Annotated in this window: 52 protein-coding genes, 1 tRNA gene and 2 pseudogenes; 27 read left to right on the forward strand and 28 right to left on the reverse strand. The window is 59.7% G+C overall.

Annotation, left to right across the window (positions count from 1 at the left end; translation table 11 throughout):
* Nucleotides 1-452 precede the first annotated feature (452 nt).
* Together NQL71_RS22190 and hutC are read right to left on the reverse strand one after the other, a co-directional pair.
* Nucleotides 453-1,022, reverse strand: coding sequence for a HutD/Ves family protein (locus NQL71_RS22190; RefSeq protein ID WP_248687945.1), 570 nt, complete (start codon nt 1,020-1,022; stop codon nt 453-455).
* A 10-nt stretch (nt 1,023-1,032) separates the two neighbouring features.
* Nucleotides 1,033-1,743: a histidine utilization transcriptional repressor HutC gene (gene hutC, locus NQL71_RS22195; RefSeq protein WP_162135916.1), complete on the reverse strand. Its 711-nt coding sequence runs from the start codon at nt 1,741-1,743 to the stop codon at nt 1,033-1,035.
* A 146-nt stretch (nt 1,744-1,889) separates the two neighbouring features.
* Here hutC and NQL71_RS22200 point away from each other — a divergent pair, with 146 nt between their 5' ends.
* Nucleotides 1,890-3,254 carry a formimidoylglutamate deiminase gene (locus NQL71_RS22200; RefSeq protein ID WP_046815260.1) on the forward strand — a complete coding sequence of 455 codons (1,365 nt, stop codon included), beginning with the start codon at nt 1,890-1,892 and terminating at the stop codon, nt 3,252-3,254.
* A gap of 120 nt (nt 3,255-3,374) precedes the next feature.
* Here NQL71_RS22200 and NQL71_RS22205 read toward each other — a convergent pair whose 3' ends face one another.
* Both NQL71_RS22205 and NQL71_RS22210 read right to left on the reverse strand, forming a co-directional pair.
* Nucleotides 3,375-3,944, reverse strand: a complete 570-nt coding sequence (locus NQL71_RS22205; protein ID WP_046815261.1) for a lipocalin family protein — start codon at nt 3,942-3,944, stop codon at nt 3,375-3,377.
* A 31-nt stretch (nt 3,945-3,975) separates the two neighbouring features.
* Complete coding sequence (locus NQL71_RS22210) at nt 3,976-4,230, reverse strand: lipoprotein (protein ID WP_046815262.1); 255 nt, start codon at nt 4,228-4,230, stop codon at nt 3,976-3,978.
* Nucleotides 4,231-4,522: 292 nt separating this feature from the next.
* Here NQL71_RS22210 and NQL71_RS36860 point away from each other — a divergent pair.
* From NQL71_RS36860 to NQL71_RS22225, 4 genes and pseudogenes are all read left to right on the forward strand, one after another.
* Nucleotides 4,523-5,545 (forward strand): annotated as a pseudogene (locus NQL71_RS36860) (HAMP domain-containing protein); the annotation flags it as partial.
* Between the two features lie 132 nt (nt 5,546-5,677).
* Nucleotides 5,678-6,403, forward strand: a complete 726-nt coding sequence (locus NQL71_RS36865; RefSeq protein ID WP_414478811.1) for a methyl-accepting chemotaxis protein — start codon at nt 5,678-5,680, stop codon at nt 6,401-6,403.
* Nucleotides 6,404-6,591: 188 nt separating this feature from the next.
* Nucleotides 6,592-6,864, forward strand: coding sequence for a type II toxin-antitoxin system Phd/YefM family antitoxin (locus tag NQL71_RS22220; RefSeq protein ID WP_046815264.1), 273 nt, complete (start codon nt 6,592-6,594; stop codon nt 6,862-6,864).
* Nucleotides 6,861-7,193: a type II toxin-antitoxin system RelE/ParE family toxin gene (locus tag NQL71_RS22225; RefSeq protein ID WP_248687944.1), complete on the forward strand. Its 333-nt coding sequence runs from the start codon at nt 6,861-6,863 to the stop codon at nt 7,191-7,193. The genes NQL71_RS22220 and NQL71_RS22225 overlap by 4 nt, the downstream gene beginning before the upstream one ends.
* A 7-nt stretch (nt 7,194-7,200) precedes the next feature.
* Here the strand turns inward: NQL71_RS22225 and NQL71_RS22230 are convergent, their stop codons facing one another.
* The 5 genes from NQL71_RS22230 to NQL71_RS22250 form a co-directional block, all read right to left on the reverse strand.
* Nucleotides 7,201-7,803, reverse strand: coding sequence for a DUF924 family protein (locus NQL71_RS22230; protein WP_274643306.1), 603 nt, complete (start codon nt 7,801-7,803; stop codon nt 7,201-7,203).
* A gap of 3 nt (nt 7,804-7,806) precedes the next feature.
* Nucleotides 7,807-8,817: a class 1 fructose-bisphosphatase gene (locus NQL71_RS22235; RefSeq protein WP_015093094.1), complete on the reverse strand. Its 1,011-nt coding sequence runs from the start codon at nt 8,815-8,817 to the stop codon at nt 7,807-7,809.
* 170 nt (nt 8,818-8,987) lie between these two features.
* Entirely contained in the window at nt 8,988-10,352 is a 1,365-nt protein-coding gene (locus tag NQL71_RS22240; protein ID WP_274643307.1) for a DUF3999 domain-containing protein, read from the reverse strand.
* Nucleotides 10,349-13,510 carry a DUF2339 domain-containing protein gene (locus NQL71_RS22245; protein WP_274643308.1) on the reverse strand — a complete coding sequence of 1,054 codons (3,162 nt, stop codon included), beginning with the start codon at nt 13,508-13,510 and terminating at the stop codon, nt 10,349-10,351. The genes NQL71_RS22240 and NQL71_RS22245 overlap by 4 nt, the downstream gene beginning before the upstream one ends.
* A gap of 140 nt (nt 13,511-13,650) precedes the next feature.
* Entirely contained in the window at nt 13,651-16,101 is a 2,451-nt protein-coding gene (locus NQL71_RS22250) for a glycogen/starch/alpha-glucan phosphorylase (RefSeq protein ID WP_077186138.1), read from the reverse strand.
* 257 nt (nt 16,102-16,358) lie between these two features.
* Here NQL71_RS22250 and NQL71_RS22255 point away from each other — a divergent pair, with 257 nt between their 5' ends.
* Nucleotides 16,359-16,796: a YkgJ family cysteine cluster protein gene (locus NQL71_RS22255; RefSeq protein ID WP_008058557.1), complete on the forward strand. Its 438-nt coding sequence runs from the start codon at nt 16,359-16,361 to the stop codon at nt 16,794-16,796.
* A gap of 194 nt (nt 16,797-16,990) precedes the next feature.
* Here NQL71_RS22255 and typA read toward each other — a convergent pair whose 3' ends face one another.
* Together typA and thiI are read right to left on the reverse strand one after the other, a co-directional pair.
* A complete protein-coding gene (gene typA, locus NQL71_RS22260; RefSeq protein ID WP_046815270.1) occupies nt 16,991-18,811 on the reverse strand; it encodes a translational GTPase TypA in 1,821 nt (606 codons plus the stop codon).
* A 139-nt stretch (nt 18,812-18,950) separates the two neighbouring features.
* Complete coding sequence (gene thiI / locus NQL71_RS22265) at nt 18,951-20,405, reverse strand: tRNA uracil 4-sulfurtransferase ThiI (RefSeq protein ID WP_020797429.1); 1,455 nt, start codon at nt 20,403-20,405, stop codon at nt 18,951-18,953.
* Between the two features lie 328 nt (nt 20,406-20,733).
* On the opposite strand from thiI, the gene glnA reads away from it, so the two are divergent.
* From glnA to ntrC, 4 genes are all read left to right on the forward strand, one after another.
* Nucleotides 20,734-22,140, forward strand: coding sequence for a glutamate--ammonia ligase (gene glnA, locus NQL71_RS22270; RefSeq protein WP_046815271.1), 1,407 nt, complete (start codon nt 20,734-20,736; stop codon nt 22,138-22,140).
* Between the two features lie 140 nt (nt 22,141-22,280).
* Nucleotides 22,281-22,790 carry a DUF4124 domain-containing protein gene (locus tag NQL71_RS22275; RefSeq protein ID WP_077186139.1) on the forward strand — a complete coding sequence of 170 codons (510 nt, stop codon included), beginning with the start codon at nt 22,281-22,283 and terminating at the stop codon, nt 22,788-22,790.
* A gap of 242 nt (nt 22,791-23,032) precedes the next feature.
* Nucleotides 23,033-24,118: a nitrogen regulation protein NR(II) gene (gene glnL, locus NQL71_RS22280; RefSeq protein ID WP_046815273.1), complete on the forward strand. Its 1,086-nt coding sequence runs from the start codon at nt 23,033-23,035 to the stop codon at nt 24,116-24,118.
* Entirely contained in the window at nt 24,115-25,551 is a 1,437-nt protein-coding gene (gene ntrC / locus NQL71_RS22285) for a nitrogen regulation protein NR(I) (RefSeq protein WP_046815274.1), read from the forward strand. Before glnL ends, ntrC begins: the two co-directional genes overlap by 4 nt.
* Nucleotides 25,552-26,104: 553 nt before the next feature.
* On the opposite strand, the gene NQL71_RS22290 is transcribed toward ntrC, so the two are convergent.
* Nucleotides 26,105-26,545: a hypothetical protein gene (locus NQL71_RS22290; protein WP_077186141.1), complete on the reverse strand. Its 441-nt coding sequence runs from the start codon at nt 26,543-26,545 to the stop codon at nt 26,105-26,107.
* Between NQL71_RS22290 and NQL71_RS22295 the strand changes: the two genes are divergently transcribed.
* Nucleotides 26,544-26,999, forward strand: a complete 456-nt coding sequence (locus tag NQL71_RS22295; protein ID WP_046815276.1) for a tRNA (cytidine(34)-2'-O)-methyltransferase — start codon at nt 26,544-26,546, stop codon at nt 26,997-26,999. The two genes, NQL71_RS22290 and NQL71_RS22295, sit on opposite strands and share 2 nt — an antisense overlap.
* Nucleotides 27,000-27,121: 122 nt before the next feature.
* Here the strand turns inward: NQL71_RS22295 and secB are convergent, their stop codons facing one another.
* The 3 genes from secB to NQL71_RS22310 are packed head-to-tail and all read right to left on the reverse strand — an operon-like array spanning nt 27,122 to nt 28,319.
* Nucleotides 27,122-27,607: a protein-export chaperone SecB gene (secB, locus tag NQL71_RS22300; RefSeq protein ID WP_008058540.1), complete on the reverse strand. Its 486-nt coding sequence runs from the start codon at nt 27,605-27,607 to the stop codon at nt 27,122-27,124.
* Between the two features lie 42 nt (nt 27,608-27,649).
* Entirely contained in the window at nt 27,650-27,904 is a 255-nt protein-coding gene (grxC, locus tag NQL71_RS22305) for a glutaredoxin 3 (protein WP_008058538.1), read from the reverse strand.
* Nucleotide 27,905: 1 nt separating this feature from the next.
* Entirely contained in the window at nt 27,906-28,319 is a 414-nt protein-coding gene (locus tag NQL71_RS22310) for a rhodanese-like domain-containing protein (protein WP_046815277.1), read from the reverse strand.
* Nucleotides 28,320-28,472: 153 nt separating this feature from the next.
* On the opposite strand from NQL71_RS22310, the gene gpmI reads away from it, so the two are divergent.
* From gpmI to NQL71_RS22335, 5 genes are all read left to right on the forward strand, one after another.
* The gene (gene gpmI, locus NQL71_RS22315) at nt 28,473-30,002 is read left to right on the forward strand and encodes a 2,3-bisphosphoglycerate-independent phosphoglycerate mutase (RefSeq protein WP_046815278.1); all 1,530 of its coding nucleotides are present in this window, start codon (nt 28,473-28,475) and stop codon (nt 30,000-30,002) included.
* Between the two features lie 242 nt (nt 30,003-30,244).
* Complete coding sequence (locus NQL71_RS22320; RefSeq protein WP_046815279.1) at nt 30,245-31,540, forward strand: murein hydrolase activator EnvC family protein; 1,296 nt, start codon at nt 30,245-30,247, stop codon at nt 31,538-31,540.
* Between the two features lie 34 nt (nt 31,541-31,574).
* Nucleotides 31,575-32,894, forward strand: a complete 1,320-nt coding sequence (locus tag NQL71_RS22325) for a S41 family peptidase (protein WP_046815280.1) — start codon at nt 31,575-31,577, stop codon at nt 32,892-32,894.
* A 1-nt stretch (nt 32,895) separates the two neighbouring features.
* A complete protein-coding gene (locus NQL71_RS22330; protein WP_046815281.1) occupies nt 32,896-33,663 on the forward strand; it encodes a divergent polysaccharide deacetylase family protein in 768 nt (255 codons plus the stop codon).
* Nucleotides 33,664-33,779: 116 nt separating this feature from the next.
* Complete coding sequence (locus NQL71_RS22335; protein ID WP_274643309.1) at nt 33,780-35,063, forward strand: Vps62-related protein; 1,284 nt, start codon at nt 33,780-33,782, stop codon at nt 35,061-35,063.
* On the opposite strand, the gene NQL71_RS22340 is transcribed toward NQL71_RS22335, so the two are convergent.
* The 7 genes from NQL71_RS22340 to NQL71_RS22370 form a co-directional block, all read right to left on the reverse strand.
* Nucleotides 35,044-35,799: a substrate-binding periplasmic protein gene (locus tag NQL71_RS22340; protein ID WP_077186143.1), complete on the reverse strand. Its 756-nt coding sequence runs from the start codon at nt 35,797-35,799 to the stop codon at nt 35,044-35,046. The two genes, NQL71_RS22335 and NQL71_RS22340, sit on opposite strands and share 20 nt — an antisense overlap.
* A gap of 78 nt (nt 35,800-35,877) precedes the next feature.
* Nucleotides 35,878-36,648, reverse strand: coding sequence for an imidazole glycerol phosphate synthase subunit HisF (gene hisF / locus NQL71_RS22345; RefSeq protein ID WP_007972752.1), 771 nt, complete (start codon nt 36,646-36,648; stop codon nt 35,878-35,880).
* Nucleotides 36,649-36,657: 9 nt separating this feature from the next.
* Nucleotides 36,658-37,395, reverse strand: a complete 738-nt coding sequence (gene hisA, locus NQL71_RS22350) for a 1-(5-phosphoribosyl)-5-[(5-phosphoribosylamino)methylideneamino]imidazole-4-carboxamide isomerase (protein ID WP_007972753.1) — start codon at nt 37,393-37,395, stop codon at nt 36,658-36,660.
* Between the two features lie 41 nt (nt 37,396-37,436).
* Nucleotides 37,437-37,694 carry a DUF2164 domain-containing protein gene (locus NQL71_RS22355; protein WP_274643310.1) on the reverse strand — a complete coding sequence of 86 codons (258 nt, stop codon included), beginning with the start codon at nt 37,692-37,694 and terminating at the stop codon, nt 37,437-37,439.
* Nucleotides 37,695-38,333 (reverse strand): imidazole glycerol phosphate synthase subunit HisH, encoded by a 639-nt coding sequence (gene hisH, locus NQL71_RS22360; protein WP_077186145.1) that lies wholly within the window; start codon nt 38,331-38,333, stop codon nt 37,695-37,697.
* Complete coding sequence (gene hisB / locus NQL71_RS22365) at nt 38,333-38,926, reverse strand: imidazoleglycerol-phosphate dehydratase HisB (protein WP_007939452.1); 594 nt, start codon at nt 38,924-38,926, stop codon at nt 38,333-38,335. The genes hisH and hisB overlap by 1 nt, the downstream gene beginning before the upstream one ends.
* A gap of 259 nt (nt 38,927-39,185) precedes the next feature.
* Complete coding sequence (locus NQL71_RS22370; RefSeq protein ID WP_274643311.1) at nt 39,186-40,850, reverse strand: OFA family MFS transporter; 1,665 nt, start codon at nt 40,848-40,850, stop codon at nt 39,186-39,188.
* A 391-nt stretch (nt 40,851-41,241) separates the two neighbouring features.
* Between NQL71_RS22370 and NQL71_RS22375 the strand changes: the two genes are divergently transcribed.
* The 4 genes from NQL71_RS22375 to NQL71_RS22390 all read left to right on the forward strand — a co-directional run bounded on the left by NQL71_RS22375 (nt 41,242) and on the right by NQL71_RS22390 (nt 44,979).
* Entirely contained in the window at nt 41,242-43,467 is a 2,226-nt protein-coding gene (locus NQL71_RS22375; protein WP_077186147.1) for an AsmA family protein, read from the forward strand.
* Complete coding sequence (gene mutY, locus NQL71_RS22380; RefSeq protein WP_046815288.1) at nt 43,464-44,531, forward strand: A/G-specific adenine glycosylase; 1,068 nt, start codon at nt 43,464-43,466, stop codon at nt 44,529-44,531. The genes NQL71_RS22375 and mutY overlap by 4 nt, the downstream gene beginning before the upstream one ends.
* The gene (locus NQL71_RS22385; protein WP_008024947.1) at nt 44,528-44,800 is read left to right on the forward strand and encodes an oxidative damage protection protein; all 273 of its coding nucleotides are present in this window, start codon (nt 44,528-44,530) and stop codon (nt 44,798-44,800) included. The genes mutY and NQL71_RS22385 overlap by 4 nt, the downstream gene beginning before the upstream one ends.
* A 103-nt stretch (nt 44,801-44,903) precedes the next feature.
* Nucleotides 44,904-44,979 (forward strand) — tRNA-Phe (locus tag NQL71_RS22390).
* A 160-nt stretch (nt 44,980-45,139) separates the two neighbouring features.
* Here the strand turns inward: NQL71_RS22390 and NQL71_RS22395 are convergent.
* The 4 genes from NQL71_RS22395 to NQL71_RS22410 form a co-directional block, all read right to left on the reverse strand.
* Nucleotides 45,140-46,519 carry an APC family permease gene (locus tag NQL71_RS22395; protein ID WP_166619027.1) on the reverse strand — a complete coding sequence of 460 codons (1,380 nt, stop codon included), beginning with the start codon at nt 46,517-46,519 and terminating at the stop codon, nt 45,140-45,142.
* Between the two features lie 173 nt (nt 46,520-46,692).
* On the reverse strand, nt 46,693-48,075 hold the full coding sequence (locus NQL71_RS22400; RefSeq protein WP_274643312.1) for an aspartate aminotransferase family protein: 1,383 nt from the start codon (nt 48,073-48,075) through the stop codon (nt 46,693-46,695).
* Between the two features lie 48 nt (nt 48,076-48,123).
* Complete coding sequence (locus NQL71_RS22405; protein ID WP_046815435.1) at nt 48,124-48,921, reverse strand: helix-turn-helix transcriptional regulator; 798 nt, start codon at nt 48,919-48,921, stop codon at nt 48,124-48,126.
* 277 nt (nt 48,922-49,198) lie between these two features.
* Nucleotides 49,199-50,689, reverse strand: a complete 1,491-nt coding sequence (locus NQL71_RS22410; protein WP_046815291.1) for an aldehyde dehydrogenase — start codon at nt 50,687-50,689, stop codon at nt 49,199-49,201.
* A gap of 356 nt (nt 50,690-51,045) precedes the next feature.
* Between NQL71_RS22410 and NQL71_RS22415 the strand changes: the two genes are divergently transcribed.
* Nucleotides 51,046-51,483: a hypothetical protein gene (locus NQL71_RS22415; RefSeq protein ID WP_143512487.1), complete on the forward strand. Its 438-nt coding sequence runs from the start codon at nt 51,046-51,048 to the stop codon at nt 51,481-51,483.
* A gap of 145 nt (nt 51,484-51,628) precedes the next feature.
* On the opposite strand, the gene NQL71_RS22420 is transcribed toward NQL71_RS22415, so the two are convergent.
* Complete coding sequence (locus tag NQL71_RS22420; protein ID WP_077186150.1) at nt 51,629-52,078, reverse strand: hypothetical protein; 450 nt, start codon at nt 52,076-52,078, stop codon at nt 51,629-51,631.
* 189 nt (nt 52,079-52,267) lie between these two features.
* Between NQL71_RS22420 and NQL71_RS22425 the strand changes: the two are divergent.
* From NQL71_RS22425 to vapC, 6 genes and pseudogenes are all read left to right on the forward strand, one after another.
* A pseudogene (locus NQL71_RS22425) lies at nt 52,268-52,414 on the forward strand (DUF1016 N-terminal domain-containing protein); the annotation flags it as partial.
* 20 nt (nt 52,415-52,434) lie between these two features.
* A complete protein-coding gene (locus NQL71_RS22430) occupies nt 52,435-53,397 on the forward strand; it encodes an alpha/beta hydrolase family protein (protein ID WP_077186151.1) in 963 nt (320 codons plus the stop codon).
* A gap of 38 nt (nt 53,398-53,435) precedes the next feature.
* Nucleotides 53,436-53,852: a hypothetical protein gene (locus NQL71_RS22435; protein ID WP_046815295.1), complete on the forward strand. Its 417-nt coding sequence runs from the start codon at nt 53,436-53,438 to the stop codon at nt 53,850-53,852.
* A gap of 6 nt (nt 53,853-53,858) precedes the next feature.
* Nucleotides 53,859-54,311, forward strand: a complete 453-nt coding sequence (locus NQL71_RS22440) for a hypothetical protein (RefSeq protein ID WP_046815296.1) — start codon at nt 53,859-53,861, stop codon at nt 54,309-54,311.
* 171 nt (nt 54,312-54,482) lie between these two features.
* On the forward strand, nt 54,483-54,713 hold the full coding sequence (vapB, locus tag NQL71_RS22445) for a type II toxin-antitoxin system VapB family antitoxin (RefSeq protein ID WP_046815297.1): 231 nt from the start codon (nt 54,483-54,485) through the stop codon (nt 54,711-54,713).
* Nucleotides 54,713-55,120: a type II toxin-antitoxin system tRNA(fMet)-specific endonuclease VapC gene (vapC, locus tag NQL71_RS22450; protein WP_077186152.1), complete on the forward strand. Its 408-nt coding sequence runs from the start codon at nt 54,713-54,715 to the stop codon at nt 55,118-55,120. Before vapB ends, vapC begins: the two co-directional genes overlap by 1 nt.
* Before the next feature lie 77 nt (nt 55,121-55,197).
* On the opposite strand, the gene gabP is transcribed toward vapC, so the two are convergent.
* Complete coding sequence (gene gabP / locus NQL71_RS22455) at nt 55,198-56,589, reverse strand: GABA permease (protein ID WP_046815299.1); 1,392 nt, start codon at nt 56,587-56,589, stop codon at nt 55,198-55,200.
* Between the last annotated feature and the right edge of the window lie 453 nt (nt 56,590-57,042).

Here is a 57,042-nt window from a genome sequence, read left to right on the forward strand (position 1 = left end):
TTTAGTCACGAACAGAACTCCTCAGCAATCAATCCAAAACCAACCCAGGCAGTGGGCGAGCAAGCCAATGGGCATCAGTGCACACCGGCGAATCAGTGGACGATGGTCGAGTCCTCGTGACTCATACGCATACGTCTTTACTTGTACATACAAGCATATGCAATCAAGCGGCCAACTTCTTGGATAGGCATTCAAGAAAAATCCTGAAAGGGCTGGAGGGCGCCTGGAACAAGGGTTCTGGCGCAGATGAAAATTTACCGGAGGATTTTTGTGGCGAGGGAGTTTTGTTACTTGAGCGCGGTTCTGCGCCACGCTGGGGCGTTCGGTAACAAAGTGGTGCGCAATGGGGAACGTTTAAAAGCGAAAGATCGCAGCCTTCGGAAACTCCTACATTGGGATGTGGTACATCCTGCAGGAGCTGCCTAAGGCTGCGATCTTTTAAGGGTTTTGGATCAGCGTGCGATCAGTTCGATCACGCAGCAGGCACTATTGCTGGAGACTTCCAGCAAGCCGATGTTACCGACCAGTTGCAGGCAATCATGACGACCGAGTTGCGAAGCACTGGTACCGACCTTCAGTTCCAGCGCATCGCTGATGCTGAACACCAGCACCGTGCCCGCCGAACTGAAGAACCGCTGCTCGCCCGACAACCACTGCAACCGCGCGCTGTAACGCTTGGGCGCATAGATCAGGTTGAAATCGCGAATCGGCCCACCCAGCAATGTGCAGGAAACCTGGCTTTCACCACTGAAGGCAAACGGGTCCAGCGGTAACAGTGGTCGAGCGTCCTGGCCATCCACTGTCAGGGTCATGCCGTCGCCCTGTAAAACGGTGATCACTCGCTCGTAACCGGCAAACGTGGAAAACCCACCCGACTCGCCGATGTCGGCAATCGACAGGCGCCAGCCAAAGCCATCCAGACCGGTGCCAGCATCGCGGGTGATTTCTTCGGTGCTGCCGCCGCCATTTTTCCACGGCATGCGCGGGTAATCCTTGGCGCGTAAAACTTTCAGCTCACTCATTTATGGCTCTCTATTTATGGAACCGACCTTCCAGACGATGACGGGAACCGGGGTGGATCAAGCGAGCGGCGGTCACCGGCTGGCGGCCAGACCAGGTTCGGCGACGGATCAGCAGGCACGGCTCGCCTTTTTCAATCTGCAGCAACTTGCATTCGGACGGCTCGGCCAGGATCGCCTCCACCACGTGCTCGCCTTCGGTTAGCGGCGCGACCTGGTTCAGGTAGGCGTACGGCGTTTGCAGGGTGAAGTCCTGCTTGAGGTAGTCGGGCGCCACCAGCGCGTTGACGAAACGGTCTTCGATTTGCACCGGAATGTCGTTTTCGAAATGCACGATCAGCGAGTGGAACACTTTCTGTCCTTCGCGCATGTCCAGCGCCAGGGCACGCTCGGAGCCAGCGGCCTCTTCTTCAAGGGTGATCACCTTGCAGGTGTGGCGATGGCCTCGGGAGGCGATTTCGTCGGCAATGTTGTGCACTTCGAACAGGGCGGACTGGCTTTTTGGCTCGGCGACGAACGTGCCGACACCTTGCATGCGCACCAACAGACCGTCGGCGGTCATCTCGCGCAGGGCGCGGTTGATGGTCATGCGGCTGAAACCCAGCTGGCTGACCAGTTCGCTTTCCGACGGAACGCGGTAGTGCGGCGGCCAGTTTCCACTGTCGATTTGCTGGGTGATCATCTGTTTGACGCGGGCGTACAAGGGCGCCGGACTGTCGCCCATGTTCGCGGCCAACGGAGAGACTGGAGGCGGAGTCGGCACGGTTATTCCTTGGTCGTTAAGTGAATATCGCTAGCTTGCCGGAGTTTACCGGGCAGGCAAACGTCTGTATATGTATATACAAATAACACACGATGGGGTGCTGAACCATGTCCGCCTTCTTTGCCGAACGCGCGCTGCTGCCTAACGGATGGGCCAACAATGTACGTCTTGAGGTCAACGCCGACGGCGTCTTGACTCATATCCAGGCCGATTCCCATGCAGATGGCGCCGAACGGTTGAGCGGTCCACTGCTGCCGGGCATGCCGAACCTGCACTCCCACGCGTTCCAGCGGGCCATGGCCGGGCTGGCCGAAGTGGCGGGCAACCCGAACGACAGTTTCTGGACCTGGCGCGATTTGATGTATCGCCTCGTCGGAAAAATCAGTCCGGAGCAACTGGGCGTCATCGCCCGTCAGCTGTACATCGAAATGCTCAAGGCCGGCTACACCTCGGTTGCGGAATTTCATTATGTGCATCACGACACCACTGGCCAGGCTTACGCAGATCCAGCCGAACTGGCCCTGCGTATCAGCCAGGCGGCGAGTTCCGCGGGTATCGGCTTGACCCTGTTGCCGGTGCTCTACAGCCACGCCGGTTTCGGCGGTCAAACGCCGAACGACGGTCAACGCCGTTTTATCAACAGCACTGAAAACTACCTCAAGCTGCAATCGCGCCTGCAACCGATACTGGCGCAGCAGCCGGCGCAGTCCCTGGGTTTGTGTTTCCACTCTTTGCGCGCGGTCACGCCGCAACAGATCAGTGAGGTGCTGGCGGCCAGCGACAAGCAATGCCCCGTGCACATCCACATTGCCGAACAGCAGAAGGAAGTGGACGACTGCCTGAGCTGGAGCGGTCGTCGCCCGCTGCAATGGCTGTACGAAAATGTCGACGTCGACCAACGCTGGTGCCTGGTCCACGCCACCCACGCCAACCCGGAAGAAGTCACGTCGATGGCCAAGAGCCGCGCCATCGCCGGTTTGTGCCTGACCACCGAGGCCAACCTGGGCGACGGGATTTTCCCGGCCGTGGACTTCCTCGCCCAGGGCGGGCGCATGGGCATCGGCTCCGACAGCCATGTATCACTGAGCGTGGTGGAAGAGTTGCGCTGGCTGGAATACGGCCAGCGTCTGCGTGATCAACGGCGCAATCGCCTGTATGGCGCGGACCAGCCGATGGTCGGCCGCACGCTGTTTGACGCGGCGCTGGACGGCGGCGCCCAGGCCCTGGGGCAACCGATCGGCGCACTGGAAGTTGGCAAGCGTGCCGATTGGCTGGTGCTGGACGGCAACGATCCGTACCTGGCGACCGCCAGTGGTGACGGGATTCTCAATCGTTGGTTGTTCGCCGGTGGCGATCGTCAGGTGCGCGATGTGCTGGTCAATGGCCAGTGGGTCGTGCGTGACGGGCGGCATGCCGGGGAAGAGGAAAGCAATCGCGCCTTCACGCAGGTCCTGCGCGAACTCCTGGGCTGACCCAAAACACAATGTGGGAGCGGGCTTGCTCGCGAAGAGGGCGTGTCAGTCAATAGATTTGTTGACTGATACACCGCTTTCGCGAGCAAGCCCGCTCCCACATTGGTTATGCGCTAGTCGTTAGTTCGACGTCTTGGCCATCTGCGTATCCGACGCCCGCCAGATCAGCCGCGTGGTGTCATAACCCTGCTGACGCGCCTTGCTCAGCAATTCTTCACGCACTACGCCATTGACGGTAGGCGTGCGCGACAACAGCCACAGGTAACGACGGCTCGGATCGCCAACGATGGCTGTCTTGTAATCATCGCTGACGTACAACACCCAGTATTCGCCCTTCGCCACACCTGGAATCAGCCTGGAAAACCAGGTATCGAATTCGACCCACAATTTGTCGCTCTTGCCTGGCACTTGCGGATACGCCGTGCCCTTGACCTCTTCCCATTGCCACTGCGCCGTCAGGCAACGATTCAACACCGCGACGTTACCGTCCGGCTTGAGCGTGTAATGGGCTTCGGATTGCGCGCAGTCGCGCTGGAAATACATCGGCAAGCGCGCCAACTCGTACCAGGTACCTTGATAGCGCTTGAGATTGACACTGTTGACGGTCTTGGGCGCCAACGGATCCTGGCCAGAACTGGCACAGCCGGCCAATACCAGGCCGGCAAAAAGCATGATCAATAACCGCTTCATTGTTTTTCTCCCGTGGGCGCGTGGCCCCGGTTTACTTCAGGCCTTGGCCGGAAAACATCAACACTTTGTCACCGGCGAACTGCACGCTGATAAAGCTATTCTTGTCGCCCCATGTGCAACTGGACATGCCGAGCGCGCCTGAGCAATCGGCGGGTTTGCCCAACAGAGACTCAACCTCGGCCTTGGCCATTCCTGACGACAGCTTCGAGTAGTTTTCCTGGTTGACCTTGCTGCACGCAGCCAACAACACGCAAAACGACAGCAGGGCGATGGATCGCAGCGACATGTAAAACTCCACGGACGAAGGGATTGGCATGACTGCCAAGCTGAACCTTAGAAGAGAAAACCCCTGTCTGGTTCCCTGCCCGACAGGCTATTTGTCAGGCCGCTCGTCTACCTGTGCGCAAATTATCAAGCACCTTGTTCGGCTATCGGTTATTTCGTCGTTTTTTGCACAAAGCGCCTAATCTTTGGCGCCGTCCAGTCGACATACAGGCAACGCAATGCCACGTCCGTGGCACTTGCCTCCCCTTTTGTTGACCCGATCTCCTGCGGTAGCTCATCCAATGACCAGAAACATGAAATTCAGCCACAAGATCCTGTTGGCTGCCGCACTCGTGGTGGCCGTCGCATTCGCTTGTTTCATCCTGTTCAACGACTATCGCCAGCGTCAGACCTTGCGTAGCAGCACCGAAGCCTCGATGCAGGAGCTTGGCAGCCTGACCACCAGCAACATCCAGACCTGGCTGGAAAGCCGCATGCAGTTGCTGCAGTCAATGGCCCAGCAAGTCAGCGCCGACGGCAATGCCCCTGCCAGCCTGAAGCGGATCATCGACCTGCCCGCCTACACCGGCAATTTCCAGCTGAGTTACTTCGGTGGCGCCGATGGCGTGATGTTCTCGGTCCCGGCGGGCAATCGTGCTTCAGATTACGACCCCCGTGCCCGCGGTTGGTACAAGGCTGCCAACAGCGCGCAACAGACCGTCGTCACCGAACCGTACATCGCCGCCTCCTCAGGCAAGCTGGTGATCACCGTTGCCACACCGGTTCAACGCCAAGGCCAGATGATTGGTGTTGCCGGCGCTGACATCGACCTGTCCAGCGTCAGTGCGATCATCAACTCCCTGAACTTCGGCGGCCACGGCCACGCCTTTATCGTGGGCGCCGATGGCAAGATCCTGATTCACCCGGACAGCAAATGGGTGCTGAAAAACCTGACCGACGCTTACCCCAATGGCGCGCCGAAAGTCAGCCCGGGCATGAAAGAAGTCGAGATCGACGGCAAAAACCAGTTCATCTCCTTCACCCACGTCAACGGCGTGCCGTCCGCAGACTGGTACGTTGCACTGGTGCTGGATCAAGACACCGCGTTCTCGATGCTGAGCGAATTCCGCACCTCGGCGATCATTGCCATGGTGATTGCAGTGGTGATCATCATCACGTTGCTGGGCATGTTGATCAGTTTCCTGATGCAGCCGCTGCTGACCATGGGCCGAGCCATGCACGACATCGCCGAAGGCGAAGGTGACCTGACCAAACGCCTGACCATCCACGGCCATGACGAGTTCGGCGCACTGGGGCTGTCGTTCAACCGTTTCGTCGAACGCATTCACACGTCGATCAGCGAAGTGTCCTCGGCCACGGGCCAGGTCAACGAAGTAGCCCTGCGCGTTGTCGCCGCGTCCAACTCGTCGATATTCAATTCCGACCAGCAAGCCTCGCGCACCAGCAGTGTGGCCGCGGCGATCAACCAACTCGGTGCCGCCGCCCAGGAAATCGCCCAGAACGCCGCCCTCGCCTCGCAGCATTCGAGCGATGCGCGCACGCTGGCCGAAGAAGGTCAGCAGGTTGTGGATAAAACCATTTCGGCAATGCACCAGCTGTCGGCAAAGATCAGCGACTCGTGCGGCAACATCGAGACACTCAACAGCAACACCGTCAACATCGGGCAGATCCTGGAGGTAATCACCAGTATCTCCCAGCAGACCAACCTGCTGGCGCTCAATGCGGCGATCGAGGCCGCACGGGCCGGTGAAGCCGGTCGTGGTTTTGCGGTGGTTGCCGACGAAGTGCGCAACCTCGCCCACCGCACCCAGGACTCGGCGCAGCAAGTGCAGAAGATGATCGAGGAGCTGCAAGTCGGCGCCCGGGAGGCGGTCACCATCATGACCGACAGCCAGCGCCAGAGCGAAAGCAGCGTCGGTATCGCCAACCAGGCCGGCGAGCGCCTGGGCAGCGTGACCCAGCGCATCGGCGAAATCGATGGCATGAACCAGTCCGTGGCGACGGCGACGGAAGAACAAACGGCCGTGGTGGAATCGATCAACGTCGACATCACCGAGATCAACACGTTGAACCAGGAAGGCGTGGAAAACCTGCAGTCGACCTTGCGCGCGTGTGCCGATCTTGAGCAGCAGGCGGCGCGGTTGAAGCAGTTGGTGGGTAGTTTCAGGATCTAAGGCGCTCTCACCGGCTCCTTCGTTGGCAAGCCAGCTCCTACAGTGATCTGCGGCGCGCATAGATCCTTGTAGGAGCCTGCTGGCGATGACCGCATCCGTAACGCTGATGAATCATCGGTCAGCCCACACTGACATAAGACTGAATAAAGACTAAATTCGGTCTTACTCATTCGGACGGGAGGCCCGCCATGAAGCTTTCATCCCAAATCAAGCCAATCAGCTATTTGAAAAGTCATACCGCGGAAATCGTCAAAACACTCACAGAAAGCCGCGAGCCATTGGTAATCACTCAAAACGGTGAAGCGAAGCTTGTGGTCATGGACGTAAAAAGCTTTGAAGAGCTGGAAGATACAATGGCTCTGTTAAAGCTTCTTGCCATGGGCAATCGTGAAATTGAGGAAGGCAAGTTTCGCGATGCCGAGGATGTTTTCGCTGACATGGACAGAGCTGACCACCCATGAGTTCAAAGGTCGTCATTCTTCAGTCCGCAGAAACAGACTTGAAAGAACTTCGCTCCTGTCTCATTAAAAATTTCTCAAACCAAACCTGGCAAAGCACTTACTCCAGCCTGAAGGCGGCCATCCGCCATTTGGGGGAGCAGCCCTATACAGGGTCCATACCGGAAGAAATCGAAAAGCTGAACCTCAGCCAGTATCGACAGATCCTTTCAGAAATGAACAGAGTCATTTATGAAGTTCGTGAACAGACAGTCTTCGTCCATATCATTGCCGATACGCGAAAAAGCCTGCCAGCATTACTGATGAAGCGGTTGCTTCAAGGCAATCCTTAGGCAGCGCTTAAAAGCGCGACCCGGGTTTGCATAGAAACACCAATTCCTCAGCCGTACTCTCGCGCCCCAACACCGCATTGCGATGCGGAAACCGTCCAAACTGCGCGATCACTTTCTGATGCCGCTCGGCAAAATCCAGGTAATCGGCAAACAACGCCCGATCAGTCTCCGGTTGTTGCGCCACCAGCTCGATGTAACGCGAGACGCCTTCGTTCTGCACCGCGAGGTTCTCGCTGTGCTCGAACACCAGGTAGATGAACACTTGCTGGATCGGGGATAGTTGCCTATCGAAATCCGCGGCAATGCCCTGGGCGACCAGCTTCTGGGCACGCAAGTCACCGGAAAAGGCTTTGGGGGTGTCGCGAAAGATCATGCGCGGGAGTTGATCGAGTAACAGCACCAGTGCCAGCCAACCTTCGGGACGTTGCATCCACTCGGTCAATCCGCCGGTCAGTACCTGCTCGACCTGGTCCCCGAAACGCTCTCGCGCCTCGAGGTCCTGGCTGTCACGCTTGCCGAACCACAACTTGCCCCGGTCAGCCGCGATTGCCCTGGCTGTTTCGGCTGTACCGAACCACCAATCGAGCAACGGCTGCCAAGGCGCGTCCATGGTTTATTCCTTGTGGTAAGCCGTCACGCGTGCGACTTCTTCTTTCGAGCCGAGGAACACCGCTACGCGCTGGTGCAGGCCTTCAGGCTGGATGTCGAGAATGCGCTGGTGGCCGTCGGTGGAGGCGCCGCCCGCCTGTTCCACCAGGAACGACATCGGGTTGGCTTCATACATCAGGCGCAGTTTGCCCGGCTTCGACGGCTCGCGGCTGTCGCGTGGGTACATGAACAAGCCACCACGGGTCAGGATGCGGTGCACATCGGCGACCATCGCGGCAACCCAACGCATGTTGTAGTTCTTTTTCAGCGGGCCTTCATCGCCTGCCAGCAATTCGCCGACGTAGCGCTGTACCGGGGCTTCCCAGTGACGCTGGTTGGACGCGTTGATGGCAAATTCCTGGGTGGCTTCAGGAATGGTGATGTTTTCGTGGGTCAGTACGAAACTGCCCATTTCACGGTCCAGGGTGAAACCTTTAACGCCGTCGCCCAGGGTCAGGATCAACATGGTCTGTGGACCGTAGATCGCATAACCGGCGGCCACTTGCTGGGTACCTGGCTGCAGGAAGGCCTTTTCGTTCAAAGGCTCGTTCTGGCTCAGGTATTCGTTCGGGCAACGCAGTACCGAGAAGATGGTGCCGACCGGGGCGTTGATGTCGATGTTCGAGGAACCGTCCAGCGGATCGAATACCAACAGGTACGCACCTTTCGGGTATTTGCCCGGGATCTGGTAGGCATTGTCCATTTCTTCGGACGCCATGCCGGCCAGGTGGCCGCCCCATTCGTTGGCTTCGAGCAGGATCTCGTTGGAGATCACGTCGAGTTTCTTCTGCACTTCGCCCTGGACGTTTTCAGTGCCCATGCTGCCCAGAACGCCACCCAGGGCGCCTTTGGATACGGCGTGGTTGATCTCCTTGCAGGCACGCGCCACCACTTCGATCAGGAAGCGCAGATCGGCAGGAGTGTTGTTGCTGCGGGTCTGCTCAATCAAATAGCGACTCAAGGTAACGCGGGACATGGAAGGCTCCGGTGGAATGGGGGGACTAAAAACCCGCGCAGTTTAACGCGAGTCGGGGCGCATTTCCTCCTATCAGACGTGATCGGCCGAAGAGAGTTCATGCGCGGGGTTCAGCGTAGTTCGAAAAGCAGTGGTCATATCGGCATTTAATCGACTGATCGACCGTATTCTCAGGTATCGGCTGGCGGCTGGCGCAGCAGACTGAACGCCATCGCCGCCAGAAACAAAACACTGAGCAGCAGTACCGCCCACAAGCCGAATTTCTTCCAGTTGGTGCCTCCCGATACCGACACGGTGGACTCCATCGGGGCAACCTGTTCCCCACCATCAACCGACGCCTGGCCCAATGTCGCCAGCTTCGCCGGGACGTAATCGGGAATCAACGTCGACAACGGCAGACTCGCCGCCTTGACCGTCGCATTACCCAGTGCCAGCGTATAGGGCCCGGCTCCGCGCGCCAGAAACACCAATTGCGTCGCACGCACGGCGAACTTCACCGTTGGCGCCTCTGCGCCCAGGCCACCGCCGCGCTCATCCACCGTCAGTTTCAACTGCTGCACGGCCCGCCCCGGCAACTGCAATTCGTTCTGCACCACGTCCTCGCCATTCTGGTTCAAGCGATAGAGCAAGCCACTGCTCAACGGTTGCCAAGGCAAGCTGCTGTCGCGACGACCGGACAGGATGACCGGCGCCAGGCTGTTGGCCTGACTCAACTCGATCTGCAAACGCTCGACGTTCAGCAACCTCGGCAGCTGCCAGGTGTACTCACCCGCCTTCGGGCTGCTGCCGGCCAATGCGTGGGACCAGACCAACGGCAGCGGCAGGCTGCGCACGCTTTGCAATTGCGCCGAGGTCAGGATCGGCGCCGATTGCGGCGTGTCCCACAGCAAACGCAGATAGCGTGCCGACTGCCCCGGCAGGCTGACCTCATGCTGCTCGACCCGCTCATCGGCAAACGTCAGTCGCGCCAGTTGCCCCTCGCCCCAGGATTGCCAATGCTGCAAATCGTCGCTGGCCTCGATGCTGAACCGCTGGAAGCCATCACGCTCACTGGTCCAATCGAGAATCAGCTGTTGCAACGGCGCCTTGATGGCGCTGGCATCCAACAGCCAGCCACGTAACGCTTCTTCGCCCACCTCCAGCTCAGTGGAAGGCTGCACCTGGACCAGGGTGCCATTGGCGCTCGATTGCACCCGCACGCTCGGCGCATGCCCGGTGGCGTCCGCCGAGTCGTAGAGCGGGAACCATTTGACGTCAGTCAGCGTGCGGTTGTCGTCCGCTTGCGTGGATCCCTGTGACAGGGCATAGGCTTGCGGTTCGCCCGCGGCGTTGAATACGCGCACATCGCTGAGGTCGGCCTGGCGTGCGCTCAGTTGCACGGCCAGGGGCAGCTCCAGGCGATACCATGGACCTTCGCCACTCACGGACAATGGCACATGCGTGGCGAAGTCCGCCGGTGCTTCCTGGGCAGAGACAGTAATTGCCATGCCCATTGCAACGAGCCCCAACCAGACCAGGTTCAGCTTCTGACTCAAGACGACACTCCTTCGGTAGGCGGCGCCGGTTTCTCGGCCTGTGCCATAGTTTCGACGCGCCTGGGTGGCAACGGGGCGAAATAGCCCACCACCAGCAGCAACACGCCAACGCCGATAAACGACACGATCCGCGCCAGCCCGCCACGGTTGCTCAGTTCCACGAAGAACAGTTTCGCCACCACCACGCCGATCAGTGCCGCACCGATCAACCAGACTTCGCGGCGATGGCGCAAATGGCCACCGATCATCAAACCCAGGGCCATCAAGGTCCAGACGATGGACAGGCCGGCCTGGACCAGCATCGATTCGAGCAACGCATCGAGCTCGAACGGCACATCGCCCCAATGGTGAGCCGCGCGCATCACCAGTGCGGTGAAAAAGGCGAACAGCGAGACACCAGTAACCACTTGCGAAGCGTTTGCGGCGTAGTCCTTGCGGATCGCAAGTTGCGTCACGGCGCTACGCGACCACACATAAACGCCGAACAACGCAAACAACAAACCCAATTCCAGCGGGTTGATCAGCGGCACGTAAGACAGAGGCTCGGCGTTGCCGTCACTGATGCCATTAGCCAGCCAGAACCAGCCGAGCATCAGCACCGCCAATGGCGCGGCGGCATACAAGCGGTATTCACGCGGATAGGCCAATACCGGCCAAGGCCAGGCGCGCGGGGACGCCATCAGCACCAGATACAGGCCCGGCAGAATCGCCCAACCCAACCAGCGCCAGGCGTTGTACTGCTCGGACAACAGCAACAGGCCGTAACGCAACTCCAGGGCCAGCACACCGATCAGCAGCCAGCAACCGAAAACATGCGCGGCACCCAGCGCGAGCGCTGGCAGCAGCGGCGCCAGACGGCGCAGAGAAATGAAATGCACCACGAACACCGCCGTCCACACCAGCCAACCGAAATGGGCCGCCGGGTGATACCGCGAGTGCCAGGCCGCCAGCAGCACTAGCGCAGCAGCGGGTGTCAGCGAGGTGCAGAGAAGCCCGAGCGACGGCCATTTCAGACGCAGTGCCAACACCGTCCACAACGCAACGCTCGCGGTCGCGACAGCCAGCAGCCATGTCGCTTGCAGCGGCAATGGCGCAAAGCGCAGCACTTCACCGAGCCAGGCCAGTGTCCACCAAGCCGCGCCCCACGCCAGCCATGCCTGAGACAAACGCGGCAAATTCAATCCATCGAGCGCCACAGTGGCGTTGCCGAGATGCAATCGCCAGGAGCCGACCAAACCAGACAGTCCCAACACCAGCGGCGCCCAGAATCCACCATGGGCCAATGGCCGCAGCGCTTCACCCGAGGGTGACCCGGCCACCAGGAACATCGCACCCGCCAGCAACTGCACGGCACAGGCGGTGACCAGGAACGTGCGCGATGGCAGGCGCAGTCCCACCAACAAGGTCGCTAATCCGGCCAATGCCCAACTCATCGTCGTGCCAGGGATCAAGAAGAACAGCGGTGCCAGCAGATACAGGAACCCAAGGCCGAGACAGGCGAGCACCGGCAAGCCCTGGCGCTCCCAAGGCTTTATTTGCCCGGGCGGCGCATTACGCAACTGATAGAAACTGAACAGCAGTGCGCCGCCCAGTAGCAACGCGCCCAGCGGAACGCCGCTGATCAGGCTGTTTTGCGCGCCACGCAACTCGCTGAGAAATGCCAGCGCCGCCCCCAGTTGCAGCAGCAAGGCAAAGGCCCGGGCCACTGGCCGTTGCTGACGTAGGCCGAGCCAGCAGATCCCTGCACCTTCCACGGCCCACGCGGCGCTCGTCCAGCGCGCATCGAGCCCCAACGGAATCGCCAGGCTGGTGAAGATTACGCCCAAGGCCAGACAGGTTTCCCCCAGCAACAACGCACGGCCATGCATCAGCAGCCGTGCCAGGCCCAGATAAATCATGCCCAAGGCCAACGCACTGAATGCGGCAGCGAATTCCAGGTGCTGAACCAGGGCGAACTGCAGCCCGAAGCCAACCAGCGGCGGTCCGAACAGCAGCGTGCCGTCGACGTAGTCACCTTTTCGCGCGGACCAGCGCAACAACGCCTCACGGCTGCCGTCCTGGGGTGCTTCGCTCGTTTGCAGCAATTTACGCCGGGCGAACAACAAGCCGATGGCCAGGTACATCACGAAAAACAGAACCAGGAACGGCTCGGTGCTCCACAGCAAATCCGGCGTGTAAGAGCGCAAGCCCCAGGCGACCCCGATACCGAAGGTGCCGGTAAAGCCGATGACATTCAGCAAGCGCCAGGCCTTGAACCAGGCGATGACGAAGATGCCAGCATTGAGCAAGGCGAAGTAGCTGAACAGCGCGACGTGGCTGCCGGCCCCCGTGGAGGCCAGCAGGGGCGCGGCGAATCCGCCCAGCGCTGCGGCGGCAGCCAGGCCCAGCGCATCCTGGGAAATGGCGAGAATCGCCGAAAATACCGTCACCGCCACCAACAGGCCAAACGCCGCCGAGGGATCGAGCAACGGATGCAGGCGCATGGCGGCAAATACCGTCAGGTACAACACGGCGATACCGGCGCCTTGCAGTATCAAGGCGTAATCACTGTTACGTGTTCGCAGCCACCAGCCGAGGCCGAGCAGACCCAACGCCGCTGCCGCGACGCTGGCGTAGCGCAACTCGATCGGTACCACCATGCCCTCGGTGGCGTAACGCAGCAGGAAGGCCAGGCCAAGGAACAACAGCAGCACACCAACCCGCAGTACGGCATTACCGCCCAACAGCCACGCGCGTGCCGCGTTGACGGCGCGCTCGACGAGGTTCGATTCAGAGGGTTTGGCGGGCGTTGATTTCCAGGCGTCGAAGGGCTGTGCTACCGCGACCGGTTCAAGTTCGGGCGGCAGCTCCCAGATCAGTTCCGGGATTTCGGCAGGGGTTTGCGCGGCAACGATGTCAGGAACTGGACCGACTTCGCGGGCTTCAGGCGGCTTCACTCCAGCCTGTTCCAGCATGGCCAAGCGTTGCTCGACTGTTTGCAGCGCAAGCTGCGCCTGTTCAAGCAGACGGCGCTGCTCATCGGCCTGTGATCCCAGCCTGCCGATGCGAACAGCCTGCCCGACTCCCAGCCCGAGCAGCGCGCCCAGCAACGCATCGCTGAACGACTCGTCGAGTGTCCAGCCCAGCACCAGGCCCACAAGCATGAACATCCATTGCATGGTCGATATCCCTAAGCGCAATCCAGAAAGATTAGCGCAGCCAGCTCCAAAAAAGATCGCAGCCCCGGCAGCGCCTACCTGTAGGCGCTGCCGGAAGCTGCGATCTTTGCGGCCGCCAGTATATCGAACCGCTGGAAGCGTTACTCCAACGCCTTCCAGATTTCCGTAGCGTACTCGCGAATCGTCCGGTCAGACGAAAACCAGCCCATCCGCGAGGTATTCAACACCGCCGAGCGCCACCATTCCTCGGAATCGTGCCAATGGGCTTCGACGCGCATTTGCGCATTCCAGTAGGAATCGAAATCGGCGCAAACCAGGAAGCGGTCGTAGTCCACCAACGAATCGATCAGCCCTGTGTAACGAGACGGATCATCCGGCGAGAACACCCCGCCGCGAATGGCTTGCAGTACGTCATTGAGTCGATGGGACGCGGCAATGTCCGGTACTGCACTGAACTCGTGATTCAGCTTGCGCGCTTCAACCTGCTGGGCGCTGAGACCAAAGATGAACATGTTCTCCACGCCGATGCGCTCGGACATCTCCACGTTGGCACCGTCCAGCGTGCCGATGGTCAATGCACCGTTGAGGCCGAATTTCATGTTGCTGGTGCCCGAGGCTTCAAAGCCGGCGGTGGAGATCTGCTCGGACAGATCCGCTGCCGGAATGATGCTCTCCGCCAGGCTGACGTTGTAGTTGGGCAGGAACACGACTTTCAGCAACCCGCGTACGGTCGGGTCGTTGTTCACCACCCGGGCGATGTCGTTGGTCAGCTTGATGATCAGCTTGGCCTGGTGATAACTGGCCGCCGCCTTGCCGGCGAAGATCTTCACCCGTGGCACCCAGTCGATTTCAGGTTCCGCACGAATCGCCTGGTACAACGCCACGGTGTGCATCAGGTTGAGCAGTTGGCGCTTGTATTCGTGGATCCTCTTGACCTGCACGTCGAACATCGCCGCCGGGTTGACCGCCACCCCCAATCGCTCATGAATCAGGTAGGCCAGGGCTTTTTTGCTGTGCAGGCGCTGTTCAGCGAAGGCCTTGCGGAACGCCGGCTTGTCGGCGAACGGCTGCAGGTCGAGCAAGCGCTCCTCGGGCTTGTCCAGCAGGTCCGGGCCAAGAGCATCGACCAGCATCGAGGTCAGTTCCGGGTTGGCCTGGTACAGCCAGCGGCGGAACGTGATGCCGTTGGTCTTGTTGTTGATCCGTTGCGGATAGAGCTTGTGCAACTCGGAGAACACGGTCTTGCGCATCAATTGCGTGTGCAATCCGGATACGCCGTTGACACTGTGGGAGCCGAGGAACGCCAGGTTGCCCATACGCACGCGGCGGCCGTTGTCTTCTTCGATCAACGACACCGCGCGCAGCACATCGAAATCGTGGATGCCTTTGGCCCGCAGCGAGTCGATGTGCTGCGCGTTGATCAGGTAAATGATCTGCATGTGCCTTGGCAGCATGCGCTCCATCAAGCCCACCGGCCAGGTTTCCAGCGCTTCGGGCAGCAAGGTGTGGTTGGTGTAGGAAAGCGTGTCGACCGTGACCTGCCAAGCCGCATCCCATGCCACGTCGTAGACATCGACCAGTTGGCGCATCAACTCGGCCACGGCAATCGAGGGGTGGGTGTCGTTGAGCTGAATCGCCGCATGATCGCCCAGGGTCAGCACCGAGGTGTGCATGTTGCGATGGCGACGCAGCAAATCCTGCAGCGACGCGGCGACGAAGAAATATTCCTGGCGCAGCCGCAGTTCCTGGCCGGCCTCGGTGCTGTCTGCCGGGTAGAGTACCCGCGAGATAGATTCAGCCCGGGCCACCTCTGCTACCGCCCCCAAGTGATCACCGGCATTGAAGCGTTCCAGGTGCAAATCTTCCATGGCCCGTGCGCGCCACAATCGCAAGGTGTTCACACTCGCCCCGCGCCAACCGACCACCGGCGTGTCGTAGGCAATGGCCCGTACGGTTTCCGCCGGGTGCCAGACCTGCTTGGACTTGCCGGCTTCATCGGTCACGGTCTCGACACTGCCACCAAAGCCGATCGGGTAAACCACTTCCGGCCGCTCGAACTCCCAGGGGTTACCGAAATCCAGCCAGTGCTCGGTCTGCTCCTGTTGCCAGCCGTCGACGACGGCCTGACGGAACAAGCCGTGCTCGTAACGAATGCCGTAGCCGTGACCGGCGATACCCAGGGTCGACATGCTTTCCATGAAGCACGCCGCCAGTCGCCCGAGACCGCCATTACCCAATGCGGCATCTGGCTCCAGCAAGCGGATGCGTTCAAGGTCGACGCCGAGTTCGGTCAGGGCTTCGCGCGCCACGTCGAGCAGGCCCAGATTGCTCAGGCTGTCGTAGAGCAGGCGGCCGATTAGAAATTCCAGGGAGAGGTAATAAACCCGCTTCTGTCCCTTGCGGTAGATCTGCCGAGTGTGGTCCATCCAGTGCTCGACCATGTGATCACGCGCGGCCAGGGCGATGGCTTCGAACCAGTCATGGTCGAAGGCGTGATCCGGGTCTTTGCCCACCGCGTAGGTGAGTTTGGTCAAGACGGCGTCGCGGAATGCGGCCACCTCTGCTTCGCGAACAAGTGGTTCTTGAGTCATCGATAGGACCTCGAGCGAGCTTGGAGTTGTCTGAGACTAGACGGTCTGACAGACGGTATAGACTCTGGTTCGGCGGTTTTTCCTGTTAATGCGCGTCAAGCCGGCAATACATTGTCGTGTACCCGAATCAATGCAGGGGCCGTGCCGGATTAGTGGTGTTGCCGGGTGCCTGCGAAAAAAAACTGGCGAAAGGTTGTTCAAAAATCCACCAGTCCCGGTATGATCGCGCGCCCTGATGCACACGCTGGTAACAACCGATGATGAAGCCCAACCTGATCGCCGCCGCGGAGATCGACCGACTCGATACCTGGGCCAAGTACTCTGCCCCAATGTGCGGCTCCTGCCTATCGAGCTGTTGCACCCTGCCGGTCGAGGTCAAGATCAAGGACCTGATCCGCATCGGCATCGTCGATGAATTCGAACGCGGCGACCCGCCAAAGAACATCGCCAAGCGCCTGCAAAAGGAAGGGATCGTCGAGCGCTATAACCAGAAGTCCGAGATCTTCACCCTCCAGCGCATGAGCAACAACGATTGCCTGTACCTGGATCGTAAGAGCCGTCTGTGCACTATTTATGAAAAGCGCCCGGATACCTGCCGCAATCACCCGAAAATCGGCCCGCGGCCGGGGTATTGCGCTTATAAGCCGAAAGAAGTGGTGCGCGAAACCAATTCGCGGTCGATTGAGCGGTTCTGATATTTCCTGATTCTGCGGCGGCTGTCCGGCCGCCTTCGCTGGCAAGCCAGCGCCTACAGTGGGGACAACTCAAAACCCTGTAGGAGCTGGCTTGCCAGCGAAGAGGCCGGCACAATCAACAAATAAATCGCAGACAAATAAAAACGCCCCCGGTCTCTCGACCGGGGGCGTTTTTGTTCAGCTTCGGCTAAATCTTATGCCTTGGCTTTCTTGGCAGCGCGGGTACGCTCGCTTTCGTCCAGGATCTTCTTGCGAAGACGGATGGACTTAGGCGTCACTTCACACAGCTCGTCGTCCTGGATGAATTCCAGAGCCTGTTCCAGGGTGAAACGAACAGGTGGAACCAGAGCGATGGTTTCGTCTTTACCCGAAGCACGCATGTTGTCGAGCTTCTTGCCCTTGGTAGGGTTAACGCCCAGGTCGTTGTCACGGCTGTTCAGACCAACGATCTGACCGTTGTAGATTTCCTGACCGTGTTCAACGAACAGCTTGCCACGCGCCTGCAGGGTTTCCAGGGAGTAGGTCAGAGCCTTGCCGGTTTCAACCGAAACCAGAACGCCGTTCTGACGACCGGACATGTCGCCGGACTTCATCACGTCGTAACGGTCGAAGATCGAGGTCAGGATGCCAGCACCGTTGGTCAGGGTCAGGAACTGGTTACGGAAACCGATCAGACCGCGAGCAGGGATGTTGTATTCCAGACGTACACGGCCCTTGCCATCCGGCACCATGTTGGTCAGGTCGCCCTTACGCAGGCCCATCTCTTCCATCACCTTGCCTTGGGATTCTTCCGGCAGGTCGATGGTGACGTTTTCGAACGGTTCGTGCTTCACGCCGTCAACCAGACGGATGATCACTTCCGGACGGCCTACAGCCATTTCGAAGCCTTCGCGACGCATGGTTTCGATCAGTACCGAAAGGTGCAGTTCACCACGGCCGGAAACCTTGAACTTGTCAGCCGAGTCGCCTTCTTCAACGCGCAGTGCAACGTTGTACAGCAGCTCTTTGTCCAGACGTTCCTTGATGTTACGGGAAGTCACGAACTTGCCTTCTTTACCGCAGAATGGCGAGTCGTTTACCTGGAAGGTCATGGAAACGGTTGGCTCGTCAACGGTCAACGGCTTCATCGCTTCAACGGTGTCCGGGTGGCACAGGGTGTCGGAGATGAACAGCGAGTCCATACCGCTGATGCACACGATATCGCCTGCAGCAGCCTCTTCAACGTCTACACGGTGCAGACCGTGGTGACCCATCAGCTTCAGGATACGACCGTTACGCTTCTTGCCGTCGGCGCCGATAGCGACAACCGGGGAGTTCGGCTTGATGCGACCACGAGCGATACGGCCAACACCGATAACACCCAGGAAGCTGTTGTAGTCCAGTGCGGAGATCTGCATCTGGAACGGACCGTCACGGTCAACAGCCGGCGCCGGTACGTTGTCGACGATCGACTGGTACAGCGGGGTCATGTCTTCAGCCATTTCGTTGTGGTCCAGACCGGCAATACCGTTCAGGGCCGAGGCGTAGACGACTTTGAAGTCCAGCTGTTCTTCGGTGGCACCCAGGTTGTCGAACAGATCGAAGATCTGGTCCAGAACCCAGTCCGGACGCGCGCCTGGACGGTCAACCTTGTTGATGCACACGATCGGACGCAGGCCGGCTTCGAAAGCCTTCTTGGTCACGAAACGGGTTTGCGGCATAGGGCCGTCCTGGGCGTCAACCAGCAGCAGAACGGAGTCGACCATCGACATTACGCGTTCAACTTCGCCGCCGAAGTCGGCGTGGCCCGGGGTGTCCACGATGTTGATGTGGTAACCGTTCCAGTTGATGGCGGTGTTTTTCGCCAGGATGGTAATACCGCGCTCTTTTTCCTGGTCGTTGGAGTCCATCACGCGCTCGTCGTTGAGCTCGTTGCGCTCCAGGGTGCCGGATTGACGCAGGAGTTTGTCTACCAGGGTGGTTTTACCATGGTCAACGTGAGCAATGATGGCGATGTTGCGTAGATTTTCGATCACTTGTGTATCTCGATCAGAGGATTCGGTGCGCTGACAAGTCTTGGCAGCGATTTACAGTAGAGTCAGGCCTTGCCGTTACAGCTTGACGGCGGCGTCGGGGGGCCGGTGACGCAAGCCACAGGCAAACAGCCCCGGGCACTTAGCTCGGTCGATAAACGCGCACATTGGCATGCCCCTCACTGAGCAAATGGTGGGCATGCAGGCGACTCATCACGCCTTTGTCGCAATAAAGCAGGTACTGGCGAGTAGGGTCCAGTTCCTTGAAACGAGCGTTCAGTGCATAAAACGGCATCGTTTGTACCTCGATGCCAGCGAGGTCCAGCGGGTCGTCTTCAGCGGCATCCGGGTGACGGATATCGATGACGATCTGACCGGCCAGCGCTTCGCTGACTTCTTCAATTTGCAGATCCTGGCCCAATTCGTCGATTACACGATCGATCGGTACCAGTTTGGCGTTCTCGAGCGCACGCTCAAGGACTGCCATGTCGAATTCTTTCTCTTCGTGCTCCACGCGATGGCGCTTGGCAGCTGTCTTTGGGTTCACCGAGATGACCCCGCAGTACTCCGGCATGTGCCTGGCGAAGTCGGCGGTGCCGATTTCGTTGGCCAGGTCGATGATGTCCTGCTTGTGACTGGCGATCAGCGGACGCAAGACCAGCTTGTCCGTCACGCAGTCGATCACGGACAGGTTCGGCAGCGTCTGGCTCGACACCTGGGAGATCGCCTCACCGGTGACCAGCGCGTCGATGTGCAGTCGATCGGCAATTTGCGACGAAGCGCGCAACATCATACGCTTCAATACTACGCCCATATGACTGTTATCGACTTTGCCGAGAATTTCTCCCAGCACTTCCTCGAACGGCACACTGACAAATAACACGCGTTGCGAGCTGCCGTACTTCTTCCAGATGAAATGCGCGACTTCCATGACGCCCAATTCGTGGGCACGTCCGCCCAGGTTGAAGAAGCAAAAATGCGCCATCAGGCCGCGGCGCATGATCTGATAGGCCGCGACGGTGGAATCGAAGCCACCGGACATCAGAACCAGCGTCTGCTCCAGCGCACCCAGCGGATAACCGCCGATACCATTGTGCTGGCTGTGGATTACGAACAACCGTTGGTCGCGAACTTCGATGCGGACTTCGATTTCGGGCTTTTTCAGGTCAATTCCGGCGGCACCGCACTGACGGCGCAACTGGCTGCCGACATATTTCTCGATATCGATCGAGCTGAACGGGTGCTTGCCGGCACGCTTGCAACGTACCGAAAAAATCTTCCCGGCCAGTGCATCGCCGTAGTGCTGCTTGCACTTCTCGACGATGTCATCGAAGTCGCCCAACGGGTACTCGTCGATCTGCAGGAAATGCGCGATGCCCGGCATGCAGCTCAGGCGCTCGCCCATCTCCTTCAGGGCCTTGGGCTCGCTGACGCGGGTTTCCAGCTCGAGGTTGTCCCACACACCGTTCACCACCACAGCCGGGTCCAGGTCACGGAGCACGGCACGGATGTTCTTGGCCAATTGGCGGATGAAACGCATCCGGACCGGGCGGCTCTTGATGGTGATCTCGGGAAAGACTTTTACGATTAATTTCATGGAAACAGCGCGCGCAGGGCCTGCCGAAAAAGGGGGGCGCGGATTATAGCGGAAATTGCTCAAGGTTTAACCAGTTTATGTGCAGAAGGTTTTGCGCGCACTAAAACAGGTCATTTTCCGTTTTGGACGCTACATTAAGGGGCGCTATTTTCCGCTTTTATACGCTTTGCACCTCTATAAGCGTGAAATTGGGGCAAAAAACCCATGGTGGGGCACTGGCATGCAATTTGCTCCCTTGTGAGGCAGGTTGCCTTGGCAGAGTATTCGCGCCGGCATCACCAACTATTAAGGGCATCCACTACCAGCCCTAAGCCACCCGGAGGACACTATGTCGAAGTCGGTTCAACTCATTAAAGATCATGACGTCAAGTGGATTGATCTGCGCTTCACGGACACCAAAGGCACTCAGCACCACGTGACCATGCCGGCTCGCGATGCGCTGGATGACGACTTCTTCGAAGTCGGCAAGATGTTCGACGGTTCGTCCATCGCTGGCTGGAAAGGTATCGAAGCCTCCGACATGATCCTGATGCCGGACGACTCCACCGCTGTTCTGGACCCGTTCACCGAAGAGCCGACCCTGATCCTGGTCTGCGACATCATCGAGCCTTCGAGCATGCAAGGCTACGACCGCGACCCACGTGCGATCGCCAAGCGCGCTGAAGAGCACCTCAAAGCCACCGGTATCGGTGACACCGTATTCGCCGGTCCAGAGCCAGAATTCTTCATCTTCGACCAGGTGAAGTTCAAGTCCGACATTTCCGGCTCCATGTTCAAGATCTACTCCGAACAAGGTTCCTGGATGTCCGACCAGGACATCGAAGGCGGCAACAAGGGCCACCGTCCAGGCGTCAAAGGCGGCTACTTCCCTGTTCCACCGTTCGACCACGACCACGAAATCCGTACCTCCATGTGCAACGCACTGGAAGAAATGGGCCTGACCGTCGAAGTTCACCACCACGAAGTGGCAACTGCCGGCCAGAACGAAATCGGCGTCAAGTTCAACACCCTGGTGAAGAAAGCCGACGAAACCCAAACCCTGAAATACGTTGTACACAACGTTGCCGACGCCTACGGCCGCACCGCTACCTTCATGCCTAAGCCGCTGTACGGCGACAACGGTTCGGGTATGCACGTGCACATGTCCATCTGGAAAGAAGGCAAGAACACCTTCGCTGGCGAAGGTTATGCCGGCCTGTCCGATACCGCCCTGTACTTCATCGGCGGCATCATCAAGCACGGTAAGGCCCTGAACGGCTTCACCAACCCGGCTACCAACTCCTACAAGCGTCTGGTTCCAGGCTTTGAAGCACCGGTAATGCTGGCCTACTCGGCTCGCAACCGTTCGGCTTCGATCCGTATTCCTTACGTGTCGAGCCCGAAAGCTCGCCGTATCGAAGCACGTTTCCCGGATCCGGCTGCCAACCCGTACCTGTGCTTCGCCGCACTGCTGATGGCTGGCCTGGACGGCATCCAGAACAAGATCCACCCTGGCGACGCAGCTGACAAAAACCTGTACGACCTGCCGCCTGAAGAGGCGAAAGAGATCCCACAAGTTTGCGGCAGCCTGAAAGAAGCCCTGGAAGAGCTGGACAAAGGTCGTGCGTTCCTGACCAAAGGCGGCGTTTTCAGCGACGACTTCATCGACGCTTACATCGCCCTGAAAAGCGAAGAAGAAATCAAGGTACGTACCTTCGTACACCCACTGGAATACGAGCTGTACTACAGCTGCTGATCCGGTAGCGCCTGCGCAAGCGGCGTGACAAGAGAGGCCTCCTTCGGGAGGCCTTTTTCATGCCCGAATGTTAACGGACTGGGCCAGCCACCTTTCCTGCCCTATGCTGCACCCCATCGCTTTCGTTTCCGGTCGATTTCATGGGTCGTGGTCTTCTCTTCATCCTGCTGCTGATCGCCCTGCCCGCCACAGCGCAGATCTACAAGTACACCGATGCCCAAGGCAACACGGCGTATAGCAATCAACCCCCTGATGGCGTCACCGCGCAGCCCGTCGAACTGCCACCGCTCAACCGCACCCAACCCCCGCCCACGCAAGCACCTCCCACACCCACCCCTGAACAAGGCCAGCCCCCTGTCGCCTACAACGTACTGGAACTCACCGGCCTGCCCACCAGCGAAGCCCTGCGCGCCAACAACGGCACCTTCACCGTCAGCGTGCTGATCGAACCGCGCCTGCAAGGCCCGCATCTGCTGCGACTGCTGCTGGACGGCCAGCCTTATGGCCAACCCGGCAACGTGCCGATCCTGCAATTGGTGAATATCGACCGCGGCATGCACCACCTCGCCGTGCAGGTCGTCAACGGCGACACCGTCGTGCAACAAAGTCCTACCGTCACCTTCACGTTGCAGCGGGTGCACAAGCGCTGAGGGACTACTTACCCCGTTCAGCTTTGCGCACTATATTGGTGCGATTGGTTGCACCATGCGCACATTGCAGCCCATTTTGGTTCGAAACTACCCGCAAAAGCTGGCAGAACGCCACGCAATCGAGCGTCAAACGCCTGTTTCAGGGGTTAAGCGCTTCTTTTCGGAGCCTTGGTTTGTTTTTTGCATTTTCCTCGCATCAGCGCTTTATCCATGCGCGCGCCCTGCTCCAAAAGAGGTCCTGAATGACCATCAGTGACGCACTGCATCGTTTGCTTCTCGACAACCTGACCACCGCCACCATCCTGCTCAATGCCGACTTGCGCCTTGAGTACATGAACCCCGCGGCGGAAATGCTCCTGGCCATCAGCGGCCAGCGCAGCCATGGGCAATTCATCAGCGAGTTGTTCACCGAATCCACCGAGGCGCTCAACTCATTGCGCCAGGCGGTGCAGCAGGCACATCCGTTCACCAAGCGCGAAGCCATGCTCACCGCCCTCACCGGCCAGACCCTGACGGTTGATTACGCGGTAACGCCGATCCTGAGCAATGGCGACACCCTGCTCCTGCTCGAAGTGCACCCCCGGGACCGACTGCTGCGCATCACCAAGGAAGAGGCCCAGTTGTCGAAGCAGGAAACCAGCAAGATGCTGGTGCGCGGCCTGGCCCATGAAATCAAGAATCCCCTGGGCGGTATCCGCGGCGCAGCGCAGTTGCTGGCCCGTGAGCTGCCGGAAGAAAGCCTGCGCGACTACACCAATGTCATCATTGAAGAGGCCGACCGCCTGCGTAACCTGGTCGACCGCATGCTCGGCTCGAACAAGCTGCCCTCGCTGGCCATGTGCAACATCCACGAAGTGCTGGAGCGTGTCTGCCACTTGGTCGAGGCCGAAAGCCAGGGCTGCATCACATTGGTGCGTGACTACGACCCGAGCATTCCGGACGTCCTGATCGATCGCGAACAAATGATCCAGGCCGTGCTGAATATCGTGCGCAACGCGATGCAGGCCATCAGCAGCCAGAACGAGCTGCGCCTGGGCCGCATCAGTCTGCGCACCCGCGCCATGCGCCAGTTCACCATTGGCCACGTGCGCCATCGCCTGGTGACCAAGATCGAAATCATCGACAACGGCCCGGGCATTCCTGCGGATCTTCAGGAAACCATCTTCTTCCCCATGGTCAGCGGACGTCCGGATGGTACCGGGCTGGGCCTGGCCATTACCCAGAACATCATCAGCCAGCACCAGGGCTTGATCGAATGTGACAGCCACCCCGGCCACACCACGTTCTCGATCTTTCTGCCACTGGAACAAGGAGCCACATCGACATGAGCCGTAGTGAAACCGTGTGGATCGTCGATGACGACCGTTCTATCCGTTGGGTCCTGGAAAAAGCCTTGCAGCAGGAAGGCATGACCACGCAAAGCTTCGACAGCGCCGATGGCGTGATGAGCCGCCTGGCGCGCCAGCAGCCGGACGTGATCATCTCCGACATCCGCATGCCCGGTGCCAGCGGCCTGGACCTCCTGGCGCGGATTCGCGAGCAACATCCACGGCTGCCAGTGATCATCATGACCGCGCACTCCGATCTGGACAGCGCTGTCGCGTCCTATCAGGGCGGCGCCTTCGAATACCTGCCCAAGCCGTTCGATGTCGACGAGGCGGTGTCCCTGGTCAAGCGCGCCAACCAGCACGCACAGGAACAGCAAGGCCTGGAAGTCCCGGTCGCACTGACCCGCACCCCGGAAATCATCGGCGAAGCGCCGGCGATGCAGGAAGTGTTTCGCGCCATCGGGCGCTTGAGCCACTCCAACATCACCGTGCTGATCAACGGCGAATCCGGCACCGGTAAAGAACTGGTGGCCCACGCCCTGCACCGCCACAGCCCGCGGGCCGCTTCGCCGTTCATCGCACTGAACATGGCAGCGATTCCCAAGGACCTGATGGAATCCGAACTGTTCGGCCACGAAAAAGGCGCCTTCACCGGTGCCGCCAACCTGCGTCGCGGGCGTTTCGAGCAGGCAGACGGCGGCACGCTGTTCCTTGATGAAATCGGCGACATGCCGGCCGACACCCAGACCCGTTTGCTGCGAGTCCTGGCCGACGGCGAGTTCTACCGGGTCGGTGGTCACGTCCCGGTCAAAGTCGATGTGCGGATCATCGCCGCCACGCACCAGAACCTGGAAACCCTGGTGCATGCCGGGAAATTCCGTGAAGACTTGTTCCATCGCCTCAACGTCATTCGCATCCACATACCGCGCCTGTCGGACCGTCGCGAAGATATCCCGACCCTGGCCAAGCACTTCCTCAGCCGTGCCGCGCAGGAGCTGGCCGTCGAGCCCAAGCTGCTGAAAACCGAAACCGAGGAATACCTGAAAAACCTGCCATGGCCGGGCAACGTGCGCCAGCTGGAGAACACCTGCCGCTGGATCACCGTGATGGCTTCGGGTCGCGAAGTGCATATCAGTGACCTGCCACCGGAGCTGCTGAGCCTGCCGCAGGATTCGGCGCCGGTGACCAACTGGGAACAGGCGCTGCGCCAATGGGCCGACCAGGCGCTGGCTCGCGGTCAATCCAGCCTGCTGGACAGTGCGGTGCCGACCTTCGAGCGGATCATGATCGAAACCGCTCTCAAGCACACCGCCGGCCGCCGCCGCGATGCCGCCGTCTTGCTCGGCTGGGGGCGTAATACCCTGACTCGCAAGATCAAGGAATTGGGAATGAAGGTTGATGGTGGGGATGATGATGAGGGGGATGAGGGTTAAGCGGGACATCACTCTTCTGATTTAGATGATTCACACCGAAAAATGTGGGAGCGGGCTTGCTCGCGAAGAGGCCATCACATTCAACCTCCATGTTGAATGGGACACCGCTTTCGCGAGCAAGCCCGCTCCCATATTCAGGGCCGAGTGCACCGCACCAATGCACCGTGACCCGCAATCGCGCACCGCGACTGATCGCAAATTCCGCGTACGTTCGCAATCGAACCCCTATCGAAAAAACACGAAAGCCCCGGATTCCGGGGCTTTCAACGTCTGCAGACGACTTTCTGTTTCAACTTGTTAAAACCTGGCACGCCCCCTGCAATAGTCTCATCAGTGATTCAGATCACTACCCAGTTTCGGGGACCTTGGTACAGGCAGGCCGGGGATTCCCCTCTTTACACCGGGCTCACACCGCATAGCGACGAGCCCCCCAGTTTTGGGGTCCTTGGTACAGGCAGGCCGGGGATTCCCTCTTTACACCGGGTTCAGGCGCGATGCGTGAACCCTCCCGTTTTGGGGACCTTGGTACAGGCAGGCCGGGGATTCCCCTCTTTTATTGCTCCCGGAGATGGATCTCCAGCCGCCAGCGGTCATCGACCTCGCTGCCGGTCCACTCCCCCTGCAGGGGCCGGGCTGCCACCAGCGTCAGCAACAACCCCCCATCACTCAAACGCACGCGCCAGTTCACGTCCTTGTCGTGGAGCTTTAGCTGGCCCTTCCGTGCCGCGCCTTGAGCCTCGAACAGCAACGCTACGCTACCCTCGACGATCTCGCCGTGGGTCTTGGGTTCGTTGTTGAACCACACCACCAGTCCGTCGCCGGTCACCTCGACCTGCTGCAATTGACTGGGCTCGGGGGTGGTCAGGCGACCGATCATCAGCCCCACCATGACTCCGACAATCGCCAGTGAAGCCATCACACGTGGGAATAGTTTCGAACGAGGGTCGGCTTGCGGCGTAGAATGCCGCTCATCTTTACCTTCGGAGCCGTGCATGTTTCACGTCATCCTTTTCCAACCAGAAATTCCACCGAACACCGGCAACGTTATCAGGCTGTGCGCCAACAGTGGCTGCCACCTGCATTTGATCGAACCGCTGGGCTTCGAGATGGACGACAAGCGCCTGCGCCGGGCTGGCCTCGATTACCACGAGTATGCCACCCTGCAACGCCACGCGGACCTGGCCAGCTGCCTGGAAAGCCTCGGTCATCCACGGGTGTTCGCCTTCACCACCAAGGGTTCGCGACCATTTCACGACGCCAGTTTTGTCCCGGGCGATGCCTTCCTGTTCGGCCCGGAAAGCCGTGGCCTGCCCGCCGAGGTGCTCGACGCCCTGCCCGCCGAACAGCGCCTGCGCCTGCCGATGCGGGAAGGCTGCCGCAGCCTGAACCTGTCGAACACCGTCGCGGTGGCCGTTTACGAAGCCTGGCGCCAAAACGACTTCAAATAACACCCCGAAACAAATGTGGGAGCGAGCCTGCTCGCGAAAGCGGTGTGTCAGACAACATTGAAGTTACCTGACACTCCCTCTTCGCGAGCAGGCTCGCTCCCACAGGGGTGTTTCAAAACCGTTTATTGAACGGTTGGCGTCTCGCCCGCCGCCTGCATGCGTTGCAGCTCTTGCGCGTACAGGGCGTCGAAGTTCACCGGAGCCAGCATCAGGGCCGGGAACGAACCGCGGGTCACCAGGCTGTCCAGCGCTTCGCGAGCGTACGGGAACAGGATGTTCGGGCAGAATGCACCCAGGGTGTGGCTCATCGATGCATCGTCCAGGTTCTTGATCAGGAAGATACCGGCCTGTTGCACTTCAGCAATGAATGCCACTTCTTCACCGTTCTTCACGGTGACCGACAGGGTCAGCACGACTTCGTGGAAGTCGCCTTCCAGAGCCTTTTGACGGGTATTGAGATCCAGACCGACACTCGGCTCCCACTGCTGGCGGAAAATCGCCGGGCTTTTCGGGGCTTCAAAGGACAAGTCACGTACGTAGATGCGCTGCAAGGAGAATTGCGGTGCGGTTTCTTCTTCGCTGGCTGCAGTGTTCTGTTGGTCAGTCATCTCAGATCCTTTCTGATCTTGGGCTTTTATAGGGTATGGAATTCAGGCCTTGAGCAGCGCGTCGAGCTTGCCGGCGCGCTCCAGGGCAAACAAATCATCACAACCGCCAACGTGGGTGCTGCCGATCCAGATCTGTGGCACGGACGTACGTCCGGCTTTCTGAGCCATTGCGGCGCGCACCTGCGGCTTGCCATCGACCTTGATCTCTTCGAAGGCCACGCCTTTGTTCTCGAGCAGGTACTTGGCTCGCGAGCAATAAGGGCAGTAATCGCTGGAATAGACGACGACGTTGCTCATATCACTTCACCAGCGGCAGATTGTCGGCTTTCCAGCTGGAAACACCGCCGGACAGCTTGGCGGCGGTGAAGCCTGCCTTCACCAGCTCGCGGGCGTGGGTACCGGCCGTCTGGCCCATGGCGTCGACCAGGATGATGGTCTTGGCCTTGTGTTTTTCCAGCTCGCCAACGCGCGCGGTCAACTTGTCGTGAGGAATGTTCAACGCGCCTACAATGTGACCGGCGGCGAAGTCCTTGGTGGGACGAATGTCGATCACCACGCCAGCGTCCTTGTTGACCAGGCCGGTCAGTTCGCCAGTGCTCAGGCTGCGGCCGCCGCCCTGCATCTGATAGGCAATCAGCAACGCCAGCAGTACGACGAAGATACCGACGAGGATGTAGTGGTTAGTGGCAAATTCAATCAGGTGAGCAACCATCGAAGGAGGTTCCAGGGCGTTAAAATGTCGGCCAGTATACACAGCCCCTATGGTGGGCCAAACCCCGTCCGGCGGTGACGTGGCCGGAACTTCGCTTTAAACTGCCACTCCCTTTTCCATCGCCCTCTTTTAACTCAGCCACGAGCGGACTCCATGACTACCACGCCTAAACCTTTGGTCCTGATTATTCTCGACGGCTTCGGTCACAGTGAGAGCCCCGAATCCAACGCCATCTTTGCGGCGAAGAAGCCCGTACTGGACCGTTTGTGGGCCACCGTGCCCAACGGCCTGATTTCGGGCAGCGGCATGGACGTCGGCCTGCCGGATGGCCAGATGGGTAACTCCGAAGTCGGCCACATGAACCTGGGCGCCGGTCGCGTGGTTTATCAGGACTTCACCCGCGTGACCAAATCGATCCGCGACGGCGAGTTCTTCGAGAACCCGACCATCTGCGCTGCCGTGGACAAAGCCGTCGCCGCCGGCAAAGCCGTGCACTTCATGGGCCTGCTGTCCGATGGCGGCGTGCACAGCCACCAGGATCACCTGGTCGCCATGGCCGAGCTGGCTGCCAAGCGCGGCGCTGAAAAAATCTACCTGCACGCCTTCCTCGATGGCCGCGATACCCCGCCGAAAAGCGCGCAATCGTCGATCGAGCTGTTGGATGCCACCTTCCAGGCCTTGGGCAAAGGCCGGATTGCCAGCCTCATCGGGCGTTATTTCGCCATGGACCGCGACAACCGCTGGGACCGCGTGTCCCAGGCTTACAACCTGATTGTCGATGGCCAGGGCGAATTCAACGCCGCCACCGCCCAGGAAGGCCTGCAAGCCGCGTACGAGCGTGGTGAGAGCGATGAGTTCGTCAAGGCCACCTCCATCGGCGAGCCGGTGAAAGTCGAAGACGGCGATGCCGTGGTGTTCATGAACTTCCGCGCCGACCGCGCCCGCGAATTGACCCGCGTGTTCGTCGAAGACGACTTCAGTGAATTCCAACGTGCCCGCCAGCCAAAACTGGCCGGTTTCGTCATGCTGACCCAATACGCCGCCAGCATTCCTGCACCTTCGGCCTTCGCCGCCGGCAGCCTGGAAAACGTCCTGGGTGACTACCTGGCGAAAAACGGCAAGACCCAGCTGCGCATCGCCGAAACCGAAAAATACGCCCACGTGACCTTCTTCTTCTCCGGCGGTCGCGAAGAACCGTTCCCGGGTGAAGAGCGCATCCTGATCCCGTCGCCAAAAGTCGCCACCTATGACTTGCAGCCGGAAATGAGCGCACCGGAAGTCACCGATCGCATCGTCGACGCCATCGAAAACCAGCGCTACGACGTGATCGTGGTCAACTACGCCAACGGCGACATGGTCGGCCACAGCGGCGTGTTTGCAGCGGCAGTCAAGGCCGTCGAATGCCTGGACCAGTGCGTCGGCCGCATCGTCGACGCCCTGGAAAAGGTCGGTGGCGAAGCCCTGATCACCGCCGACCATGGCAACGTCGAGCAAATGTCCGACGAGACCACCGGCCAGGCGCACACCGCGCACACCACCGAGCCGGTGCCGTTCATCTATGTCGGCAAGCGCGACCTCAAGGTCCGCGAAGGCGGCGTGCTGGCGGATGTGGCACCGACCATGCTGAAACTGCTGGGCCTGGAGCAACCGGCGGAAATGACCGGCACTTCGATTCTGGTCTGACGCGAGCCCTGAAACGCCAGATAACCCCTGTGGGAGCGAGCCCGCTCGCGATAGCAATCTGACAACCAACATCTATGTTGAATGATCGGACGCCATCGCGAGCAGGCTCGCTCCCACATTGGTTTTGGGGTCTTTTTGGATACAACTCTGCTCCAGTCATCACACAGTCAGAAATGGGCATTTTTTTTGCCGGCCATGGCGGGCATACTAGGACGTCCCTTTCCCTGGTGTCGCCCGCCTCTATGCTTCGCACCCTGATAGCCCTTGCCCTGACTTGCCTGCTCCAACCGGCCTTCGCCGATGAGCGCGCGCAAACCCAGCAACAGTTGGACGCTACGCGTCAGGACATTGCCGAGCTGAAAAAACTGCTGGGCAAGTTGCAGGAAGAAAAGTCCGGCGTGCAGAAAGACCTCAAGGGCACCGAGACCGAGATGGGCAAGCTCGAGAAGCAGGTCGATGCCCTGCAGAAAGAGCTGAAGAAAAGCGAAACCGAGTTGCAGCGACTCGATGCGGAGAAAAAAAAACTCCAGAGCGCGCGCACTGAACAGCAGCGACTGATCGCCATCCAGGCTCGCGCGGCTTATCAGAACGGCCGCCAGGAGTACTTGAAACTGCTGCTTAACCAGCAGAACCCCGAGAAGTTCGCCCGCACGCTCACCTATTACGACTACCTGAGCCAGGCCCGCCTGGAGCAGCTGAAGAATTTCAATGAGACCCTGCGCCAGCTGGCCAATGTCGAAAAAGACATCGGCCTGCAGCAAGCGCAATTGCTGGTCCAGCAAAGCAGCCTCGAAAGCCAGCGTGGTGAACTCGAGAAGGTTCGCCAGGAGCGCCAGCAAGTCCTGGCCAAGCTCAATGACGACGTGAAGGCTCGCGACCAGAAACTGGCAGCCCGTGAGCAGGATCAGGCAGACCTGTCTAAAGTCCTTAAAACCATTGAAGAAACCCTGGCACGCCAGGCTCGCGAGGCAGAAGAGGCGCGACAAAAAGCGCTGATTGCCCAGCAGGAAGCCGAAAAAAAGCGTTTACGTGAGGCCCAGGCGCAGGCAGATGCCAGCGATGATGCCCCACGCAAACCCGTTAAATCGTCCCCCGGCGCACTGGTTTCAAGCTCAGGCGAAACTTTTGGCGGTCCATTTGCGTCTACCCGCGGCAAACTTCCATGGCCGGTCGATGGTCGACTGTTGGCACGCTTCGGTGAAAGCCGTGGCGACGATGCCCGGACCAAATGGGACGGCGTGATGATCAGCGCCTCTGCAGGCAGTACGGTACATGCTGTGCACGGCGGTCGCGTGGTGTTCGCCGACTGGCTGCGCGGCGCCGGGTTGCTGGTGATTCTCGATCACGGCAACGGTTTTTTGAGTCTGTATGGTCACAACCAGACGCTGCTCAAGTCTGCGGGTGACGTGGTAAAGGCCGGTGAGTCCATCTCCACTGTCGGTAACAGTGGCGGGCAGGACTCGCCAGCGCTGTATTTTGCGATTCGTCAGCAGGGTCACCCGAGTGATCCGGCGCAATGGTGCCGCGCGCAAGGATAGGCGCTGAGTCACCTACATTAGGAGTTCGTTCGACATGCTGCATTTGTCCCGCCTTACCTCGCTGGCCCTGGCGATCGCCCTGGTGATCGGCGCGCCTCTGGCGTTTGCCGCTCAACCGGCCCCGGCAATCGCGCCTGCGGGCACTGCCGCGACCACCAAGGCGCCATTGCCGCTGGAGGAGTTGCGCACCTTTGCCGAGGTCATGGATCGGATCAAGGCCGCGTATGTCGAACCGGTAGACGACAAGACCCTGCTGGAAAACGCGATCAAGGGCATGCTCAGCAACCTTGACCCGCACTCTGCCTACCTGGGACCTGAAGACTTCGCTGAACTGCAGGAAAGCACCAGCGGCGAATTCGGCGGCCTGGGCATCGAAGTCGGTGCCGAAGATGGCTTCATCAAAGTGGTGTCGCCGATCGATGACACGCCAGCTTCCAAGGCTGGCATCCAGGCGGGTGACTTCATCGTCAAGATCAATGGCCAGCCCACCCGCGGCCAGAGCATGACCGAAGCCGTGGACAAGATGCGCGGCAAGATCGGCCAGAAAATCACCCTGACCCTGGTACGCGACGGCGGTACGCCGTTCGATGTGACCCTGGCCCGCGCCATCATTCAGGTGAAGAGCGTGAAGAGCCAGTTGCTTGAGTCGGGCTATGGCTACATACGCATCACCCAATTCCAGGTCAAGACCGGCGAAGAGGTGTCCAAGGCCCTGGCCAAGCTGCGCAAAGACAACGGCAAGAAGCTCAACGGCATCATCCTCGACCTGCGCAACAACCCAGGTGGCGTGCTGCAAGCGGCGGTGGAAGTGGTCGACCACTTCATCACCAAGGGCCTGATCGTCTACACCAAGGGGCGCATCGCCAACTCCGAACTGCGCTTCTCCGCCACCGGCAAGGACGAAAGCGAAGCCGTACCATTGGTCGCGCTGATCAACGGCGGCAGCGCCTCGGCCTCGGAAATCGTAGCGGGCGCCCTGCAGGATCAGAAACGCGCGGTGATCATGGGGACGCCGAGTTTCGGCAAAGGCTCGGTGCAAACCGTGCTGCCACTGAACAACGATCGCGCCCTGAAAATCACCACGGCGCTGTACTACACGCCCAACGGCCGCTCGATCCAGGCCCAGGGCATCATCCCGGACATCGAAGTGCGCAAAGCCAAGATCACCAACGAGCAAGACGGCGACTACTTCAAGGAAGCCGATCTGCAGGGTCATCTGGGCAACGGCAACGGCGGCGCCGACAAGCCGAGCAGTTCCGGTGGCAAGTCCAAGCCAATGCCGCAGGACGATGATTACCAACTGGCCCAGGCCCTGAGCCTGCTCAAAGGCCTGAGCATCACGTCCGGCCGCTGAGATGCTTTTGCGGTTAGCCTTGGGGCTGTTGTGTTGTCTGGCGGGTATTGCTCATGCAGCGCCCACCCCTCAAAAGGCCTACATCAGTCTGATCATCGATGACCTGGGGCAGAACCTGCCCCGGGATCGCCAAGTGCTGGCCCTGCCGGGGCCAGTGACGGCGGCGATCATGCCCGACACGCCCCACGCCACCGAATTCGCCCGCGAAGCCCATCGCGCCGGCAAGATCGTCATCCTGCACATGCCCATGGACCCGGCTACCGGACCGTTCGCCTGGCGCCCCGACCTGCCCATCGATGAGCTGGAAAGGCGCCTCGACGCAGCGTTCAAAAAGGTGCCGTATACCAGCGGAATCAATAACCATATGGGCAGTCGCATGACCGCCCAGCCGGCGGCCATGACGTGGTTGATGGCGCACTTGCAGTACCGACACAAATTCTTCCTGGACAGCCGCACCAGCGCTCAAACCGTTGCCGCCGCCGAGGCGCAGAAGATTGGCTTGGCGAGCGTTTCGCGGGATGTGTTTCTGGATGATGAGCGCACTGAAGCGGCGATCTTCGCCCAGCTGCAGACGGCCATCAGCCTTGCGCGCAAGCAGGGCTCGGCGGTGATGATCGGCCATCCTTATCCGCAAACACTGGCGGTGCTGGAGAGAGAATTGCCCAAGCTCAAGACGCTGGGTATCGAGTGGATTGATCTCAAGCAAATGATCAGCGTGCGCAGCAATCGCGCCATGGTCGCTCATGGCAAAGACGGCGTTTATCGGTAATACCCTGTCTCGACCTATACATAGTTACCGCCAGAAGCGGCGCCACATTTCGGATAGTGAAACCTGCAACAGGTCGTGACTCCACAGAGTCGCCTTTTCAACTATCAGGAATGACTATGAACCCCGAAGACAACGCTCCATTGGCCGTGAGGCGAACGGAATCGATAAAATGCGACAACCTGCTGATCAACTATACAACGGAGTTCCGCCGTATCTGGGACAGCAGCGGCTCCAGGTCCAACCCCGCAGCCTTTTGGCGCCCTACACCCAACCCTGAGTTGTTGCCGGGCTATTTTCCCCTCGGCGATGTGGCCGCCACCGGACACCAGGACATCAACGAGAAAAGAGTGGTGATGGTGGTCTGCGAGGGTGATCAGCAGAGTGGCGATAGCAGCAAGGGACTGGCACTCAAGCCTCCCATCGACTTTGAACAAGTCTGGAGAGATACAGGTTCAGGCGCCAAGGCGGACTGTTCGATATGGCGACCGATTCCTCCCGATGGATATGTTGCATTGGGTCAGGTTAGCTCGAATGGACGAGACAGACCTTCGCTTAACAGCGTTCGTTGCGTCCGGGCAGATCTTGTCGTCCCATCATTCATCAGTGACTTGATCTGGAACGATAAGGGCAGCGGCGCCAAACAGAGCTTCAGTGCCTGGGGCATCTACCCTCCAAACGCACAGGCCGGCGAGATCTACTTCGCGCCAGGTACTTTCGTCGGTGTCGGTACTTATAACAAACCCGCCACACACATCACTGCTTATTCATTGCGAATGCAGATCCCTCTGCAAGAAAGTCCCCCACCGGTGGCTCCGGTACTCTTGGGGAACGAACAACCCTTAACTGCCGAACCGGCCAAAATCACCTACATTGCCAAACTGCCCTGGTTTACCGTCAGAGATCCCCAACTAAGACCTCTCGAGCAATTACACACATCACCGTTTTACCGCCTGGAAAGAACGGACCAATATGTACTCATCGGATACGCCAACAACCAATACGCGGTGAGCCAGACCTTCAAGTGGTCAACAAACCGGCCACAGAGCACTGAGAGTCTGGAAGGGTTCTCCCGCGCCACCTCGATCGTGGTCGACGGCCAGTGGCCAGCGCGACAACCATCCTTATTCTCGGCGCGGCTGAACACGCGTTTTGCTCACACCGAACCCTCCGACAGTTGGAATGGGCCAGCAGCAGCAGAGGTGGTCACCATTGTTGCGAAAAACAAAACTGTTGCCGCTTACGAGTTGCAGAGTACCTACAGACTACTTCGCGCAAACAACACTCAAGTGCCCGCCGAAGTCAGTTACATCGATGGCAACAGCCTGTACCTGGCGGAATATCCGCCCGCACCAGACATTGCAGCAGATAACTTGCCCGCCGCTATAGATACCGGCTCATGATCTCGTCGACCACACCGTCCTTGCGCATCTGATCCAGCGCAGCCTGTAATTTGGCGACGGTTGTCTCTGGCACGTTCTTGTTCAGCGCCAGGTACAGTTCGGCGCTGTTGAAACGCAACACGGTCTTTAACCCGTTGACCCCGTCCTGGCGCGCCAGATAGCGCCCGGCCGGGTCACCGGTAGCCCACAGGTCAATCTGGCCATTGATCAGCTTCTTCGCATTATCCTGGTCGCGCAGCACCACGATGGGCTTGAGGCCCTGCTTGGCGAGTGTTTGCGCAATCGCATCGCCCTTGTACGCGCCGATCCTGTACTTTCGCGCGTCTTCCAGGGTTTCGAGGGTGATTTTGCTGTCGGCCTTGGCCAGCATGATCCAGTCGTCCGGACCAATTGGCCCGACCCATTTGAAAAGCTGCTCACGGTCTGGCAGACGCGCCATCACGAATGCACCGTAACCGGGATTTTCCAGTGCCAGCTTGTAGACCCGTTCCCACGGAAAACGCAGGGTCAGGCTATAGGAGACGTCGGCACGCTTGAACATTTCGCGGACGATGTCCACGGCGATGCCATTGATGTTCTCATCTTGAGCGAAGTTCTTGCCATTCTTGGCCATGTTGTAGGGCGGGAAGTTTTCCGTCAGCAGCACCAGGTCCGTGGTGGAGCTGCCTGCAGCGCGTGCACTACTGATGAGCAACAAGGAAGCGCTGGCGAGGACAAGAAGAATGCTTTTAAACATGTCTGGCTACCGAAATCCATGGCGTACTCAAGAGTGCCCTGAGCCCGCCATGATGTCCACTGGCCTGTACCGGTTTGTTTAACGCATCACGATTCCGCGGTGGGCCATGTACGCCTTGGCTTCCTGCACGGTGTATTCGCCGAAGTGGAAAATACTCGCCGCCAACACCGCACTGGCGTGACCTTCGATGATGCCATCGGCCAGATGCTGCAGGTTGCCGACACCACCGGAGGCGATCACCGGAATACCCAGCGCGTCGCTGATGGCGCGGGTAACGCCCAGATCGAAACCATTTTTCATGCCGTCCTGGTCCATGCTGGTCAGCAGGATCTCACCGGCACCCAGGCCTTCCATCTTCTTCGCCCATTCAACGGCGTCGAGACCGGTTGGCTTGCGGCCACCGTGGGTGAAAATCTCCCAGCGCGGGGTTTCGCCCGGCCCCGAGACCTTCTTCGCATCGATCGCGACCACGATGCATTGCGAACCGAAATGCTGCGCCGCTTCGCCGACGAATTCCGGGTTGAACACGGCCGCGGTATTGATCGAGACCTTGTCCGCACCGGCATTGAGCAGGTTGCGGATGTCCTGCACGGTACGCACGCCACCGCCCACGGTCAGCGGGATAAACACCTGGCTGGCCATGCGCTCGACGGTATGCAGGGTGGTATCGCGACCGTCGACGCTGGCGGTGATGTCGAGAAAGGTAATCTCGTCGGCACCTTGCTCGTCGTAGCGACGGGCGATTTCAACAGGGTCGCCCGCATCGCGGATGTTCTCGAACTTCACACCTTTGACGACCCGGCCGTTGTCCACGTCCAGGCAAGGGATGATGCGTTTGGCCAGCGCCATGGTCAGTCCTCAGCCTTTGTACGAATCGCAGAAAGCTTGCGCTTCAGCGACGTCGAGGGTGCCTTCGTAGATCGCACGGCCGGTAATGGCGCCGATGATGCCTGGCGCCTTGGCGTCGAGCAGCGTCTTGATATCACCCAGGTTGTGGATGCCGCCGGAAGCGATCACCGGGATCTTCGTGGCAGCAGCCAGCGCAGCGGTGAAAGGTACGTTGCAACCTTGCATCATGCCGTCTTTGGCGATGTCGGTATAAACGATCGCGGACACGCCATCGGCTTCGAACTGCTTGGCCAGGTCGATCACTTGAATGGTGCTGATTTCAGCCCAGCCGTCGGTGGCGACAAAGCCGTCCTTGGCGTCGAGACCCACGATCACCTTGCCTGGAAACGCGCGGCAGGCTTCGGCAACGAAGGCCGGATCTTTCACAGCCTTGGTGCCGATGATCACGTAGCTCACACCCGCCTTGACGTAGTGCTCGATGGTTTCCAGGGAGCGGATACCGCCGCCGATCTGGATCGGCAGGTTCGGGTAGCGCTTGGCAATCGCGGTGACTACTTCGCCGTTGACCGGCTGGCCTTCGAACGCGCCGTTCAGGTCGACCAGATGCAGACGACGGCAACCGCCCTCCACCCACTTGGCAGCCATGCTCACCGGATCATCGGAAAACACCGTGGAATCTTCCATGCGGCCCTGGCGCAGACGAACACAGGCACCGTCTTTAAGATCGATAGCGGGAATAATCAGCATCTGGCAAACCTTCAAATTCGAATGTTAGCTTGGCTCGGAAATCAGTTTTTCTCGAGCGCCCACAGGTCGCTTTCGATGCTTTCGAACCTCTCTTTGAGGTGCGCCTGCACATCGAAAATCGCCCTGTTGTAATAGTGCGGAGCAATTTCACGGGTAAACAGCTCAAGAATTTCAGCCGCCTCGAACAAACCGAGGTCGAGCTCGAAGCGATCTTCCATGAAACGCTTGATCTTGCTGTTGGCCTCGTTCTCCTGCTCGGGAGTGAGGGTCAGGATCGGCGGCTTCTTCTTGACGGCCATTTACCAGCGACCGTCCCACGCGGCGAAGTTCTGCAGCAACTGCAGGCCATGGGTATGGCTTTTCTCCGGGTGGAACTGCACGGCGAAACGCGAGCCTTCGGCCAGCGCTGCGGCAAAATCGACACCGTAGTGACCGCCACCGACCACCTGCCGGGCATTGCCGGCGGCGATGTAGTAGCTGTGCACGAAGTAGAAACGCGCCAGGTCCGGAATGTCATGCCACAGCGGATGACTGACCTTCTGCTTCACTTCGTTCCAGCCCATGTGCGGGACTTTCAGATGCTCGCCATCCTCGACGAGATCCTTGCCGAAGAACTTCACCTGGCCCGGGAACAGGCCGATGCAGTCGACGCCGTCATTCTCTTCACTGCGCTCGAGCAGGGCTTGCATGCCGACGCAGATGCCGAGGAACGGACGGTCCTGGCTGACTTCACGCACCAGCGAATCGAACCCCAGGCGACGGATCTCCGCCATGCAATCGCGGATCGCGCCAACACCGGGGAAAACCACCCGGTCGGCTTCGCGAATCACGTTGGCATCGCTGGTGATCAGGACCTTGCCGGCACCGACGTGCTCGAGGGCCTTGGCCACCGAGTGCAGGTTGCCCATGCCGTAATCGATAACCGCGACTGTCTGCATTACAGGACGCCCTTGGTCGAAGGCATTTGTCCGGCCATGCGGTCATCGAGCTCCACAGCCATGCGCAGCGCGCGGCCGAAAGCCTTGAACACGGTTTCGATCTGGTGGTGGGTGTTGTGGCCACGCAGGTTGTCGATGTGCAGGGTGACGTTGGCGTGGTTGACGAAGCCCTGGAAAAATTCCTGGAACAGGTCAACGTCAAAGCCGCCGACGGTGGCACGGGTGTACGGAACATGCATCTGCAAGCCCGGGCGGCCAGAGAAGTCGATCACCACGCGCGACAGCGCTTCATCGAGCGGCACGTAGGCGTGGCCGTAGCGACGGATGCCTTTCTTGTCGCCGATGGCTTTGGTGAATGCCTGGCCCAGGGTGATACCGACGTCTTCCACGGTGTGGTGGTCATCGATATGCAGGTCGCCTTTGCTGACGATATCCAGGTCGATCAGCCCGTGACGGGCGATCTGGTCCAGCATGTGCTCAAGAAAAGGAACACCGATATCAAATCGGGCCTTTCCGGTGCCATCCAGGTTGATCGAGGCTTTGATCTGGGTTTCCAGAGTGTCGCGCTCGACTGACGCCATACGTTCGGCCATCACCAGCTCCGCAAAATCATTGGGCGAAAAAGGCAACCATTATAGGGGCGCGGGCGCGAAACAGAAACACGAGAGGTGATATCGCTGACGGATAGAATCCCCAGTCGTCGGGGATAGACATGTCCATACAAGCCGGCATTCATTGCCAATGCACGGCGTTCGCCCCTTTGTAGGAGCTGGCTTGCCAGCGAAGGCGGCCTATCTAACAGACCGCGTCACATTGATCGCCAGCAAGCCGGCTCCTACAGAGGGCTGGATGTCAGTGGAAGAGCACCGCCGTTTTCTGCAACGTCACCCAGACACCCCATGCCAATGGAATACCCACCACCAGCCAGGCAGCAATCGCCAGAGGCCTGCTACCCGGCGCCGCTTTCCACTCCAGCGACGTGCTGGCGTCAGCCCCTTTGTCGTGACCCAGCGCCTGTTCGGCAGCCAGTTCCGCGTCGGTCATGAAGTACTTGTCAGCCACCGGACGAACCAGCAGGTTGCACAGGAAACCCAGCACCAGCAGGCCCGCGAGGATGTACAGGGTGATGTCATAAGCCGCAGCACGCTCAACACCAATGCTCAGCTGATACTCACGCAGATAGTTCACCAGCACCGGCCCCAACACGCCCGCCGCCGCCCACGCCGTCAGCAAACGCCCATGGATCGCGCCGACCATTTGCGTACCGAACAGGTCCGCGAGATACGCCGGAACAGTCGCAAAACCACCGCCGTACATCGACAGGATGATGCAGAACGCCGCCACGAACAGCGCAATGTTGCCCAGATGGCCAAGGTTCGGGATCAACGCATACAGCGCGAAGCCCAAGGCAAAGAACACAAAATAGGTGTTTTTCCGGCCCAGGTAGTCGGAGAACGATGCCCAGAAGAACCGGCCACCGATGTTGAACAGGCTCAGCAGACCGGTGAATCCGGCGGCGATTGCTGCAATCGAAGCCAGTTGCGAAGCATCCAGTTGACCGAATGTCAGATCGTTGCCCAACAACTTGCCGGCAAACACCTCCTGCAACAGCGGCGAAGCCATGCCGAGGATGCCGATGCCCGCCGATACGTTGAGGCACAGCACCAGCCATACCAGGCGGAACTGTGGCGTTTTCCACGCCACATTCACATGCACATGACGATGGGTGATCATCGCGTTCGCGGCTTTTTTCGCCGGCGCCGTCCAGCCTTCAGGCTTCCAGCCGGTAGGCGGTACACGATAGGACAGCGCGCCGCCGATCATGAACACGAAATAGATCGCCGCCATGACCAGGAAGCTCTGCCACACGCCGACACTGGTCGGTGAAGCGAAGTGACTCATCAACGCTGCCGCCAATGGTGCACCGACCATCGCGCCCCCGCCGAACCCCATGATCGCCATGCCGGTCGCCATGCCGCGCTTGTCCGGGAACCACTTGATCAGGGTCGACACCGGCGAGATGTAACCCAGGCCCAGGCCGATACCGCCAATGACCCCGGAGCCGATCCACATCAGCCAGATCTGGTGGGTATAGACCCCCAGCGCGGAAATCAGCAGGCCGCCGCACCAGCACAGCGCCGAGACGACACCCGCCTTGCGTGGTCCGGCGTGTTCCAGCCAGCCACCCCAGATGGCTGCCGAGCAACCCAGGAAGATGAAAAACAGCGTGTAGATCCAGCCGAGCATTGAAATCGGCCAGTCGCATTGCGAAGAAAAGACCTGGGCGATGAAGCTCATGTCCGGTGCACAAGCCACTGGGGCGGTGATGCCCAGCGCCTTGGACAGCGGCAACCAGAACACCGAAAAGCCGTAGGCCATGCCGATGCACAGATGGATGGCCAACGCGGCCGGTGGCACCAGCCACCGGTTGAAACCGGGCCTGGCGATGATGCGTTCCTTGGAAAGGAACGCGGTCTGGTCGGCCTGAAGGCCGTCCGCCGTGATACTCGTGGTCATTGTGTATCCCCCAATTATTATAAGGTTCGGCCAGCCACTCTCCGCCCTCAGCCTTTATGCACGCAGACATGACTGTTTTATTCAGGGAAAGCTCGTTTTATGCGACATCATGCCGCGCAGGGACGGACGAACAGAGGAAGGGTAGCATTTGCCAATGAGCAAAAAACCAAAGTGACATCACGTTTTCGATTTCCTACCCCTGAAGGAACCTCCCGTCCGGTCATGGTCGAACGGCTGAACAAGTTCTTCGGTACCGCGCCGAAATTGTAGGAAAAATTACTTTTTGCCTGGATGCTCGACACTCTGCCCTCGTGATCTGCCCGGTCGCTCGCGGTGGAGCGCTATACTCCCCGGCTAAATTTCGAATTCGACTAACTACAAGGACTCGCCCATGAAAGCGTTCGGCAAAATCCTGGGTCTGGTGCTTCTCGGGCTGTTGCTGATCGTAGTGGCGCTGGGCTTCGCCCTGACCCACCTCTTCGATCCCAACGACTACAAAGACGAGATACGCCAGATAGCCCGCGACAAGGCCCACATCGAGCTGACGCTCAATGGCGATATCGGCTGGAGCCTGTTCCCGTGGCTGGGCCTGGAACTGCACGATGCGGCGGTCGCCACCCTGGCCAAGCCTGCCGATCCGTTCGCCGACCTGCAGATGCTCGGCCTGTCGGTCCGCGTGCTGCCGTTGCTGCGCCGTGAGGTGCAGATGAGCGATGTGCGCGTCGAAGGCTTGAACCTGCGCCTGAACCGTGACAAGGATGGCCACGGCAACTGGGAAGACATCGGCAAGGCGCCCAAGCCTGCAACCACGGCCACGCCTGCCGAGAGCAGCGGCGAACCCGAGTCGCCAACCACCGCCCAGGCCGAGAAACCGGCCCAGCCCATTCGCCTGGACATCGACAGCCTGACCGTCAACAACGCCCGCGTTGAATACAGCGACGAAAAAACCGGCAAGCAATTCAGCGCCGAAAGCATCCAGCTCAGTACCGGCCCGGTGCACGACTCGACCAATATCCCGCTCAAGCTCACCGCATTCCTGGGCACCAACCAGCCGGTTCTGCGGGTGCGTACAGAGCTCAGCGGCGAGTTGCGCTTCGAGCGCGCGCTGCAGCGCTACAAGCTCGAAGACATGAAGTTGTCCGGTGAAGTCGCCGGCGATCCGTTGCAAGGCAAGACCATGACCTTCGCCGCCCAGGGGCAGTTGCTGCTGGACAAGGCCGCCAACGTCGCCGAATGGACCGGGATCAAGGTCTCCGCCAACCAGTTGCGAGCGCTGGGCGAGCTGAAAGTCAATGACCTGGACAAGACCCCGCAGGTCAGCGGCGGACTGTCGATTGCCCAGTTCGACCTGGCGAAATTCGTCGACAGCATCGGCCAGAAACTCCCGGCCATGGCCGAAGGCAGCCTGAGCAAAGTCGAAGTGGCCACGCGCCTGGCCGGCACGCCTTCCAGCCTTACGCTGGATGACCTCAATCTGAAAGTCGACGACAGCACCTTTACTGGGCGCATCGCCGTCGAGGACTTTGCCAAACAATCCCTGCGCGCAACCCTCAAGGCCGACACCTTCAACGTCGACCGTTACCTGCCGCCCAAGTCGGCCGAAGCCAACAGCGCCAAGCAAGTGCGCCAGGCCGAAGTCGCCAGCACCGAAGCCGATGCCATGGCCGGGGCCGGCAGCACACCGCTGCCACCATCGCCGACCAAAGAGGCGTGGAGCAACGAACGCCTGTTGCCAGTGGAGCGCCTGGCCAAGCTGGATGTAGACGCCGACCTGACCTTCGGCCAACTGACCCTGGAAAAACTGCCGATCAAGAACGCCGTACTCAAGGCCAGCGGCCAGGACGGACTGTTGACGCTGACGAGCCTGCGCGGCGACCTGTACGAGGGCAACTTCGACGCCAAAGGCACCCTCGATGTGCGCCAGCAGACACCTGTGGTTAGCATGCAGACACAGATCAGCCGGGTGCCCGCGGAAAAAATCCTTGAAAGCCAGGGCAAGGAACCACCGGTCAAGGGCCTTGTAACCCTCAACAGCACCCTCACCGGTAGCGGCAACAGCCAGAAAGCGCTGATCGAAACCCTCAACGGCAACGCCAGTTTCGTCATCAACAATGGCGTGCTGCTCAATGCCAACCTGGAACAGCAGTTGTGCAAAGGCATCGCCACGCTCAACCGCAAAACCCTCAGCGGCGAGCCGCGGGGCAAGGACACACCCTTCCAGGAGCTCAAGGGCAACCTGACCTTGCGCAACGGCGTCGCGAGCAACCCGGACCTGAAAGTGCGCATCCCGGGCATGACCGTCAACGGCGACGGCGATGTCGACCTGCGCGTCCTGGGCATGGATTACCGCGTGGGCATCATTGTCGAAGGCGACAAGAGCGACATGCCGGACCCGGCTTGCCAGGTGGGCGAAAAATTTGTCGGCATCCAGTGGCCGTTGCGTTGCCGCGGCCCGCTGGAGCTCGGCGCCAAGGCCTGCCGCCTGGATAACGAACGCATGGGCCAGGTCGCGAGCAAACTGGCGGGCGAGCGCATCGGCGACAAAATCGACGAGAAACTGGGCGACAAGGTCAGCCCGGAACTCAAGGACGCACTCAAGGGGCTGTTCAAGCGATGAGAGCCGAGCAGTTTTCATCGGCGGTACTGGAATGGTTCGACCGCCACGGCCGCCACGATTTGCCTTGGCAACAGGGCATCACCCCGTATCGGGTGTGGGTCTCGGAAATCATGTTGCAGCAAACCCAGGTCAGCACTGTGCTCAATTACTTCGACCGGTTCATGGCGTCGCTGCCGACGGTAGAAGCCCTTGCAGCGGCGCCCGAAGACGAAGTGCTGCACCTGTGGACGGGCCTGGGGTACTACACCCGTGCGCGCAATCTGCAGAAGACCGCGAAGATCGTCGTCGAGCAGTACGGCGGTGAGTTTCCCCGGGACGTGGAAAAGCTCACCGACCTGCCGGGCATCGGCCTGTCCACGGCCGGCGCGATCGCCAGCATCAGCATGGGCCTGCGCGCGCCCATCCTCGACGGCAACGTCAAGCGCGTGCTGGCGCGTTTTACCGCACAAGAGGGTTACCCAGGCGAGCCGAAGGTCGCCAAACAGCTCTGGGCCAACGCTGAGCGCTTTACGCCGCACGATCGGGTCAACGCCTACACCCAGGCGATGATGGACCTGGGCGCCACGCTCTGCACCCGCAGCAAGCCGAGCTGCCTGCTCTGCCCGCTGCAGAAGGGTTGTGAAGCGCACATGCTCGGCCTGGAAACCCGCTACCCGATTCCCAAGCCACGCAAAGCCATCCCGCAGAAACGCACGCTGATGCCGATGCTCGCCAATGCCGAAGGGGCGATCCTGCTTTACCGCCGCCCCTCCACGGGCCTGTGGGGCGGTTTATGGAGCCTGCCGGAACTCGATGACCTCGACGACCTGCAACACCTCGCCGCGCAACACTCGCTGGCCCTGGGCAACCCGCAGGCACTGCCGAGCCTGGTGCACACCTTCAGCCATTTCCAGTTATCCATCGAACCCTGGCTGGTCCAGGTCCAGGAAGCCGGCCATCACGTGGCCGAGGCCGACTGGCTCTGGTATAACCTCGCCACCCCGCCGCGCCTGGGCCTTGCCGCCCCGGTCAAGACCTTGCTCGAACGCGCGGCCGTCGTATTGAACGCAGGAGAGTCGTCATGACCCGCACCATCATGTGCCGCAAGTACAAAGAAGAATTGCCCGCCCTGGAGCGCGCTCCATTCCCGGGCGCCAAAGGCCAGGACATTTTTGACCACGTCTCGGCCAAGGCCTGGGCCGACTGGCAAAAACACCAGACCCTGCTGATCAACGAAAAGCGCCTGAACATGATGAACGCCGAAGATCGCAAATATCTGCAGGGCGAGATGGACAAGTACTTCTCCGGCGAGGAATACGCCAAGGCCGAAGGCTACGTTCCGCCTGCGGAGTAAGCCTGTGGAGTCGGGGGGCGGATCGTAAGCGACGGTAATAATTAAATATTTTTTGATAACTTGCTTGACGACCCCCTGAAAAACCAGTTTAATGCGCCCCGTTGCCCAGATAGCTCAGTCGGTAGAGCAGGGGATTGAAAATCCCCGTGTCGGCGGTTCGATTCCGTCTCTGGGCACCACCTTTCGTTTTCAGGTGATGCCAAGCACACCTGAAAGCACACAAAAAACCCGCCTAGTGCGGGTTTTTTGCTTTCCAGGGTTTGTACTCTTGCGTGCCCCCCGTGAAAGCCTGGTGCAGGCGATCACAAGGGGCGACGGGAGCAGCCCGGCCTCAGCGGATCACTCCGCCATCTGCAGCTCCGGCAGTTGCACCCGGAACCCGCGTGTGACGCCCAGCAGACAAACGAGCCCCAACCCCATCCAGCACAGCCCGATCATGAACGACATGCTGGACAGGCTGGTCCACAGCCAGAGGGTGCTGAGGAACCCCAGGGCCGGTACCGCGCCGTACAACAGGCAGTTGCGGGTGCCGCGCAGCTTCTGGTCGACCAGGTAATGCTTGATGACCGCCAGGTTCACCGCCGAGAACGCGAAGAGCGCACCGAAGCTGATCATGTTGGCCACGGTATCCAGGGTGATGAACAGGGCAATCAGCGAGAACAGGCTGACCAGCATGATCGCGGTGGCCGGCACCCGTTTCTTCGAGACCAGCCTGCCGAACACCCGGGGCAGCGCGCCGTCGCGGCCCATGGCGAACAGCACCCGGGAGACGCTGGCCTGGGAGACCATCGCCGAGGCAAAACAGCCGGCCACATAGGTGGCGGTAAACGCGGTCACCAGCAGTTCTCCCCCCACGCGACGCATGACGTCCAGCGACGCCGAGTCCGGGTCGGCAAAGGTGTTCCATTGCGGGTAGACCATTTGCGCGAAATACGAGACGAGGACAAACAGCAGGCCACCGAGCAGGCTCACCACCATGATCGCGAGGGGGATCAGACGCCGCGGGTTGGGCGTTTCCTCGGCCATGGTCGACACCGCGTCGAAACCGAGAAAGGACAGGCAGAGAACCGCCGCGCCAGACATGATCAGCGGCACGCTGAAGCCCTCATGGTGGAAGGGTGCGAGCAGCGAGACGGGCTCTGCCTGATCCCCCAGGTTGTGGATCGACAACGCAACGAACACCACGATGAAGACCAACTGGACAACCACCAGCAGCAAGTTGACCCGGGTGATGGATTCGATACCGATCAGGTTGAGGAAGGTCACCAGGGCGATGGAGCCGAGCACCCACACCGCAGCGGGGACCGCGGGGAAGTATTCGGACATGTAGATGCCGATCAGCAAATAACTGAGCAGCGGCAGGAAGATGTAGTCCAGCAACAAGGTCCACCCAGCCATGAAGCCAAAGTAGCTACCGAAGGCCTTGCGCGTATAGGAATACACAGATCCCGAATACGGATGCGCCTGCACCATGCGCCCGTAGCTGTAAGCGGTCAGCAGCATGGCGGCGAGGGTCAGCAAATACGCAGTTGGTAAGTGCCCCTTGGTCATCTGGGTCACCAGGCCATAGGTGGTGAACACCGCCAGCGGGACCATATACGCCAGGCCGAAGAGCACCAGCGCGCCAAGCCCCAGGGATTGTCGAAACCTGCCGGGCGAATCTGCTTGCGACGGGCAATGATGGGAAGGAGTATCGGCCACGCTTGTTATTGTATTCATTGCTGACTCCTGAAAATTTGAATGCAGGACGCTGCGGTATCCGAAGCACGGATACCGTGAGTGAATTGATCTGCTGAAGGGCGGGCTGCCCAATGTCGGGCAGCCTCTTGTTCAATCGATAGGCACGCAGGGCGATGTAACGCTGTCGATCACCACCCCGCTCACAGATGACCTCAAAGCTTTCCCGCGATCCGTGCCGTGCGGTCTACCGCGATGCGGGTCTTTTCCACCAGCTCGTCCAGTTCTGTGCGCGTTGCCACGAGTGCCGGCGCCATGATCATGCGGCCCAAGGTCGAACGAATGATCACGCCCTCTTCAAAACCGAAGGTGCGGCACTGCCAGGCCAGGTCGTTTTCGTTGGCGAAGCGTTTGCGCGTGGCCTTGTCCTCGGCGAACTGCAAGGCCGCCACGAGGCCCGCGCCCTGGATCTCGCCGACCATTGGATGGTTGCCGAACACTTCGCGCAGAATCTGCTGCAAGTACGGCCCGGTATCCTCCTTCACCTGGCGAACGATACCTTCATCACGCAGCGCCTTGAGGTTGGCGAGCGCCACTGCGGCCGCGACCGGGTGTCCGGAATAGGTCAGGCCGTGGGCGAAGACACCGCCCTGCTCCACCAGCGCATCGGCAATGCGCTTGCCCAGCACCAAACCACCCATCGGCACATAACCGGAAGTCAGGCCCTTGGCGATCGACAGGGTGTCCGGCTCGAAACCGAAATGCTCGTGGGCGAACCACTCGCCGGTGCGGCCAAAGCCACCTATCACTTCATCGGCACACAGCAGCACATCATATTGACGGCAGATGCGCTGGATTTCCGGCCAGTAGCTCTCGGGCGGGAAGATCATGCCGCCAGCGCCCTGGAAAGGCTCGGCGATAAAGCCCGCGATATTTTCGGCGCCCAGCTCAAGAATTTTCTCTTCCAGCTGCAAAGCGCAGCGACGACCGAACTCGGCCGGGGTCAGCTCGCCACCCTGGGCGAACCAGTAAGGCTCATCGATGTGCGCGATGTCCGGAATCAGGCCGCCCATCTCGTGCATGAACTTCATCCCGCCCAGCGCAGTGGCCGCCAGGGTCGAGCCGTGATAACCGTTCCAGCGGCCGATCATGATCTTCTTCTGCGGCTTGCCGACAACCTGCCAGTAACGGCGAACGGTACGGATCAGCACCTCGTTCGCTTCGGAGCCGGAGTTCGTGTAGATGACGTGGCTGTAGTGGCCCGGCAGGAGGCTGAACAGCAGCTCGGACAACTCGATCACCGCTGGGTGGGTGGTGTGGAAGAACATGTTGTAGTACGACAACTGGTTCATCTGCGCAGCCGCCGCGGCGCTCAGGTCCTTGCGACCATAACCGAGCTGGGTGCACCACAGGCCCGACATGCCGTCCAGGTAACGTTTGTCATCGTTGTCCCAGAGATACAGGCCCTCGCCTCGGACCATCACTCGAGGACCTTCGGCATTGAGCGCCTTTTGATCCACAAACGCATGGATGTGGTGGGCGGCATCGGACTGCTGGTAATCCTCAGTCTGCCGTTTCGGTTCGAAGGGTGCATTCATGGCTTTTTTCTCTTTTGTTGATAGTCACGCGAGGGGTAGCAAGTGCGCTCAGCGGCTCTTGCTCATGTAGCTTTCAAGAGGGTCTTTGCTGAGCACGCCCTGGGCTTCGGCCAACGAATCGATAAACAGTGAAAACAACTCCGATTGCGTGCCGATATCGAGCTTGCAGTAGACGTTCTTGCGATGGGACTTGATGGTGTCCTCCGATACCCCGAGGCGTTCGGCCAGGGAGCGGGTCGAATGGCCACGCAGGATCAGTTGGGCGATGCGGCATTCGCGCTCGGTCAGGATCGACGAACCGAAGTTATTCAGGGCCGAGTGGATGCGCTGCTCCAGCTGGTTTTCGAAGCGCGCGCCGCGCGTATCCAGGCCGACAAAGTGCTTGCCCAGCAAGGTCAGGACCCAGGGTGCAATGCGCTTGAACTGCTGCGTCGTCGCTGCATCCAGTTTTTCCGTGAACGCCAGTGAAACAGCCAGGCTCAGCCCGGGAGCAGACTGCAGGATGTAGTTCAGCTCGTCCTGCAGGTGCGAGTGCCGATAGAACGACTGGTAGTACTCGCTGAGTTCGAAGTGGTCGGGCGCGACCTCGGCGAGGTCATAGCAACCGGAGCTGACGCCTTCCACACAGGCACCGTAGAACGGGTCGAGCAGGTAGAACCCAGACAGGTACTGGCGCACATTGCCTTGCGGCAGCCAGGGGCCATCCAGTTCGAACAGCGCGCTGGGCATGCCACCATGCGGATACTGGTACAGCGTCGTCGCCTGAATAGGCCAGATACAGCCCAGGGTTTCGAACAGCGTCGCGGTGAATCCCGGTTGACCGATACTCTCGGTCACCTTGGCCATCTGTTCGAACCATTGCGCAGAAAAAAACCGATCGTTTTCCACTTCAAAGACTCGCCGAAAGAACGGTTGGGAGCGACACAAGTTGACTGGTGCCGGGGTTGAAATGATGTTCCCACGCTCGCAAAACTGCCGATATCACCCGTTGGGGTGAGTCGACCAAAGGGCGCAGAATGAGCGCCCCTGCTGCCCCGCCAGCAGGAAAAGCACGCCACCCCGAGAGGTGCGTGCAGATGGTTTTTTCCTGCCACGCCGTGCGACGTGGCCGAGGGCCGCGGACTTAACGAAGCTGGAACCAGGTGGTTTTGAGTTGCGTGTACTTGTCGAACGAATGAAGGGAAAGATCGCGCCCGAAACCGGACTGTTTGCCGCCACCAAAAGGAATGGCGACATCCAGTGCATCCATGGTGTTGACCGAGACGGTCCCGGCCTTCAAGGCCCGGGCCACACGATGCGCACGGTTCAGGTCATCACTCCAGACTGACGCGGCGAGCCCGTAGATGCTGTCGTTGGCCAACTCAATCGCCTCTTCTTCGGTGTCGAAGGCACTGACGGCCAGCACCGGACCGAAAACCTCATCACGGGCCAGGCTCATGTTTCGACCCACGCCAGCGAAAATCGTCGGCTGGATAAAGTTCGAAGAGCCATTGATCGTCAGGCGTTCACCGCCTGCCAGGATCTTCGCGCCTTCGCCTTGAGCCTGCTCGATCGCCCTCATGATGCGGTCGGCCTGCTCGCTATCGACGATGGCACCGGCCCTGCTCTGAGGGTCGAGGGGATCACCGGGCATCCAGGTCCGAGCCTTGGCAATCAGGCGCTCGACGAATTCATCATGGATAGATCGTTGCACGTAGAGCCGGGAGTTGGCCGAGCAGACCTCGCCCTGGTTGAAGAAGATGCCGAACGCGGCCTTTTCCGCGGCCAGATCCAGGTCCTGGCAGTCTTCGAAGACCAGGTTCGGGCTCTTGCCGCCGCACTCCAGCCAGACCTGCTTGAGGTTGGACTGGGCCGAGTACTGCATGAAGTACTTGCCGACCTGGGTCGAACCGGTGAACACCAGGCAGTCCACATCAGGATGCAGTCCCAGGGCCTTGCCGGCACTTTCACCCAGGCCCGGGACAACATTCAATACCCCTTCCGGCATGCCGGCCTCGAGCGCCAACTGACCCAGGCGCAAGGCAGAAAATGGCGACTGCTCGGCAGGCTTGAGGACCACGCTGTTTCCGGCAGCCAATGCCGGGGCGAGTTTCCAGGCCGCCATGTCCAGGGGGAAATTCCATGGCACCACGGCGGCAACCACCCCAAGGGCCTCGCGGGTGATGGTGGCGAGGGCATTGCGCGCGGTAGGCGCCACCTGGTCATAGAGCTTGTCCAGGGCCTCACCGTACCAGGCGAACACATGGGCCGCGCCAGGTACATCAATGTTGTAGGCATCCATGACCGGCTTGCCCATGCTCAGCGAGTCGAGCAGTGCCAACTCCTCGCGGTTGGCCAGGAGCAGTTCGCAGAGCCGGATCAGGATCTTCTTGCGTTCCACCGGCGCCATCCGCGCCCACGGCCCCTCCTCGAACGCCCGGCGCGCCGAACGCACGGCGAGGTTCACTTCGTCCTCGCCGCATGCAGTAACAGATGCCAGCAGCTGGTTGGTCGCCGGATTGATCACCTCGAAAGTCGCACCCGAGGCGCACGCAACCTGCTGCCCTCCGATCAACGCATTTTCAATGAATGTTTGGCGGGCAGCCCGCTGCTGCCAGTAGTTGAGATCGAGCACACGCTACTCCCATGCCGACCGCTGATACGGTCAGTTTTTATTGGTTTCGCAGGATCATGCTCGACTCTGGCGGCGAGGAAAAATAGTAAAAATATGCTCGGTCCCCAAGAAAAAGCTCGGTAGTGCCGGGGGTGAGGAGCAGTAGGTATGACTCAGTTTTGTATGTCCGGGATTTAACAACTCCACTGCAAACGAAAATTCCTACACCTATCAAGCACTCCTTCCTTCCAGTTGTGCCCGCTCTTCATACAGTGTTTTAGGATCCCTCTCATAGAGCGCAAAAGTTTAGGCGGCGAAAATACGGCAGCAGCAAATCTGCCTGCATGCATTCACGTTCAAACGTAAGGAAGCAGCTCTTGAATAAGCTTTTGAAATTCCTCGCCCTATCGACAATCATTGTCGCCGCCAGCGGCTGCGTCAGTTACAACAATAGCCAGCCGTCCTCGCCAATCGATAGCACCGTCAAAGCAGACTTGAAAGCGGACATCGCCGTCGGTGACGCGATCTCCGGCCAGTCTTCGGTCAACGTTCTGTTCGGCTTTCTTAAATTTGGTGGCGACTCGCAATTTGCCGACGGCGTCAGCTATGGCGGCCAGAGCGGTGGCTTGAGCAGCCTGGGCCTTGATCCGGTCAGCGCAGTCAAATCTGCTGCGGCCTACAAAGCGGTCAAGTCTTCCGGTGCCGACCTGATCGTCGCCCCTCGCTATGAAGTGAACGAAGAAAACTATTTCATCTTCAAGAAAGTATCCGTCACGGTAAAAGGCAACAAAGGCAACATCCGCAGCATCCGCTAACTCCATCCCCCAGGTGTTTGTTCAGCAACCCATCCATCGCGCATTGGCAAACCGAAACTCTAGCGCGCGGTGTTCCGCAAACGGCCGTGAAAGCGGCTGTTTGCGGATTTGAGTGCTGACGAAAAGCCTCGCGTCTGCGACTAGGCTATACACCGCCATTCCAGTGAAATACCAGATTGCGCGCGGTTCCTGTCCCAACATCCGCGGTATCACGCCTTGTCTCACCCGCACGCGTCGCAACCACCGTGTACTTGCCAGGAGGCAGTTGGACGTACACCAGCGGACCCGCCCCCGTCAGGTTCAACACGCTTTGACCCTGCGCGTTATGAATGGCTACATCGACATCCGGAATATATTCATTCTCGACGCCGACGGAGAACGTCATATGCAAGTTGTAACCCGAAGTTTGCTGGATTGCCTTCGCCTCATCCTCGCCAATACCTCCGGACAAATAGGTAATTCCGTTTTGTTCTTGCCGTTGAACCTGCACACCCGAATTGTCGATCGGCTCGAGGCTGGCGGCCTGCGGTGCAACCGGCAACATCAACACGCCGATAGCGACAAGGGGCAGGAACAGTGACTTCACAGATTTCATGATGACGACTCCCGGGTCCCATGGAACCCAATCGTTACTCAACTTGGATTTCCGGCACGGTCGTCGTGTTTTAGAACGATTTGAACTTGCAGCCACTACGAAACGTACTACGGGGATCGCTCCCTCAACCTTCACATCTATCTGCTTGCTCCCCAACACTTGCGAAGGTGCGGACCGTGGAGTTCGGCTCGAGACGCACTGCGCCTCGAATTGAGCTGGACGCTCTACCGCAGGCTTCTACGCGTAGACAACGAAAAGGCACGCAAGTGGTATATGGACGATGCAGCTGAGCAAAACTGGTCAAGCCGTCGACCTGAGGACTATCTTAGGCAGCTACCCGCAAAGGTCCGACGCCGATGAATTTGCAGGACACTCCATCCCTCACCCCCCGTCAAATCGAGCTGCCGCTCAAGCCTGGCACTTCGGGCGAACCGTTCAAGCAACCCGCCTCCGACGGTTTCGTCCTTGGCGGCTTCACCTGGCGACAGGCGGATCAGGACTCTTCTCGAGCAGTCGTCATCATCAACGCCGCCACCTCGGTGCGCTGCCGACACTACTCGCGCTTCGCCGATTACCTGTTTGCCAACGGCTTCGATGTCATCACCTATGACTACCGTGGCATCGGCGAATCTCGGCCCGCATCGATGAAAACACTTGAGGCGTCCTGGTCCGATTGGGGGACCCTGGACTTCGAGGCGATGCTCAAGCGCGCACAGCGTGAATTTCCCGGTCAACCGATCGATGTGGTCGGTCACAGTTTTGGAGGTTGCGCAGCGGGCCTGGGATCGTCCGGAGCGCTAATCCGTCGCCTGGTGACAGTCGGTGCGCAATTCGCTTACTGGCGCGACTATGAGCCCGCTCAGCGCTGGCGGATGTTTGCCAAGTGGCATGTAGTGATGCCACTGGTGACGATGCTGTGCGGCTACTTTCCCGGCAAACGCCTCGGCTGGCTAGAAGACACGCCAGCCGGTGTGGTCCGAGACTGGAGCACGCCCACCCCGCGATACGAGAAGCGCCCCAGCGGCCAGGACATCCATGTCAAAAACTTCGCAGCCGTCACCGCGAGAACCCTGGCTATCAGTATCAGCGACGATCCCTACGGCACTGTCCCGGCCATCGAACGCCTGCTCGGCTACTTCACCGCGGGCATAAACACCCACCTGCGCATTACCCCCGGAGACATCGGCGAACAAGAAGTTGGACATTTCGCCTTTTTTCGCAGCGCATACCAAGCCACACTATGGCCCATCGCATTGTCCTGGCTGCAAAACGGCGAGCTGCCCCCCGACGCACCCGGGCGGACAGTACCTCGCAGCTAAGTCACCTGCCCTTTTCACCGAATTACGGAACGACGCCCATGGCCTCTGCCAACAAACAGCAAAAACGCGCCTCCCGCGCCAAGGCCAAGGCCAAGCAGAACCGCACCCAAAGGGCGGCTGCGCCGGTCGAGCTGGACCCGAACGACGATCGCATCGACTTCGAGTCGGTGGACCTGACCGAACTGTTCAAGAAAATGATCGACGCCGAGAAGCTCAGCCAGCAGGCCATGTGCACGGCCTTCCTCGAAGACCCGCTGCTGGAGCTGGTGTACGAGCAGGAAGGCGAAGAAGGCGCGATGGACTTTATCCTCGCCGCCCTGATCGAATATCGCCAATGGTCCACCGAAACCGACGAAGCCGGTGCCCTGGCGTGGATCGAATCCCCAGCCTTCCAGGCTGACTACGTGGCGGCGTCCGACGCTATTGCCGCGCAAACCCAACAGAAACCGAACTGAGTTCCCATGGCCTCCCTGAACAAGCAACAGAAACGCGCCAAACGCGCAAAAGCCAAAGCCAAGCAGATCAATATCCACGGCCGCAAGCCCGCCGCGCTGGACGATGACCTAGGCCACCTCGCCGAGCCGATCCCGGAATACACCCTGGCGATGTTCAGCAAAATGCGCGACGCGGAAGCCGTCAGCCGCAGCGAAATGCTCTCGGTGTTGCTGACGAACCTGGCCTTCATCATCATCGACCATCCAGAACTGCTGGACATGGAAAACGCCGACGACGAAGGCATGGCCGCTACCCACCTGGCCGCCGACATGCTGATCGACTACCGCATGTGGGCCGACGGCATGGACCGCGAAACCGCCCAGGCATGGCTCAGCGAGCCACAGTTCATCGCCGATTTCAGCGCTGCACTGGATGTCTACCGCGAGTCGCTGGAAGCGCCGGAAGAAAAAGCCGAGTAAGGGTTACGACTCAAACAAAAAACGGCCGCTCGTCATCACTGACAGCGGCCGTTTTTTTGGCTCTGAATCGAGCGCACTCCTTCCGTCAGCCCCAACGTATATCCCATTGACATATCCAACACAAAACCTATCCTTTGGACTCATCACGCTAAAAAAGCGCAGGAGGCCCCTATGGAACAGACAACTCTTTTCATGAGCAATCGAAGCCAGGCCGTTCGCCTGCCGAAAGCTGTAGCGATGCCGAACGACGTGAAACGAGTCGACGTCGTCGCCGTCGGTCGAAGCCGCATCATCACGCCCGCCGGCGAGACCTGGGATAGTTGGTTCGATGGCGAAAGCATCACGCCAGATTTCATGGCCGATCGCGAGCAACCCGCCGATCAGGAGCGCGAGTCGTTCTGATGATCAAGTACATGCTCGATACCAACATCTGCACCTTCACCATCAAGAACAAACCACAAATGGTACGGGAGGCATTCAACCGTCATCACGGCCAACTGTGCATCAGTGCGGTCACGTTGATGGAGCTGATTTACGGAGCGGAAAAGTCGGCAGCCCCCGAAAGAAACCTGGCGGTCATAGAAGGCTTCGCCGCCCGACTTGAAGTCCTTCCCTTCGACAACGAAGCAGCAGCACACACTGGAATGATTCGATCCGAACTGGCAAAGGCAGGCAAACCCATAGGTCCATACGACCAGATGATTGCCGGTCACGCACGCTCACGCGGGTTTATCGTGGTCACCAATAACTTGCGGGAGTTTGAGCGTGTTCCAGGGTTACGCGTAGAAGACTGGGTTCATGCCGAATGAACATAAAGCAATCGACTCAAACAAAAACGGCCGCTCGTCATCACTGACAGCGGCCGTTTTTTATTACGCGCTACGAATCAGCTCAGCACGACCGTGCCACGCTGCTCCAGTTTGCGACGACGTGCTACCAGCAAGCCGGCAGCAACGACCAGAACGGCCAGCAAGCCAGTCGCGAGGATCTCCACGCGGTGAGCCTCCTGGAACAACATGATGGTCAGGGCCGCGACGATGAACACGATCACCGCGTAGGTCAGGCCCGGGAACAACCACATGCTGAACACGATTTTCTCACCGCGAGCCATGCGCTGCTTGCGCATGCGCAGTTGCGAGATTGCAATCACCAGGTACACCAGCAGCGCAATGGCGCCGGAGCTGGCCAGCAGGAATTCGAACACCGCAGCCGGGGCCACGTAGTTGGCGAAAGTGGCCAGGAACGCTGCGCCAGTCGACAGCATGACTGCCCAGTAAGGCGTGCCACTTTTGTTGGTGCGGGTAGACATGGCCGGTGCGTCACCGCGCTTGCCCAGGGAAAACAGCATGCGCGACGAGGTGTAGAGCGCCGAGTTCAGGCAGCTGGTCACGGCGACCAATACCACGATGTCGACGATCATCTTGGCGTTCGGGATACCCATGCGTTCAAGCACAGTCTGGTAGGAGCCGAGGCTGGCCAGGACCGGGTCGTTCCATGGCACCAGGGCCACGACGATGAAGATCGAGACGAGGTAGAACAAGCCGATCCGCCAGATCACCGAATTGGTGGCCTTGGAGATTTGCTTGCCTGGGTTCTTCGATTCCGCGGCCGCGATGGTCACGATCTCGGTACCCATGAAGGAGAACATGGTGGTCAGGATGGCACCCAGCACCGCGCCCATGCCGTTAGGCAGGAAACCCTGGGTGTCGAACAGGTGTGAAACGCCGCTGACCTGACTGTTTGGCAGGAAGCCGAAGATCGCCATCACGCCGAGCACAATAAAACCGATGATCGCCAGGACCTTGATCAGGGCGAACCAGAACTCGAACTCGCCGTAGTTCTTCACGCTGAAGAGGTTGGTCACGGTCAGCAGCATCGTGATCACCAGGGCGAAGGCCCAGATGTCTACGCCAGGGAACCAGGCATGCAGGATGGTAGCGGCGGCGTTGGCTTCCAACGGGATGACGAGCACCCAGAACCACCAGTACAGCCAGCCGATGGTGAAGCCGGCCCAGTGACCGATCGCGCGATCGGCGTATGTCGAGAAGGAGCCCGTGTCCGGCGAGGCAACAGCCATTTCACCAAGCATGCGCATCACCAACACCACCAGCATGCCGGCAGCGGCGTAAGCCAGGAGCACGGCCGGGCCTGCTGCAGCGATAGCGTGGCCCGAACCAACGAACAGGCCGGCGCCGATAACCCCGGCAATCGACAGCATGGTGACATGCCGCGGTTTGAGCCCCTGTTCGAGGCCGTTAGAGCTTTGGGTACTGCTCATTGAAACTACCTTTGTAAGGAAAAGCGAATGCGTTCATCCCGCTCGTGTTCCCTCTTGTAAAAAGAAACAAACGGGGCGTTCCGGAATCTGCACGCAATATTTGCGCCAAAATGTTTCAACACCGTCTACCACGGTGATCTCGCCTGGACCGGACAGTCATCGCAAGCCATTGATATTAATGGCACTTTGCCAGAACGTTACCCTGCGACTCACTTTAAGGACGAAACAGCGCACCGGAAACACACGCAGAAATCCTGCGATGCACGATAAAAGGGCAGATCCGCCACCTTTGGCCGGTTAGCGCTTCCAACCCCCCGCCAAAGCTGGCAACATCGCGCCCTTTTTTACGCGACAGCCACCGCGCTTTTGTCTGAAAACAGGGTTCAAACGGCTGTTCGGTTGTTGATGGGGCGACAGTCTGCTGCGCCGATGCGACAACCTGCCACATGCCAC

Origin of the sequence: Pseudomonas serbica, from assembly GCF_028823535.1 — a bacterium.
GTDB lineage: Bacteria > Pseudomonadota > Gammaproteobacteria > Pseudomonadales > Pseudomonadaceae > Aquipseudomonas > Aquipseudomonas serbica.

What these genes read in the sequence shown, in the direction of transcription:
- NQL71_RS22400 (WP_274643312.1), bottom strand. Translation starts at nt 48,075, where the DNA reads ATGAATGCACCCTTCGAACCGAAACGGCAGACTGAGGATTACCAGCAG.
- mutY (WP_046815288.1), top strand. Translation starts at nt 43,464, where the DNA reads ATGAGAGCCGAGCAGTTTTCATCGGCGGTACTGGAATGGTTCGACCGC.
- vapB (WP_046815297.1), top strand. Translation starts at nt 54,483, where the DNA reads ATGGAACAGACAACTCTTTTCATGAGCAATCGAAGCCAGGCCGTTCGC.
- hisB (WP_007939452.1), bottom strand. Translation starts at nt 38,926, where the DNA reads ATGGCCGAACGTATGGCGTCAGTCGAGCGCGACACTCTGGAAACCCAG.
- hutC (WP_162135916.1), bottom strand. Translation starts at nt 1,743, where the DNA reads ATGGGCGACAGTCCGGCGCCCTTGTACGCCCGCGTCAAACAGATGATC.
- secB (WP_008058540.1), bottom strand. Translation starts at nt 27,607, where the DNA reads ATGACTGACCAACAGAACACTGCAGCCAGCGAAGAAGAAACCGCACCG.
- NQL71_RS22430 (WP_077186151.1), top strand. Translation starts at nt 52,435, where the DNA reads ATGAATTTGCAGGACACTCCATCCCTCACCCCCCGTCAAATCGAGCTG.
- ntrC (WP_046815274.1), top strand. Translation starts at nt 24,115, where the DNA reads ATGAGCCGTAGTGAAACCGTGTGGATCGTCGATGACGACCGTTCTATC.
- NQL71_RS22250 (WP_077186138.1), bottom strand. Translation starts at nt 16,101, where the DNA reads ATGACTCAAGAACCACTTGTTCGCGAAGCAGAGGTGGCCGCATTCCGC.
- NQL71_RS22355 (WP_274643310.1), bottom strand. Translation starts at nt 37,694, where the DNA reads ATGGCCGTCAAGAAGAAGCCGCCGATCCTGACCCTCACTCCCGAGCAG.
- NQL71_RS22440 (WP_046815296.1), top strand. Translation starts at nt 53,859, where the DNA reads ATGGCCTCCCTGAACAAGCAACAGAAACGCGCCAAACGCGCAAAAGCC.
- NQL71_RS22190 (WP_248687945.1), bottom strand. Translation starts at nt 1,022, where the DNA reads ATGAGTGAGCTGAAAGTTTTACGCGCCAAGGATTACCCGCGCATGCCG.
- vapC (WP_077186152.1), top strand. Translation starts at nt 54,713, where the DNA reads ATGATCAAGTACATGCTCGATACCAACATCTGCACCTTCACCATCAAG.
- NQL71_RS22435 (WP_046815295.1), top strand. Translation starts at nt 53,436, where the DNA reads ATGGCCTCTGCCAACAAACAGCAAAAACGCGCCTCCCGCGCCAAGGCC.
- NQL71_RS22200 (WP_046815260.1), top strand. Translation starts at nt 1,890, where the DNA reads ATGTCCGCCTTCTTTGCCGAACGCGCGCTGCTGCCTAACGGATGGGCC.
- NQL71_RS22370 (WP_274643311.1), bottom strand. Translation starts at nt 40,850, where the DNA reads ATGACCACGAGTATCACGGCGGACGGCCTTCAGGCCGACCAGACCGCG.
- NQL71_RS22255 (WP_008058557.1), top strand. Translation starts at nt 16,359, where the DNA reads ATGATGAAGCCCAACCTGATCGCCGCCGCGGAGATCGACCGACTCGAT.
- gpmI (WP_046815278.1), top strand. Translation starts at nt 28,473, where the DNA reads ATGACTACCACGCCTAAACCTTTGGTCCTGATTATTCTCGACGGCTTC.
- NQL71_RS22275 (WP_077186139.1), top strand. Translation starts at nt 22,281, where the DNA reads ATGGGTCGTGGTCTTCTCTTCATCCTGCTGCTGATCGCCCTGCCCGCC.
- NQL71_RS22395 (WP_166619027.1), bottom strand. Translation starts at nt 46,519, where the DNA reads ATGAATACAATAACAAGCGTGGCCGATACTCCTTCCCATCATTGCCCG.
- gabP (WP_046815299.1), bottom strand. Translation starts at nt 56,589, where the DNA reads ATGAGCAGTACCCAAAGCTCTAACGGCCTCGAACAGGGGCTCAAACCG.
- NQL71_RS22340 (WP_077186143.1), bottom strand. Translation starts at nt 35,799, where the DNA reads ATGTTTAAAAGCATTCTTCTTGTCCTCGCCAGCGCTTCCTTGTTGCTC.
- NQL71_RS22205 (WP_046815261.1), bottom strand. Translation starts at nt 3,944, where the DNA reads ATGAAGCGGTTATTGATCATGCTTTTTGCCGGCCTGGTATTGGCCGGC.
- NQL71_RS22375 (WP_077186147.1), top strand. Translation starts at nt 41,242, where the DNA reads ATGAAAGCGTTCGGCAAAATCCTGGGTCTGGTGCTTCTCGGGCTGTTG.
- NQL71_RS22405 (WP_046815435.1), bottom strand. Translation starts at nt 48,921, where the DNA reads ATGGCCAAGGTGACCGAGAGTATCGGTCAACCGGGATTCACCGCGACG.
- glnL (WP_046815273.1), top strand. Translation starts at nt 23,033, where the DNA reads ATGACCATCAGTGACGCACTGCATCGTTTGCTTCTCGACAACCTGACC.
- NQL71_RS22385 (WP_008024947.1), top strand. Translation starts at nt 44,528, where the DNA reads ATGACCCGCACCATCATGTGCCGCAAGTACAAAGAAGAATTGCCCGCC.
- NQL71_RS22295 (WP_046815276.1), top strand. Translation starts at nt 26,544, where the DNA reads ATGTTTCACGTCATCCTTTTCCAACCAGAAATTCCACCGAACACCGGC.
- NQL71_RS22220 (WP_046815264.1), top strand. Translation starts at nt 6,592, where the DNA reads ATGAAGCTTTCATCCCAAATCAAGCCAATCAGCTATTTGAAAAGTCAT.
- hisH (WP_077186145.1), bottom strand. Translation starts at nt 38,333, where the DNA reads ATGCAGACAGTCGCGGTTATCGATTACGGCATGGGCAACCTGCACTCG.
- NQL71_RS22245 (WP_274643308.1), bottom strand. Translation starts at nt 13,510, where the DNA reads ATGCAATGGATGTTCATGCTTGTGGGCCTGGTGCTGGGCTGGACACTC.
- NQL71_RS22330 (WP_046815281.1), top strand. Translation starts at nt 32,896, where the DNA reads ATGCTTTTGCGGTTAGCCTTGGGGCTGTTGTGTTGTCTGGCGGGTATT.
- NQL71_RS22310 (WP_046815277.1), bottom strand. Translation starts at nt 28,319, where the DNA reads ATGGTTGCTCACCTGATTGAATTTGCCACTAACCACTACATCCTCGTC.
- hisA (WP_007972753.1), bottom strand. Translation starts at nt 37,395, where the DNA reads ATGCTGATTATTCCCGCTATCGATCTTAAAGACGGTGCCTGTGTTCGT.
- NQL71_RS22325 (WP_046815280.1), top strand. Translation starts at nt 31,575, where the DNA reads ATGCTGCATTTGTCCCGCCTTACCTCGCTGGCCCTGGCGATCGCCCTG.
- NQL71_RS22210 (WP_046815262.1), bottom strand. Translation starts at nt 4,230, where the DNA reads ATGTCGCTGCGATCCATCGCCCTGCTGTCGTTTTGCGTGTTGTTGGCT.
- NQL71_RS22335 (WP_274643309.1), top strand. Translation starts at nt 33,780, where the DNA reads ATGAACCCCGAAGACAACGCTCCATTGGCCGTGAGGCGAACGGAATCG.
- grxC (WP_008058538.1), bottom strand. Translation starts at nt 27,904, where the DNA reads ATGAGCAACGTCGTCGTCTATTCCAGCGATTACTGCCCTTATTGCTCG.
- NQL71_RS22235 (WP_015093094.1), bottom strand. Translation starts at nt 8,817, where the DNA reads ATGTCCCGCGTTACCTTGAGTCGCTATTTGATTGAGCAGACCCGCAGC.
- NQL71_RS22420 (WP_077186150.1), bottom strand. Translation starts at nt 52,078, where the DNA reads ATGAAATCTGTGAAGTCACTGTTCCTGCCCCTTGTCGCTATCGGCGTG.
- NQL71_RS22230 (WP_274643306.1), bottom strand. Translation starts at nt 7,803, where the DNA reads ATGGACGCGCCTTGGCAGCCGTTGCTCGATTGGTGGTTCGGTACAGCC.
- glnA (WP_046815271.1), top strand. Translation starts at nt 20,734, where the DNA reads ATGTCGAAGTCGGTTCAACTCATTAAAGATCATGACGTCAAGTGGATT.
- NQL71_RS22225 (WP_248687944.1), top strand. Translation starts at nt 6,861, where the DNA reads ATGAGTTCAAAGGTCGTCATTCTTCAGTCCGCAGAAACAGACTTGAAA.
- NQL71_RS22320 (WP_046815279.1), top strand. Translation starts at nt 30,245, where the DNA reads ATGCTTCGCACCCTGATAGCCCTTGCCCTGACTTGCCTGCTCCAACCG.
- hisF (WP_007972752.1), bottom strand. Translation starts at nt 36,648, where the DNA reads ATGGCGCTGGCCAAACGCATCATCCCTTGCCTGGACGTGGACAACGGC.
- thiI (WP_020797429.1), bottom strand. Translation starts at nt 20,405, where the DNA reads ATGAAATTAATCGTAAAAGTCTTTCCCGAGATCACCATCAAGAGCCGC.
- NQL71_RS22290 (WP_077186141.1), bottom strand. Translation starts at nt 26,545, where the DNA reads ATGCACGGCTCCGAAGGTAAAGATGAGCGGCATTCTACGCCGCAAGCC.